We start from the raw sequence: 54,946 nt of genomic DNA, 5'->3' as shown, positions 1-54,946 counted from the left end.
CGGCTCGCCTTCCCGCCGCTGTGGCGCCGAGCCGCCGATCCGGGCCTGCGCACCTGGCTCGAAAGCTGACGCGGCCGGCGCGCTGCCGCCCGGCGGCACGGCGCCGACCGGCAATGCGGCGTTCAGTTTGGCGACACCTTGATTGGTTACGATAGTGCGGTCATGGCGCTGACCCGTATCCATTCCGCAACGACTGTGGACAAGCCGATACAGGCCGCCGGAGCCGTGCTGTGGCGGCCGGGGCCGGACGGACCCGAGGTGGCGCTGATCCACCGTCCGCGCTACGACGACTGGTCTCTGCCGAAGGGGAAGGTGGACCCCGGCGAGCACGCGTTGCAGACGGCAGTGCGTGAGGTCTTCGAGGAGACCGGGCAGCGCATACAGCTTGGACGCAGACTGCCCGCAGTGAGTTATCGCCTCGTCGGCGGCGGCAGCAAGCGCGTGCGTTACTGGGTCGGCCGTGCCGTACCGGACGACGAACGTTGGGGCCGCTTCTCGCCCAACCACGAGGTGGACCAGTTGGAGTGGCTGGCCCCGGCCGCGGCTCTGGCCCGGCTGAGCAGGCCGCTCGACGCGGCGGTCCTCACCGCCTTTCTCGCCAAGCCGGCCGTTACCGTGCCGATCGTGCTGCTGCGACACGGTACGGCACAGAAGCGCTCCGCCGACTACTTCGATGACCTGGTCCGCCCGCTGGCCGCGGTCGGTCACACACAGGCCGAGACGATGGCCGGGCTGTTGCCCAGCTACGGACCGCTGCGGGTCGTCTCATCACCTGCCGTTCGATGCGTGGACACGGTGCGCCCCTATGCGCGCACGCAGCAGGTGTCCATGGATATCGACCCGGCGCTTTCCGAACCGGCGCACGCGGCTGAGCCCGACGCGATCGCCCGCTGGATACACGCCCTGATCGCCGAAGTGCAGCCCACTGTGCTCTGCTCACATCGGGAAGTGCTCGACGCGATGCTCGTCGCGGCGCTCGAGCGGTCCGGGCGGACGCCCACGGTGAACGGACGGCCGTGGTCCACGCGGCGTGCCGAGCGGCTGCTCGGGCCCGGCCACGGCGGCGGAAAGCTCAAGCCGGGCTGTGCCTGGGTACTGCACGTCGCGCCGCCGGCTCCGGGGTCTCGAAGCACGCCGGGCCTGATCGCGGTGGACCGGCTGCGGCTGTGAGCCCGCACCACACCGACCGTGGCGTTCACCCAGAACCGGACCAAACGCCGTCCAGGCCCGACGATCAACCTCGGACGCCGTAACGGGAGCACGGGCCGCTCGTTGCACGTGTCAGGACGACGGGTCACGTGACGCCCCGTCAAGTCGCATCGCCTTGGCTTCCAGGAGAGCGCATGAACGGCACAGTCCTGTACGACGGCACACGCTGGATCCCGGCGCTTCGCGCCGTGGACGAGATGGGCTCGGGCGCCTGCCTCGCCGCGGCGGCGGTCTCGCGCGACGTACACGGCCTGGTCGCGATCGCCAACGGCCCCGACTACTGCCTGTGCGGCCGCACCTGGCCGTGTGAGCAGCGCGCCGCCTCGGCCTGACCGGCGGGCGCTCGGCTCAGGCCCCGCGGCGGGTATGGCTCGGATTGCTCGCTCGCGGCCCGAAGACCGCCGCGGCGATCGCGGTCAGGTCCGGGTCCTCGGCCTCCGGCCGGCCGGAGTGCTTTCCGGTTCCCGGCGGCAGCGCCCTGGCGTTCGCGCGGGCGCCCGGCGGAAGTTGCGGCCGATCCGGCTCGGACTCGGACTCGGCGTTCGCGAACGCCGGCGGCAGGTCGTCCAGCGCGTCCGCCCCGGCCTCCTCCTCGTCCGAGGACTCGGTCATCGCGCGGTCCGTGTAGACCAGCGGTCGCTCGATCTCCGTGACGATGTGCTTGACCACCTGCACATCGCCGTTCACGTCCCAGACCGCGATGCCGGGCGAGAGCGTCGGGATGATCTCCACCGCCCACCGGGGCAGGCCGAGCACTCGTCCGGTGGCGCGCGCCTCGTCGGACTTCTGCATGTAGATGGTGCGGGTCGAGGCCATCTTCAGGATCGCCGCGGCCTCCTTGGCCGCCGCCCCGTCGACCACGTCGGACAGGTGGTGCACGACCGCGACGAAGGAGAGGCCGAGCCGGCGGCCGAACTTCAGCAGCCGCTGGAACAGCTGCGCCACCGAGGGGGAGTTGATGATGTGCCACGCCTCCTCCACCAGGAAGATGCGCTTCTTGCGGTCCGGCTTGATCCAGGTGTGCTCCAGCCAGACCCCCACGATCGCCATCAGGATCGGCATCGCGATCGAGTTGCGGTCGATCGTGGACAGGTCGAAGACGATCAGCGGCGAGTCCAGGTCGATCCCCGCCGTGGTCGGGCCGTCGAACATGCCGGCCAGGTCGCCGTCCACGAGCCGGTCGAGCACCAGAGCCACGTCCAGGCCCCAGTCGCGCACCTCGTCGATCCCTACGTTCATCTCCTCGGCCGCGGCCGGCTTCGGCTCGCGCAACGCCTCGACGACGTGGTGCAGGATCGGCTGCACACCGGCGCGCAGCGAGTCAGCGCGTACCGTCGCGTGTGCGGCCTTGAGCGCGTAACCGGACCTCTCGTCGAGCGGATGCCCGAGCGCGACCTCGATGATCGTGCGCAGCAGGGCGAGCTGGCCGGTGAGCGTGATCGCCGGGTCGAGCGGGTTGAGCCGGATGCCCGCGCCGCCGCGGTGATGCGGATCGAGCCGGATCGGGGTGACGCCCACCGCCTCGGCTATCCGGTTCCACTCGCCGACCCCGTCCTCGCCCTGCGCGTCGAGCACGACCACCTGACGGTCCTTGAACCGCAGCTGGCGCAGCACGTACGTCTTCTCCAGCGAGGACTTGCCGTTGCCGGACTCGCCGAGCACCAGCCAGTGGGGGGCTGGCAACTGCTGGCCGTAGAGCTGGAACGGGTCGTAGATGTAGCCCTTGCCGCTGTACACCTCGCGTCCGATGATCACTCCGGAGTCGCCGAGGCCGGGCGCGGCGGTCGGCAGGTAGATCGCCTCGGCCTGGTTGGTCGAGGTGCGCACCGGCAGCCGGGTGGTGTCCTTCTTGCCGAAGAGCACCGTGGTGAAGGCGTCGGCGAGCAGGTCGGTCAGGCTTCCGCGGGCCATCGGCTACCTCCGCACGCCGGTCGCGAATGGCAGGGTGTTGACAAAGGCGCGGTGGTGTTCCCGATCGCACCATTCCAGCTTCAGGAAGGACTTGCCCGCGGACGCGCGGATGGTGCGCTTGTCCCGGGACAGCGCCTCCGGCGAACGCGAGGAGACGGTGATGTAGCCGACCAGGTTGACGCCAGCGGCGCCCGCCGCCAGGTCCTCGCCGCGCAGGTCGACCCGGGAGGAGTGGGCCCGTTCACGCGGGTCGTCGATCCGGCCGAGCTTGGCCTGGCGGCGGTCCTCGGCGTCCACGTTCACCTTCTCGGTCAGCATCCGCTCGATCGCCACCTCGGTCGGTTCCAGGTCCATGGTGACGGCGACGGTACGGATCACGTCCGGGGTGTGCACCAGCAGCGGGGCGAGGAAGTTCACCGAGACCGGGGTGAGCGGCCACTCGCGGATCCACGCGGTGGCGTGGCACCACGGCTCGCCGGTGGCCGACTCGCGGGTCTTGGCTCGCAGGAACAGCGGCCCGGAGCCGTCGAACTCGGCCGGCCAGGCGTCGCGCTCCGCCATCGCCTCGAAGTGGTCGATCGGGTGTTCGGGGTCGTACATGGAGTGGATGAGCGAGGCCAGTGCGGCCACGTCCAACGGTCGGCGGACCTTGATATCGGCGTCCGCGAGCCGTGCGCAGATGTCGGTCAGTTCACGCACCATGATGACGCATAGACCGTGGTCCGCGTCCGCGCCTCCGGCCATGACCCGCGCTTCGGTGGCCAGTTCACGCGTGTAAGGCATCGAAGCGGTCAGATACGCACGGTGCTGCTCGCTGGAGGTCGACACCATCGACGCCAGATGGTCGTAAGAATCCCGCAGCCATTGCGCCGCCTCGGGATCACCGCGCCGGAGCACGTCCTTGGCGTGCGCGTCGGGGTCGGCAGGCAGGGTGCGGGCGAGCATCTGAAGCCGGGTCACGAAGCCGTCTCCGTTGGCCACGTGCCGCAGCAGGGTGCCGAACCGGTCGACGAGGGCCTCCTGGTCCTCGGCGTCCCGGGAGCCGACGCCCGGCCCTTCGATCTCCAGCGTGCAGGTGACCGTGCCGCGGTCCAGGTGCATCAGGACCGCGAGTTTGTCCGGCCCGAAGTTGGCGGTCAGCCAGCGCACGCGGCCGATCCCGGGCGGGCCGGCCACCGGCAGCGGGCGGCCGCCGAGCCGGGTACCGGCCTCCACGGCGGCCGAGGCGTAGCGGGCCTGGCCCGAGCGCAACAGCCGCCGATAACTGCGGTCGATCTCGAACCATCGGTACAGCGTGCGCTTGCGGTACGGCAGGAAGATCACCGCCGCGCCGGCCGCCGGCAGTCCGATGATCATCAGAATCTTGAGGAAGAGGGTGGGGAGTACGAAGGCCGCGATCATCGCCAGTGCGCACGCGACCACCAACACGGCCAGTTCGCCGGTCTCCCGGTTGCGCCCGACGATCGCGTTCGGCTTGGCCTTGCCGATCAGGAACGAGCGGCGGCGCTCGTAACCCTCTGCCGTCACGCCGTTCCTCCGCGTCCGGCGTCAGGCGCGCCGCGCCCCTGCGCCCCGCGAACCGCATCGGCAGCGCGTCCGGGCACTCCCTCGCGCGGGAGAGCGGCGGGCGGCTGCATGGGCGGCGGCACCGAAGGCTGTCCGCCGTTGCCTGGGTTACGCGTGGTCGTCAGCCGCACGGCGGTGCGTGCCCCGTGGGCCGCAAGGCCCGCCGACATGCCCAGCGCGGCGACCGCCGGTCCGGCCATGGGGTTGGCTCCGATCGGGCTGCCGCTGCGGCCGGCGTGAGCCGCGATGCCCTGCCTCATCCGCGAGGCCGGCCCGTCCATCGAGCCCGCGGCGGCCTCGGCCGGCGCGTCGGCGGAGCGGGCGCCGTTGATGGCCAGCATGTCGTCGCCGAAGCTCGGCACGAAGCGGAAGATCAGGCCGGAGGCGAAGATCGACAGCAGCATGATGGCCAGGCCGGAGAGCACCGAGCCGAAGGAGCCCTGCCCGGTGTTGCCTCCGGAGATGGCGGTGGCCAGCCCCAGCACGATGACGACCACCGGTTTCGCCAGGTCCACCGCGATCATCATGCCGGCCCAGCGCCTGATGTGGTGCCAGAGCGACTTGTCCACCAGGCCCGCGTAGACGGTCGCCGCGAGCGCCGCGCCGACGTACAGCATCGCGGCCCGGATCAGCAACTCGACCCACAGCACCGCCGCGGCGATCATGGCGATCAGCGAGACGAAGATCAGCAGGATCGGGCCGCCGCCGAGGTTCGCGCTCTGCCCGTTCGGTGGGTCGATCGTGTTCGCGAACGAGGTGAGGAAGTTGTTCGTATCCCTCGCCGTGCCCGAGCCGATGGCGCTGGTCACCGAGTCGGTCACACGCACCATTCCGTAGAGGATCACCGGCGTGAACGCGGAAGCGCCGACCGCGAGCCACAGGAAGCCGGTGGCCTCGGACAGCGCGGTCACGATGGACTCGCCGCGCACCGCCCGCTTGATCACCGCGAGCAGCCAGAGCACCACGGTCAGGATCGCGGAGGCGGCGAACACGATCGCGTACTGGGTCAGGAAACCGGAGTTGGTGAAGTCCACCGTGGTCGCCCCGTCGACCACGGAGGACACGGCCTTGATGACCGAAGAGGCCGCCTGGGCGCAGTCGTGCGCGATCGCCCCGACCGGATCGGACAGCAGCGACGCGGTCGAGGCGCCGCCGCCGGCGCTGCCGTTGGGCCCGGCGCCGCTGCCTGAGTCGCCTACCAGCTTGCGCGTGTTCTCGCAGGCGTGATTGAGCGAACCGGGCAGCAACGCGCAGGCGTCGCCGGCGGCGCGGATCAGCGTGTCACCGGGCATAGCGCAACCCCCCGAACTGAGAGACGGCCTTCTGCAGGTCCTTGCTTCCGGACACGGTCTGCTGTCCGCCGGCCGGCACCGGGCCGTCCGCGGCGGAGAAGGAGACCCACTTCCAGTCCCCTCCGGTCCAGTGCAGGGTCACGGTGATCGTGGACCAGTCCTCCGCGACGGGATGGGTCGAGCCCGCCCCGGCCAGGCCGGCGATCGTGACGGCCCACACCGAGACGGTCGCGCTCTGGCCGCTGCTGTTGACCAGCGTGACCCCGACCGGGGCGCTGCGCTGGACGAAGGTCTGCCCGGCCGGCGCGACGCCGTCCGCAGAGAGCCCGAGGCTGCTGGCCACCTGGGTGTAGGCGGTGTCGAGTTGGCTTTGCAGGCTGGAGGCTATGGCCGGGTCGGCGATCGCGTCGATGAGCCGGTGCCGCGCGCTCGGAGTCACCATCTCCGAGGACGAGTAGGCGACGACGTAGTTGGCGGCCGCCGACTCGGCGCCTTTCGCCGTGTGCGGATACCCGATCGGCACGCCGTCGGCCGTGTTCGCGGGCAGGCCGCTGTTCTGGAACGGCGTGGCCACCGGGCCGGTCGCGCCCGCCGCGGCGTTCGTGTCGGACGAGCCGGCGGAGGGCGCGGACTGGCCCGCGGCAGCCGGGCCGCCGGATTGGTGGGTGCTGCGGTTCACGATGGTGATCACGGTGACGAGGGCGGCCAGCGCCACGAGCAGGATCAGCGGTCGGCGGGCGCGGCCCGGTCTCGGCTCGTCGTCTCGGTACGGGTCGGGTGGCAACTTGACGCGCGTGCGCGCTTCGGGCGTGCTCTGCGCAGTGTCCAACGCGTATGACCCTCGTTCGGCTCGGCTCCAGGGGCGGGCCATCAGGCCTCACTCCTCGTGGATATGGAAACCAGTCTCACCGGTCCCGGGACCGGTTGAGCCGCGTTACACGCCAGAGACTCTGCGCGCGTCAGCCGTTGGGCCCCTGCCCCGCTTTCCGCCTGGCTACAGCTTGCGCGGCCCGCGCCGGTCCGCGTGTACACCATCGCGCGCGCCGACGGGCGTCGCGCCGCCGCTTCGTCCACGACTCAGATCGCCATGCCGTAGACGATGGTGAACAGGGTGCCGAGCGAACCGATGATGAACACGCCTGTGAGCCCGGCCACGATCAGACCCTTGCCCTGCTCGGCGCTGAACGAATCGCGCAGAGCGGTAGCGCCGATGCGTTGCTTGGCCGCGCCCCAGATGGCGATGCCGAGGCAGAGCAGGATCGCCGCCGCCATGATGACCTCGATCATCACCCGTGCCTGCTGGCCGACCTTCCCGAAGGGGCCCCAGTCCGGCGCGATCCCTCCGATGATCGTATTGATATTCCCACCGCTGGCCGCAGGTAGCAGTGTGTGCCACTCGGCGTGGGCGGGCAGTGTCGTAAGGAGAGTCAGCACGCTGCACCCCCGGTCCTCGGGTTGGTCGTTGTCGTCCAGTGTTGCCAGTATGAGGGTGTTTTGCGCAGTCGAACAGGAGCGCTCGATTCTGAAGTGCGAAGACTGACGCCTCGTCACCACCGCCTCTATCATAGGGCTCGCCGCCGTGGCCGGACTGTGAACGCGCCAAGCTGACTGACCAGGGCGCTTGCGCGAGGGGAGGAGGCCGCGATGCCGGGACGCCGGTGGATCTGGATTCTGACGGGCACTTTGCTGGTTCCCTTCGTCATCGTCGGCGCGGTCGCGGTGGTGGCGGTAGGGATCACCGGCTCACAACTCCAGGCGGCGCGCGCCTCCCTGGCGACCGGCACGGTTCCGACCGAGTACGCCTCCCTGATCGAGGCCGCCGGGACGACCTGTTCCCAGCTCAGCGCGCCGTTGCTGGCCGCGCAGCTCTACCAGGAGAGCGCGTTCGACCCCAGGGCGGTCTCGCCCGCCGGCGCGGAAGGTATCGCCCAGTTCATGCCGGGGACCTGGCCGAACTGGTCCTCGCCGCGGGACGGTGACGGCAAGCGGGACATCTTCAACCCGGCCGACGCCATCCCCGCGGCGGCCCGCTACGACTGCGCGCTGGCTCAACAGGTCGCGAAGATGCCCGGGGACCAGATCGACAACATGCTCGCGGCGTACAACGCGGGCCCGGGCGCGGTGATAGCCGCGGCCGGAGTCCCCGCGATCGCCGAGACCCAGAACTATGTGAAGAACATCAAAGTTCTCGAGAAGGCGTTCAGCGCCCCGAGCGGCACGGTCGCCGCGAGCGACGTCGCTGTCCGCGCCATCGCGTTCGCCTACGATCGGCTCGGCACGCCCTACCTGTGGGGCGGCACCGGCACCGTGGCAGAGCACGGCGAGTTCGACTGCTCCGGTCTGACGCAGGCGGCGTACGCGAGCGTCGGTGTGAAGATCCCACGTGTCGCGGCAGACCAGTGGTATGCCGGCCCGCATGTGCCACGCAGTCAGTTGCAGCCCGGTGACCTGGTCTTCTTCGCGTCCAACCTGAGCGACCCGACGACGATCCATCACGTGGGCATCTACGTGGGGGGCGGCGCGATGATCGATGCCCCGCACACGGGCGCGACGATCCGCTTCGACTCGATCGACGGCTTCGGCGGCTACATCGGCGCGGCACGCCCGTACGCCCAGGTGCCGCAGTGGCCGGTGGGTCAGGACACGACGAGCCCGGCCGGCAGCACGTCCTGACGGACGGTCGTGTGCAACTCAGCGCATGACCTTCACGGCCGGAGCGAAACCCTCCGCCAGGTCGGTACGGGCACGCCAGCCGGTCGCGGCATGGAACGCGTCCGAGGAAACGCGCAGCGAGCGGGCGGCGACCTCGGCGCCGGCGCCGAGGAACTTACAAGCCAGGCCGGACACGTACCTCGCCGAGCCGTCGGTTCCGGCCGCGGTCGCCAACGCGCGCGCCCACTCGGCGCGCCGCACCGGCTCGCCGGCCACATTGTAGATACCCGTCGGCGCGGCCAGTGCCGCGACCACCGCACCCGCCGCGTCCTCGACCGTGATCGCTGAGACGAAGCCGTCCGGGTCGCCGAGCAGCACCGGCTTACCCTTGCGTACCCGGTCGAGTTGCCAGCGGGTGTTCGCGTCGTCACCGTAGAAGGCGCCGAAACGCAGCACGACCGCGAACCGGTACTGGTCCGCGAAGCTCATCGCGTTCTCGGTCGCGGTCACCGAGGACCGGGTGGCTTGAACGAGCGCCAGCGGTGACTGTTCCGTGATCCAGTCCTCTCCCGCGTCGGCGTACACGAACGCCACGGCCTCTTGGACGAGTCTCAGGACCCCGCATTCGGCTGCCACCTTGGCCAGGATCGCGCTGCCGTCGGCGCGCACGTGGTCGTTCTCGCGCCACGAGGAGCCGCGCATCATCGCCGTCCCGATGGGGATGCGGGTCGCCAGATTGCACACGACATCGTGCCCTTCGACGGCCTTGCGTACGGCCGCGGTGTCGAAGATGCCTGCGTCAGCCGCGTCGGCGCCGAGTGAGCGCAGGACCCTGCGTTTCTCCGGGCTGCGGGCGATGCCGGTGACCTCGTGACCGCCGGCCACGAGCCGCCGCACCGCCGCTGTGCCCAGCACCCCGGTCGCGCCCGCAACGAACACTCGCATCCGTCAGCACTCTCCTCCGTCATGGTTCTGCCGTAACCATCCTCCATCCGGGTCGTTGGGGAGGACGAATTCGCGAAACGGATCAACCGTTCGGTCTAAACGATGAGTGAGTACCCGAGATGGCGAGAGTGAACGCGGCGGCGGCGCGCGGACCGGGTCGCTCGAGAGCATTTCGCCCGGGTCTGCTGGCGCTGTGCGCCGGCGCGGTGACGGCTGCCGCGGCCGGCTGTTCCTCCCCCGCGGTCGGCGTCGCCTCGGATCCGGCGGCGGCGGTGCGCGACGCGGCCTGGGAGGCGGCGCAGATCCACACCGCGAAGGTCGCCACGGGGGTCGACATGACGATCGGCGGTGCGAGTCGCCAGTTCACCGGTCTCGGCGAGTTCGACCTGGACCGCAAGGTCGGCTCGATCGTGGTGCGGACCCCGCAGAGCACGACCCCGCTCGACGAGATCATCACACCGACGCAGCTCTACCTTCGCTCGTCCGGGACGAAGACGAAGTGGAAGCGGGTCGACGCCACCAAGCTCCCTGACGGCGACTTGATCAGCGCCGGATACACCAGCCCGGTGTTCGACTTCGCGCTGTTGCGCGGAGTGAGCAGCGGTGCCGTGCGTTACGCGGGACAGGACACTGTGCGTGGGACCGCTGTGGCGCACTACAGCGGAACCCTGGACTTGACCGTATCGGCGGACCAGGCGCAAAGCCCGATCAAAGACGAGTTGCTGGCGGCATCCCGGACGTTCTCGACCAGGATCGTGCCCTTCGACGTCTACATCGACGCCCAAGGCGAGGTGCGGCGCGTCGTCGCCCGCTTCGCGTTCCCGGCTCAGGCGCCGCAGGGCGGCGCGGTGCAGATCGCCGCGACGACCGATCTGTTCGACCTCGATCAGCCGGTGACGGTGGACACTCCACCCGCCGCTTCGGTCGCCCCTTCGGCGGTGACGCCGTCGCCGTCGCCGTCGAAGAGCAAACGTTGAGCGCCTGACCCTCTCGGACGGGCGAACGGCCTTACCGAACTAGACGCCCGGGTCGGCGGATGGCCCGGACGGGCCATGGTCGCCGTTATGCCCGGTCTCTAAGCTGGCAAGGGCCAGCGAAAGACCGCGGGCGAGGAAATCAAGCATCAGGGCGATCGCCAGGACCATGACGGTAAGGAGGTGACCGGATTGCGTACGGTCAAGCACAGCCCCGCCACCCTGCACGATCCGGCGCCGCGCCGTGAATCGGCGCACAGCCACGGCCACGGTCGGCCGCTGCGCGCCACCTTCTCCCACGACCGGGTGGCGCTGGACGAGATCGAGCTCTACGCGGAACTGATCATCGCCGCGCAACGCAGCGACAAACCGCTTTCCAGCGCGGACATCGACGCCGTACTGGGCCTGCGCCCAGGAGAGCCGGCCCGATCCCGCTGAGGCCACCACCCCGCAGGGTCCGCGGTGCCGCACACAGACAGTGATACGAGGGCCACGATGCACAGGTCACGGTGCACGGGCAGAGCGCACGGGTCAGAGCGCACGGCGCATGGTTCACGGGTCATGAATCCAGGGGTCACCGGGGCCAGGGTCCAAGGGTCACCGCGTGTACGGGTCACTGTATACAAGGGGTCACTGCGTACAAGGGATCGCCAGGCCGAATCGGCCCCCTGATCACGCAGCGAATTCGTCGGGCCACGGCCGACGGAACGAGGGGCGCGCATATGGGCGCACACGGCGCGCTCGGGTCGCGGAGCGTCTAGCATCCTTGTGGTCACGGAACCGAGCAGTTCCCGAACCACCGCTCCAGTTCCTCCCCCGGGGCGGGAAGCCAGCCCGTCCCGACCTGCCCGGAGTACCCAGTGCGCCTGCGTCTGACTCCACAAGAGACGACCTTCTACGACCTGTTCGCCAAAGCGGCGGACAACCTGGTCGTGGGGGCAGGTCTGCTCACCGAGTTACTCGGCAGCGACAAAGCCGACCGCACCGGCATCGCCGAGCGGATGCGCGATGCCGAGCACGCCGGCGATGAGGTTACCCACGCGATCTACCGGCAGTTGAACTCCTCGTTCATCACGCCTTTCGACCGGGAGGACATCTACCAACTCGCCGGCCGGCTCGACGACGTGATGGACGCCATGGAGGCGGCGGTCGACCTGGCCACGCTCTATCAGGTCGAGGCACTGCCCCCGGGCGTCACCGACCAGGTGGACGTACTCGTGCGGGCGGCGGACCTCACGGCCGAGGCGATGCCCCGGCTGCGCTCGATGAAGAACCTGACCGAATACTGGATCGAGATCAACCGGCTGGAGAACCAGGCCGACCAGGTGTACCGCAAGTTGCTGGCGCACCTGTTCTCCGGCGAGTACGACGCGATAACCGTGATGAAACTGCGGGAGATCGTCGAGAACCTGGAGACCGCGGCGGACAACTTCGAGCACGTGGCCAACGCGATCGAGACGATCATCGTCAAGGAGTCCTGAGACCGTGCAGACGCTCGGCCTGATCACGGTCGTCATGGTCGCTCTGGGTTTCGCCTACACCAACGGTTTCCACGACTCGGCCAACGCGATCGCCACCTCGGTGTCCACCCGGGCGCTGACCCCGCGCGCCGCGCTGGTCATGGCGGGCGTCATGAACCTGGTCGGCGCCTACGTCGGCCTCAAATTGGGCGGCGGGGTGACCAAGTCCATCGTCAACGGCATCATCGCCACCCCGCCGAAGGGCGCCGGCGGCCTGGTGGTGGTCTTCGCGCTGCTCGCCGGGGCGATCCTGTGGAACCTGATCACCTGGTACTTCGGGCTGCCCTCGTCCAGTTCGCACGCGCTGATCGGCGGCATGGTGGGCGCCGGACTGGCGGCGGGGCTGACCGTGCACTGGGGCGGGGTGTGGAGCAAGGTCGTGCTGCCGATGCTGGTCTCCCCGATGGTCGGGTTCGTCCTGGCCTTCGCCTTGATGGTCGCGATCCTGTGGGGCTTCCGGCGGCGCCGGCCGGGCCCGGTGACCCGGGGCTTCCGGATGTCGCAGACCGTCTCGGCGGCCGGCATGGCGCTCGGTCACGGCATTCAGGACGCGCAGAAGACCATGGGTGTGGTGATGCTGGCGCTGATCGCCGGCGGCCACGCGACCAACAAGAGCCCCGTTCCGTGGTGGGCGTTGCTCACCACGGCTCTGTCGATCTCGCTTGGCACCTACGCGGGCGGGTGGCGGATCATGCGCACCCTCGGCCGGCGGATCATCGAACTGGACCCGCCGCGCGGGTTCGCCGCGGAGACCGTGGCGTCCCTCGTGCTGTACTTCACCGCGTTCATCTACCCGGCGCCGGTTTCCACCACCCACATCATCACCGGCTCGATCATGGGCGCCGGGGCGACCAGGGGGAGGAACGCCGTGCGCTGGGGCGTGGCGAAGAACATCGTCTACGCGTGGTGCATGACGATTCCGGCGGCCGCGGTCTGCGCGGCGGCGGTTTACTACGTCGTGCATCCGATCTTCGTCTGATCGGGCTGACGCGTCGTCAGCCACCGGTCTGGGCGGTGTTTCACGTGGATCATGTGCTCGGAGGCTGATCTCGCCGCGCTGACTCGCGCGGTGCCGGGAGAGCGAACTCGCACCACACTGACTTGCCGGTACCCAGGAGCCGCGCCCCCCACGACGAGGCGAGGGTGGCGACGATACCGATGCCCCGGCCGCTCTCGTCGGTGTCGTTCGCCAGCCGCCGCCGCGGCAGATGGTCGTCGCCGTCGTAGACGTCGACGATGAGCCTGCGGTCCGTGCGCCGCAGCCGAAGTCTTACCGGCGGCCTTCCGTGGGTGGCGGCGTTGGCCACCAGTTCGCTGACGGCGAGCACGCCCGTGTCGCACAGTTCCTCGCCGATGTGCCAGCCGCGCAGCACCCCGGAGGCGAAGGCGCGGGCGTGCGCAGCGATCTCGGTGCCGCCGACCAGGTCGATCCCGGCCGAGCGGAACAACCCGGCGCGCTCCCCCTGCCACCGCGGCACGTGCACGACCAGCAGCGCCACGTCGTCGTCGTGGTCGGCGGGCAGATCCATCCCGGCCAGCAGTTCGTCGCGCACCAGGTCCACCGGCCCGATCCGGCGCGGCGCGTGCCGCTCGGCCGAACGCGGCGCCGGCAGCTGAGGCGCCCCGGCGAGGATCTTGCGCAGCCGGGTGAGCTGGTCGTCGAGGTCCACGCCGCGCCGCTCGACGAGACCGTCGGTGAACAGCGTCAGGTACGAGCCCGGCGGCACGGTGACGCACGCCTCCTGCCAGGTCCACTCCCCGGTGCCGAGCGGCGGACCGCCGGCGGCGTCCAGGTCCACGACCATGCCCTCCGGCAGGCGCAGCAGAGGCGCGGGGTGGCCGGCGTTCGCGTACGTGAGCACGCATTCGTCCGGGTCGTAGACCGCGTACACGGCGGTGGCCAGCGCGCCGAAGTCGCAGACCCCCGCGCTCGCCGAGCTCTCGGCATAGGCGACGCCTTCCAACTCGGCCGCGTGCCGGTCCAGGTGCAGCAGCAGCTCGCCGGGCGGCAGATTCGCCGCCGCATACGCGCGCACCGCCGCCCGCAACTGGCCCATCACCGCCGCGGCGTGCACGCCGCGGCCCATCACGTCTCCTATGACGAACGCGGTCCGCCCGGCACCCAGCGGGATCACGTCGTACCAGTCGCCCCCGACCTGGTACTCGCCCGGCGAGTTAACGCGCCGCCAGATGTCCGTCGCATACTCGGGTGCGTTGTCCGCGGCGCCGGGCAGGTAGACACCTGCGATTCGCAGGTCGTCCGGTTGCGAAAGACGTTGCGGCAACAGCGACCGCTGCAACGCGACGGCGGCGTACCGGTGACGGCGCTCTCCAGCGCGCAGACGGTCGACGGCCACCACCTGATCGGTGCAGTCGATGATGTCGACCAGCGCGCCTGTGACCGGACCACCCTCGGGTTGATGCACCGGCGAACAGGTCACACGCAGGACCGCGGGGCGTTTGGCCGGGCCGTATCCGTTGACGCGCACTTCTGGTGCGATGAACACCGTGCCCGTGGCGAAGACGTGGTCGAGCGCGTCGAGCAGGCCGAGCTGAGCGAACTGCGGGACCAGGCGCGCCAGTGGTCCGCCGGCCTCGGCGCGCAGCCCGAACGCCTCCCGGAAGGCGCGGTTGACGAAGTCGACCCGATGCTCGTGGTCCCGCACCAGCGCGATCGCCCTGGGAGCCGCGCCCAGGGCGGCCGCCAGCAGGGCGCCGACCCGCTCGCCGATCGGGTGGCCGTCGCCGGCGGGGTACCGCCGGGCATCGGCCGATCCGTCGCCGAACTCGTCGAAACCCGGATCGCGCAGGGCTGTGTTCTTCAGCATCGAGCCACTCACGGAGGTGTCGTCGCGGCAGGAGTCGTCGGTCAGCGCTGGGTAGTCGGGCGCTGGGTAATCGGGCGCTGTGTCATCCAGTGCGGTCTCATTCAGTGCTGCGGCATTCGGCGCCCAATCGTCGAGCGCCCTGCCATCCGGCACGATGCGGGGAGCCGGAGCCGCCTGGCGCGGCACGACGGACTCGGACAACGCCGGGAACGGCGCATCGGGCTTCCAAGACACGGGTAGTGGCGTCCTCTCCAAGTACCCGCCGCCCACCACCCGACCGTACGCCCGTCTCGTCAGCGTCCGGTCGGCGGCGCGCAAGCCGCGCATTCGGAGCCGGACAACTCGCCCCACCCGGAACAGCAGGTGTGGCAAGTCTGCCGGACTGGGCAACGCGGCGCGTGGGTCTTCCACGATCAACCATTCGATCGAGGGACAAGCGGGAGCGGCTCCGGCCTCGTTCGGCCAGGCTGGCGACGGTTCCCGGTCGGTCACCCGAACGGATGAGGCCGAAAGGGCGGTTCGCGGTGCCGTCGCTGGACGCGCGGATCGGTTCAGCTACGTGCGAACTGTGAACAGTGCTATGAACATCCCGGGATCACTCCGGAGCTGCCTCCCGGCTGCGCCGCGGCCAGCTGCAACAGGCCGCACAGAGTGCTGTCCGAAACCAGCCACCCGCCGTTCTGCTTGACCGCCTTGCCGGCCATACCGCCCATCATCACCGTGCCGTTGAGCGAGATCGAATAGGTCACGTCCGCGTCACTCGCGTCGGGGAAGGTCACCTTCTGCACGGTCGCACTCGCCTGGCCGACCCGTGGGTCGGCGGCGAACGCCTGAAGGGCCGGTTTCATGGTGGTGGTGCCGTTCTGCAGCAGCTTCTCCTTCTGGCCTATCGGCGTGTCCTTGGAGAAGAAGGACTGCCAAACCCGGGTCACCGCCGCGGCGTCGGAGCTCTGCGCTCCCGCGGAGGAAACGCTCACGCCCGGAGAAGACGCGGAGCTCGGGGCGGTACCGCCGGAACCGCCACATCCGGCCAGCAGCGCCACTCCCGTCAGGGGGATGAGGATACGGCTGAGGAGCCTCATGATTACCGCCTCTCCCGCACGACACGGTTCTGCCATACCATCATGGCGCGGTTGGGTGACTTTGTTGAGGGGTGCCGGTGGTTGTCCGCTTTGGTCCCGGAGTCGAACTCGGCTGGGTGGTGGCTGCCGTGGGCGCCGGGATGGACGTGGTCGGCTGGTATCAGATCTCCGGGCAGCCCACCGAAGCGCAGCAGCTGCCCTACCTCGCCTCGGCCACCATCCCGGGCGCCGCGCTGATCGTCGCCGGAGCGGTGCTGGTGGGGGCGCGGCGACGCGGCGCGGCGGGGCGGGATCGGCCGGCGCAGGCCACGGCGCCGACGCAGGCGCGGCGCGACGGGCTGTGGGCGCTGCCGGACGGCAGTTATCTGCACCGCGGCGACTGCCCGCTGCTGGACGGCAAGCCGGATGCCTTCGAGGTGACCGGCGTCCGGAGCGGCCCGGCGCCGCGGCGCGCCTGCCCGATCTGCGAACCCGACCTGGTCACAGCCCCGTAGCCGGGCGGTGCGCGCCGTGAAACCCATGAAAGGCGTCCGGCCGGGCCCCGCGACCGCCCGCGGCCCCGGACGAGTTCCGAGAGCGCGGCCGGGGCGAACGCCCGCCGACGTCCGCCGGGCCGGGTGGCCGCGATGAGCGCGGGTGCGGGCCAGCTCGCGGTCGCCGGGCTCGGCATCGGCGCGGTGGCCGGGCTCTCCGGACTCGGGGTGATCGCCACGTACCGCGTGACCGGGGTGCTGAACGTCGCCTTCGGCGCCATCGGGATGATCGGAGCCTTCCTGCTGCGGGTGGCGGTGCGGGAATGGGGACTGCCGGCCGAGCTGGCCGCGGCGCTGATCGTGTTGGTCGCGGCGCCGCTGCTGGGGCTGCTTCTCGACGCGGCGGTCTTCCGGCCGTTGCAGAACCACGCCGCCGGGGTCGCCGCCGAACTGACCGCGGGCTTCGGCGTCACCGTGCTGCTGGTCGGGATCGCGACGGCGTTCTGGGGGCCGTCCGCGCACACGGATGTGCCCTCGCTGCTGCCGGCCGGATCGGTACGCCTCGGCGGGCTGCTCGTGCCGGTCGCGGTGCTGGTGCAGCTGGGGCTCCTGGCGGCGGTCGCCACGGGCCTGCACCTGTCGGCGCGGGGCCGCACCTTCGGCGTGGCGATCCGGGCGGTGGTGGACGATCGCGGCCTGGCCGAGCTGTCGGGGCTGCCGGCGCGCCGGCTCGGCCGGCTGGGCTGGGCACTGGGCTGCGCGCTGGCCGCGGCGGCCGGGATGCTGCTGGCCGCCCAGCTGCGGCTGGATCCGGTCACCTTCACGCTGGTGCTCTTCGAGACCCTCGGGGTCGTGGTGGCCGCTCGGCTGGTGAACCAGCCGGTGGCGATCGCGGTGGCCTTGGCGACCGGAATCGCGCAGGCCGAGCTGATCGGGGTACAGCTGGGCGGCCGGCCGGGGGAGGTGCTCGCGGCGGTGCGCTCGAACCTGTTCGTGGCGGTGCTGCTGGTCGCGGTCTGGTTGGCGCCGGCGTTCCAGGAGACACGCGAGCGCGCGTCGCTGGTGCCGCGCAAAGGCACGCTCGCCGAACACGTGGGCGGCTGGTGGCCGGTCGCCGCACTAGGTGTCGCCGCTGCCCTACTGCGACCGGAGGACCTGGGCACAGCGCAGCAGGTGCCCGCGCTGGCGATCGTGCTGCTCTCGTTTCGGGCGCTGAGCTCGGTGGGTCTGGTCTCGCTCGGGCAGACCGCCTTCGCCGGCGTCGGCGCGCTGGCCGCGGCGTGGAGCCCGCGGTTCGGGCTGCTCGCCGCGCCCGCGGCCGGGGCGGCGCTCGGGCTGCTGTTCGCGCTGCCGGTCGCGCGCAAGCGGCCGTTGCACCTCGCGCTGACCACGCTCGCCCTGGCGACGGCCGCGAGCCGTTTCGTCTTCGAGCAGCCCCTGTTCACCCCGCCGCTCGCGCGCCGCCCCGGGTTCCTCGCCGGCGACCGCGCATTCCTGCTGGCCGAGGCGGTCGCTCTCGCGCTCGTCGTGCTGGCGCTGCTGCCGGTGGACCGGGGCCGGATCGGCCGGCGGCTGACCGCGATCAGGGACAGCGAGCCGGCGGCGCGCATGCTCGGCGGCGACGTGGAACGGGTCAGGGTGCTGGTTTTCACGGTCGCGGCCGCGGTGGCGGCGTTCGGCGGGGCGTGGTGGGTTTACGCGGCCGGCGTGTTCGGCGCGAGCGACTTCGATCCGCTGCGCGGGCTGATCTGGCTGGCCGCGGCGACGGCCGTGGGGCTTTCGAGCGCTCCGTCGCTGATCCTCGCGGCGGCCGGGATGGTGGCGGCCGACGCGGCGATCCCCGGAGCCTCCGCGATCATCGTCGGGCTCGCGGCGCTCGGCGTGCCGTGGCTGCGCGGCGAACCCGCCTCCGGGCCGACCACCGCGCGCACCGGGACCAGGGCCCTGTCATGACCGTGGCGTTGCGCTGCTCGGACGTGCGCTTGCGCTACGGCGGGGTCGAGGTGCTGCACGGCGTCGGGCTCGCGGTCCCGTTCGGGGCGATGACCGCGCTGGTGGGTCCGAACGGCGCGGGCAAGTCCACCCTGCTGGGCTGGTGCGCTGGGGCGGCGAGCACGGGAACAACCGCCGGCGGCCGGCTGGAACTGGCGCCCGCGCCCGCGACGGGTCCGCCGGCGCGCCGCGCGGTGCCGCTCGCCGACGCGACGTCGTGGTCGGCGACCCGCCGCGCCGCGTCCGGACTGCGCCTCGTGCCATCGGGGGCCAACGTCTTCGCTAACCTGACCGTCGCCGAGAACCTTCGCGTCGGCGGCGAGCCGGGTCGCGACGACGCGGGCGCGGTGCTCGATCTGTTTCCAGAGCTCAAGCCCCATCTGCGGCAGCGGGCCGCGACACTTTCCGGCGGCCAGCGGCAACTGCTGGCTGTCGCCTGCGCGCTGGGTGGCAGGTGGCGCGTGCTGCTCGTCGATGAGCCGGTTCAGGGCATCGCGCCAGCGTTGTCCGATCGCGTTTATGCAGCGTTGGCTGCGGCAGTCGCACCGGATCGCGCGGTACTTGTCGCGGATCCGGTGACGCATCGCGCGACGAAGGTCGCCGATTTCGTGTGGCGGCTGGAACGCGGGAGGATCGTCTTCGCGGGTGAACCTACCGAGGTCGCCCGCGACACGGCCGCCGATCACGGCTTGTAGGAGATCACCGGCCCGACGAAGCAGTTGGTGTCCATATCCGGCACCTGCGTTACCCAGCCGCCTTTGCCGCCATACGCAGAGTCCTGCCATCGGGCGACGTTGAGACATCCGTTCTGGGTCGGTCCCGGCCGGGAGACGACGAAGTCGGTGGGGATGATCAGCCCGTGTGCGTCGTACGTCTCGGGGCGGTTCATGAACCGCTCAACGCAACCGCGTGAGACGGCTGCTCCGCAGGAGGCGACCGCGTCGGTGAGCCACTGTGCCGAGATCCAGCCTTCCAGCTCCCACATGGAAAGCCTGTCCCGGCGGTCCGGGAAGTACTTCTGCATCGCGACCCGGAATGCGGCCACGGCCGGGTACTTCGTGTCCTGGTAGTTGCGGTCGGATGCGGTCGCGTACAGCACGTTGCGACAGCGCGGGGCGGCCGAATACGTGGCCGGGACGGTCTGGTCCCAGCTTTGCACGGTGGTGACCTTCGCGACGAGGCCGAGGCCGACCTGGTCGATCGCGGCGCAGAGCCGCGCGTTGCCGCTGGTGTCGATCGCGTCGAAGACGACCTGCACCCCGCGCCCCTTCATGTCGGAGGCGATCGCCGCGAAGTTGGGCAGGGCGAAGTCGATCTGCTCGCTGACCACGGCGTATCCGACGGCGCGCAGGCCGTCCGCGGTGTACTGGGCGAACCGGACCGAGTCGGGCTGGTTGTACGCGACGACCGCCGCGACGTGCGCGCCGAGTTGCTGCTTGAAGTATTCGTATACCTCCGTGCCGCCGTACAGGCGGCCGTTCCAGCCGACAGTGCCCTGACGCGGATCGCTAGACCCGTAGATCCCGTACAGATGCGGGTACTGGTTATACGCGTTGTCGATCGGCTGGCCGCCGATGTCCGGCACGTCGTGGGAACTGACATACGCGGCGCCCGCGTAATCGAAGATCGAGTTTCCCGCGAAGGCGAACACGCGATCCTGGTCGATCAGCTTGTTCACGCACTGTTTGTTGCCCAGCCCGCTGCCGCTGTCGTCGCACTGGTCGACGACGATCTTGCGGCCGTCGACTCCCCCCGCGGCGTTGAGTGCGTTGAAGAAGGCGCGCGCTCCGTATCCGGGACCGGAGAAGGCGTCCGCGCCGACCGGGCTCGTGATCGAGTCGATCATGCCGACCTTGATCTGCGTCGCGGACACGCCGTCCACGAACACGTTCTGCGGTGCGGCCGGGGCCTGGCTGAACGCACTGGCGGGCAGTCGCGTCCCGCAGCCGCTCACAGTCAGCACGCCGCCGAGCAGCAGCAGGGCCACCACCATGCGACGCGCTGCCGAACCGGCCGCGCGCGTCTTCGCCACGCCGCTGCCCTTCCCCGCTCGCCGGCCTGCCATGCGGGGCGGCGCGTCGGCGTCGGTTGAGTGGAACATACGGTACGCCGGGCGGAGGATTGGCCCGTGCCTGAATACAACGCTGTTCCAGAGACCGACATCGCAAACGACATCGACCCCGCGGACGTCTTCGACGTGATCGTGATCGGCGCGGGCCCGGTCGGGGAGAACGTCGCCGACCGAACCCGCGCAGCCGGATTGAGCACTGCCGTCGTGGAGAGCGAACTGGTCGGCGGTGAATGCTCGTACTGGGCCTGCATGCCGAGCAAGGCGCTGCTGCGCCCGGTCGCCGCGCTCGCCGAGGCCCGCGCCGTGGCGGGCTCCCGCGAGGCGGTGGCCGGCCGCTTGGACGCGTCCGCGGTCCTGGCCCGGCGCGACGGGTTCGCCTCGCACTGGAAGGACGACGGCCAGGTCGGCTGGTTGGACTCGATCGGGGCGGTGCTGATCCGCGGTCGCGGCCGGCTGGCCGGAGTGCGCCGGGTGCACGTGGAGACTCCGGACGGCGGGTCGCGCCGGCTGGCCGCACGACACGCGGTGGCGGTGTGCACCGGCAGCGACGCGCTGGTACCCGACCTGCCCGGCGTGGCCCAGGCTCGACCGTGGACAAGTCGCGAAGCGACGAGCGCGCACGCGGTGCCCGGACGACTCGCGGTGGTGGGCGGCGGCGTGGTCGGCGTGGAGATGGCCACCGCTTGGCGCGCGCTCGGCTCGGAGGTGACGCTGCTGGTGCGCGAGACCGCGCCGCTGCCGCGGATGGAGCCCTTCGCGGGCGAGCTCGTCGCCGCCGCCTTGAGCGACGCGGGTGTGACGGTGCGCACCGGCGTGACGGTGACCGGACTCGATCGGCCCGCGCCGGACGGGCCGGTCAGCGTGCTGCTCGACGCAGGTCGGCAGATCGAGGCCGATGAGGTCCTGCTCGCCGTCGGGCGCGTGCCGCGCACCCGCGAGCTCGGCTTGGAGACGGTCGGCCTGGAGCCGGGGACCTGGCTCAAGGTGGATGACAGCTGCCGAGTCCAGGGGGTGGACGGCGACTGGCTGTTCGCAGTCGGCGATGTGAACCGGCGCGCGCTGCTGACGCATCAGGGCAAGTATCAGGCGCGCATGGCGGGTGCGGCGATCGGCGCGTTGGCGCGGGGCGAGTCCCTGGACACGCGACCGTGGGGCTCGCACGTCGCCACCGCGGACGTGTCGGCTGTGCCGCAGGTGGTGTTTACGGAGCCTGAGGTCGCGGCGGTGGGCATGACGGCGAAGGAGGCGCGCGACGCTGGACTCAACGCGCGCGTCGTCGACTACGAACTCGGGCAGGTGGCGGGTGCGGCGCTCTTCGCGGACGACTATCGCGGCAAGGCGCGCATGGTCGTCGACCTGGACCGCGGCGTCCTGCTCGGAGTGACGTTCGTCGGTTCGGGGGTGGGTGAGTTGTTGCACTCGGCGACGGTCGCGGTGGCGGGCGAGGTGCCGATCGACCGGTTGTGGCATGCCGTGCCTTCGTACCCGACGATGAGTGAGATCTGGTTGCGGCTCTTGGAGACGTTCCGCGGCTGAAGCGCGGGACACTAGGGAGCAACGCCGCATGTGCTGGAGTGCGACCGCGGACCTGGCCGCGGGCTGCGTGATCGCAGCAGTCGGGGCCGTCTCGCTCGCGTGTGTCCGGCGCGCCCGGGATTTGCCGCTCGCGGCGGTGCCGCTGCTCCTCGGTGCGCACCAGTTGATCGAGTCTGCGGTGTGGCGCGAGGCGCAGGACGCGGGCAGCGGCGTGGCGCACGTGGTCGGCGGCGCGGCGGTGACGCTCTGGGCCGTGATCGCGTTCCCCTTGCTTCCCGCGTTCATCCCGCTCGCCGTCCTGAGCGCGGCGCCGCAGTGGAGTCGGCTGCGCCTGCTGCCCTTCGCCGCGATCGGCCTGGCGAGCTCGGCGGTGCTCGGTCATGTGTTGGCCTCGGGTCCTGTGACGGCCGCGCCGGTCGGGCACACGATGCGGTACGGGATCGGGCCGATTCCGTTGGTCGTGTTGGTCGTGGCCGGGTATCTCGTCGCGACGGTCGGCTCGCTGCTGGTCAGCGATCAGCCGGAGATCCGCGCGCTGGGGCTGGTGACCGCGGTCGGCGCAGCGGTCTGCTTCACCCTGTGGCGGGCCGCGTTCGCCTCGACGTGGTGCGCCTTGGCCGCCGTAGTCAGTGCGCTGCTTCTGCACTGGCTGCGGCGGCCGCGCAAGAGGCGTCTCGCGCCGGATACGCTCAGACGGTCACGGATTCCCGTTCGATGAGTGCCTTGGCACCCGCGGCCAGGGAATCCCCGGCATCGTCGGCCGGGCCGTGGCCGGCGCGCCGCGCGTGGCGGGGCAGCCGGAATCCGAGCGCGAAGGCCACGGCGACCAGCGCGATCGTGATCAGCGTGGCGCGCTCGGCCGCGCGCAGGAAGGCGGCCGTGTCCGCATGCGCGCCGATCGCACCGAAGAACACGGTGCCCAGGCCGGCGACGCCCACCGACGCGCCGAACTGCTGGAGGGACTCGAGGATCGCCGAGGCCGAACCGACTTCCCGGTCGCTGACCTCGCCCATGATGATGTCGAACAGCGGGACGAAGATCATGCCCATCCCGAGGCCGTAGCCGCCGAGTACCGCCGCCGCGCTCCAGGCGCTCAGGCCGGTGTGCGAGTGCGCGAACACCAGGTACAGCCCGACCAGGCTGACCGCCATGACGGCCAGGCCCAGATGCAGGATCCGCCGGCCCATTCTGTACATCATCGTCGCGCCGAAGCCGGAGCCGATGAACGCGCCGACCGCCCACCAGACCATGGTCAGTGCGGCGTGCGCCGGCCCGTACCCGAGGCCGAGCTGCAGCAGCAGGCCGGTGACCAGTGAGAAGCCGACGATCGCGCCGAAGAAGACCAGGGTGAACAGCGTGCCGCTCGCGTAGGAGCGCTTGGTCAGCACGCTGAACTCGACCAGGGTGTCCGCGCCGCGGCGGGCGCGGCGCACCTGGTGCGCGGCGAACAGGGCCAGCAGCGCGACCGCGCCCGCGCCGAGGATGCCGAGCCAGCCGGGCCAGCCCAGCTCGCGGCCCTGGACCAGCGGATATACCAGCAGGAACATCGCAAGCCCGGCCAGCAGCGCGCCGACGCCGTCGAGCCGGATCGTCCTGCCCGCGCGCGACCTGCGGGGCAGCGCCTTCAGTCCGCCGATCAGGGCGAACAGCGCCAGCGGCAGGTTGATGGCGAAGACCAGGCGCCAGCCCGAGCCGAACAGGTTCGCGTCGATCAGCGTGCCGGCCGCGATCGGGCCGAGGATGGTGGACAGGCCGATGACGGGGCCGAGCGCGCCGAATGCCTTTCCGAGCTCCTGCGGCGGGAACAGGTCACGCAGCAGGCCGAAGCACTGCGGGATCATCACCGCGCCGAACAGGCCCTGCGCGACCCGCGCCGCGATGAGCAGCTGCGGGTTCGGGACGGCGGCGCACGCGAGCGAGGACGCGGTGAAGCCGGCGACGCCGAACAGCAGCATGGCGCGGCGGCCGAACAGGTCGCCGAGGCGGCCGCCGGTCAGCAGGCCCGCGGCGAGTGCGAGGGTGTAGCCGGCCGCCATCCACTGGATGTCCGCGTAGGAGGCCCCCAGGTCGGCTCGGATCGACGGCGCGGCCACGTTGACGATGGTCGAGTCCAGCAGATTCATGATCATCGCGGTGAGTACCGCGAAGAACCCGAGCCAGCGGTGCGCGGTTTCGGGCCGAGGCCCGGGGGCGCGGCCCGTCGAGTTCGCCGTGCCCGTGGAGACCGCCGTGCCCGTGGAGACCGCTCTGCCTGTCATCGCTGTGTTTTCCATGAGGCCCAGCTTGGCGCGGAATTAGGAACACTTGATTCCTAATGAGCGGGCAGAATGTGAGGCGTGTTGGAGACCTCTGCGCGACTGCTGCGTCTGCTCTCGCTCTTGCAGACCCCGCGCGATTGGACCGGGTGTGAGCTGGCCGAACGACTCGGTGTCACCACGCGCACGGTGCGCAACGACGTAGGGCGGCTGCGCGACCTGGGCTATCCGGTGCACGCGACGCGGGGAGCGGTGGGCGGCTACCGGCTCGCCGCCGGGGCGGCCGTGCCTCCGCTGCTCCTCGACGACGAGGAGGCCGTGGCCGTCGCGGTCGGCCTGCGCACGGCGACCGTGGGCTCGGTGGCCGGGATCGAGGAGTCGGCGCTGCGGGCCCTCGCGAAACTGGAGCAGGTGCTGCCGCAGCGGCTGCGCCGTCGTATCAACACTCTGCAGACCTACACCGTCGCGGTGCCCGCGGCGCCGGACCGCGCGGGCGCCCGCGTATCTGCCGACGTACTGACCGCCATCACGGCCGCCTGCCGGGACCACGAGCGGCTGCGCTTCGACTACCGTGCCCACGACGGCGCGGCCAGCCGCCGGGATGTCGAGCCGTACCGCCTGGTCAACTGGGGTCGCCGCTGGTATCTGGTGGCCTGGGACGTGCAGCGTTCGGCCTGGCGCACGTATCGGGTGGACCGGGTCGAGCCGTGCGTCCCCACCGGCCCGCGCTTCGCGCCGCGCGAACTGCCGGCCGAGGATCTGGCCGGATACGTCGCGCGCGGTGTCTCGACCGCCGGCTGGAGCTACCGCGTGCGGATCACGGTGCACGCCCCGGCCGCGCAGATCGTGGAGCGGCTTCCGCCGTCGCTCGGCCCGGTGGAGGCCGTCGACGAGGAGACCTGCGCGGTCGTGCTCGGCAACAACGACGCGGACATGCTGGCCGTGTGGCTCGGCGCGCTCGGCCGGGACTTCGAGTTCGATGTGCGCGAAGCGCCGCAACTGGCCGAGCGGTTGCGGGTGCTGGCCGACAGATACAACCGCGCCGCGGACGGCCGTTCGGCCGTCCGCGGCGGTTGAGCCGGACCCGCGCGGTGAGGCGCGCGCAGCGGGTCGCTGCGAATCAGGATCCGTACTCGGGCGGTCAGTGCCGCCAGGTGATGTAGTGGTGCACCAGCGGCCAGTAGCCGTGTCCCGCGTGGGCCAGGATGTAGGCCACCTGTCCGGCCAGCGCGGAAACCTGCCCGGCGATCTGGCTGGCGGGCGCGTTGGACCAGTACAGCGACCAAAGTTGCGCGTCGATGCGCCACAGCTTGGCCTGGTCGGACCAGCTGAGCACGGTCGGCTTGGCCACGATGAACTGGTAGGCGATGCCGAGCGTCTGGCAGTCGCTGCAGTTCACGTTCACCGCGGAACCGAAGTTGTGCGCGGAGACGTGGGTGGGCACCTTGCCGTCGGCCACGATCTGGAACGCGATCGCGACGCTGTGGCAGCCGGTGCAGTTCCTCGAGTTGGCGTCGGCCTCGTTGGTGGCGTTCACCGACGAGCTGAACATCTGCCGGACCTGGAACGCCACGTCGAACGAGTGGTGGTTCCAGTACGAGGCGTGGCTGGACGCGTAGTTCGAGGCGGAGGACGCCTGGGCGGTCCCCCCGGTGACCAGGGCACTGACTCCCATGATCACCGCGGCGAACACCGCCGCGGCCCTCTTAGGATGAAATTTCACGGTGGTTCCCTTCTGTTGGCGGTCATTCGGCCGTCAGCGAAATGAACTCGGCAGTCGTCTTCGGTTGCTGCTTGCGGGTGGTGGCCGGCGCCGTGTTCAGCGGCGGTGCCGGCCGCCTCGGGCCGCGGCGAGCGCGAGCGCGAGCGGCGGCGACATCCGGCGGGCGGCCAGGCGCAGCAGCCGGGTCAGGATCCGCCAGGACAGCCAGCTCAGCCCGATCACCGGGATGGCCAGCAGGGCGATCGCCAGGGCGTCGACCCCCGCCTGCGCCCACAGGTGATGGACGCAGTCGTGGAAGACGGCCAGGGCGAAAACTGAGATCGAGTGCGCCGTCGTGCGGATGAGGGACGGCAGGTGCCAGAACATCCACACCATTTCGCCGCCGAGCAGCGGCAGCGTCACCAGCACCCAGGTCGTGGCACCCACGCGCGCGCCGCGCCGCAGGGCGGTGGGAAGCTGCGCGGCGCTGCTCCGAGGGCGCAGCCGGGTGGGCAGCAGGTCGCGCAGGATCGGGCCCACCCGGCCGAACAGGTCCGGCACACCGACGATGTCCGCAAGGAGGAAGTAGCCGTCGAAGCGCAGGATCGGCAGCAACTGGTCGATGATCTCGAAGTGCACGAAGAGGATCGCGGCCAGGTACACGGGCTGGCCGGTCAGCGCGTAGCAGCCGGCGAGGGCGAGGATGAAGACTGTGTTGAAGTAGACGCCGCCGAGGTCGGTGCGCAGCCGTCCGGCCCGGCCGACCCGGTACACGTCGGTGACGTCCGTGTACATCGAGGGCCAGACCAGGAAGATGCCGCAGCCGATGCGTCCTGGTCGCGCGCCGGAGTAGTGGCAGGCGGAGGCGTGTCCGAACTCGTGGAAGACCATGGACCCGATGCCGAGGCCGAGCACGGCGAGCATCAGCGTCGGCCTGGTGAGGACGGAGACCAGCGGACCGGCCGCGCCGTGCACGGCGAAGAGCCATACGTCGAGGACGACGACACCGAGCAGCACCGCGGCGACGATGAGCGGCCGGTGTATCCAGGCCAGCATTCGTGCGAGGAAGCGGACCATGGGTGGGCGCACGAGCGTACAGCGTCCGCGCAGCGCGAGCAGCAGGTCGGTGCGCGGCAGGGGGGTCGCCGCCCCGTCCTCGGGCAGGACGAGGCCGGCCGGCTGGAGCTTGTGTTCGATGAGGTAGGCGACGTTCTCCGCGGTGACCTCGCGGCCGAAGCCGGCGGTCACCCGCTGCGCGATCGTGCTCTGATCAGCGGTGCCGTCGATCGCGCGCAGCGTCAGGTTGAGCAGGGCGGTGAGCTGGATGACCTGGCCGTCGGCGCGCCGCACGAGATAGCGCGGCTCCGCGTAGCCGGAGCCCTGATACTCGCCGAACAACTCGGTGCCGGCGGCAGGCTGCGGAACGCGCGCCGCGGTGGCGGCTGTGGATTCGGTTTCAGGTGCGGCCCCCTGCGGGGCATAGGGCACGGTCTCGGCGCGTTCCGCCGGCTTGTTCCCGGTCGTATTGTGCGTCTGGGGCTCGACGACGGTCATCACTGGTCCAAGCACTCGGGCGGCTCGGTGGCGGGGAGCCGGGCGTCCGGCTCCCCGCCACCGGCTGAACCGCCTAGCCGATTGAAATGGTCTGGCCCGCGGCCGCGGTCGCGCTGGAGCAGTAGCTACCGAGGTTGGCCGCCAGCGCCTTGTTGTAGGCGTCGACCCAGGCCACGGTGACGCTGAGCGCCTCGCGGGCGGGGACGAGCTCAACGGTCTGCTCGCGCAGTTCGATGACGTTCATGCTTTTCCTTTTCAGGCGTCGATGGGCTGAAGCGCCGCGGTGGTTACCGCGGGTCAGCTGATGGTGATGGACTGACCGGCCAGCGCGGTCGCGTCGGAGTAGTCGGAGTACAGGTTGACCGCGAGCGCCTTGTTGTAGGCGTCGACCCAGGCCATGGTGACGCTGAGCGCCTCGCGGGCGGGGACCAGTTCGACGCTCTGCTCGCGCAGTTCGGTGAAGTTCATGCTTTTCCTTTTCAGGCTTCGATGGACGGGAGTGTCGCGGTCAGTACCGCAGGTCACCCGATGGAGATGGACTGGAGCGCTACTGCGGTGGCGCTGGAGTGGTCGGAGAACATGTTCACGGCCATCGCCTTGTTGTAGGCCTCGACGTTCGCCCACACGAACTTGAAGTGGTTGAGCGCCTCGCGGCCGGGCAGCAGCTCGACCGGCTGCTCACGCAGTTCCTTGAGTTCCATGAAAGTCACCTCCTTAACGGGAACCGTTGGACTCACAAGAGTCATTACTCCACGACCAGGCAAGCTTGTCAAGACGATACGTATCGTTTTTTTCTCAGGCATTTTTACCATGTCACCCGGTCCGCTCGCGGCGACCGTCCAGTACTCTGGTGTTCCATACGAAACTACGAGACGGTACGTCTAGGCTCCGCCTGAGCGTCACCGCCCTTCCGAGCAGCCACGTCACAGAGTGTTGAGAACTGATGTCCAACGAAACCGTTGCCGCGGACCCGCCGGCGCCGTCGACCGGCCGGGCCCGCAACCCGCGCACCCACCAGGCGATCCTCGACGCCACGGTGCAGTTGCTGGGCGAGGTCGGTTACCAGGACCTGAGCATCGAGCGGGTCGCCTCGCGGGCCGGCGTGGGCAAGGCCACGATCTACCGCTGGTGGAACTCCAAGAGCGCCCTGGTGATAGAGGCGATGGAGCGCGGCCTGCCGGTCGAGCTGCCGGAGCACACCGGAGACCCGCGCACGGACCTGCGTGCCGCCATTCAGTCCGCGGTCCAGACGTACGCCGTCGGCCAGGTCGGCTCGACGGTGCCCGCGCTGGCCGCGGAGGTGTCACGGGACGCGACCGGCGCCGAGCAGCTGCGGCAGTTCCTGAGACCGCGCCGGGACGCCGCCCGAGAGGTCCTGCACCAGGCCGCCGCGGTCGGGACGCTGCCGCCAGACGTCGACATCGAGACGGTCATCGACCTGTTCATCGGCGCGATCTTCTACCGCAGCCTGGTGCGCAAGCTGCCGGTCGACGCGGTGATGGTCGAGCAACTCGTCGAACTGATCCTTGACGGCAGGCTGCCGCGCACGATCCCGTGAGAGCCCGGCCGCCGACCCCGGTCCCGGGCACGAGCGCCGGCACGAGCTCTGGTGCCGTCGCCGGCAGGAGCACTTGCAGCGAGCCGGGGCAGCACCGCGGCCGGCTCGCGCCGCGGCTCGCGCCGCGGCCGGCACTGCCGTCAGCGTCAGCCTCGATACGCCAGGCAGTCGTCGGCCTCGATCTCGATGAGCCGGTTGTAGTTCGCGACTCGTTCGCCCTGGGTGGGTGCCCCGGCTCGCAGTCGGCCGCAGCCGGCCGCCACCGCCAGGTCCGCCGCGAAGGCGTCACTGGTCTCCCCCCGGTGCGCCACCACCTGCGCGTAGCCGGCGTCCCGGCAGGCGCGCATCGCTTCCAGCGCCTCGGTGATCGTGCTGAAGTGCGCGGTCTTGATCACCGCGGCGTTGGCGACCCGCCGGGCGACGGCGGTGGCGATCAACTCCGGGTCGGTCGCGAACACGTCGCCGCCGACGAGCTGCACCCGGTCGCCGAGGCGGCGGGTGAGTTCGGCCCAGCCGTCCCAGTCGTCCTGCGCCAAGGCGTCCTCGATGCTCGAAAGCGGGAAGACGTCGACCATCTGTTCGTAGCGGTCGATCATCTCCGCGGTACTGTGCCACTCGCCGCCCACCTGGTAGCCGTCGCCGTACCGGAAACCGGAGGCCGCGACCCGCAGCGCCAGCGTCACCCCGTCCGGGCCGAGGGCGTATCCGGCGTCCGATATGGTCTGCGTGATCAGCTCGAGAACGCGCTCCGGCCAGGCGATCTGCGGTGCGAAGCCGCCGTCCGCGCCCACCCGGGTATCGAGCGAGTAACCGGCCAGCACCGCGCGCAGCCTGCCGAGCAGCTCAACACCCGTGTGCACCGCGGCGCGCATGCTGGGCGCTCCCACCGGGGCGATCATGAACTGCTCGAAGTCCAGTTCGGTCCCCGCCCGGTGGCCGCCGTTGACGACGGTGAACTGCGGCACCGGCAGCCTTTGCCCGGCTCCGGGCAGCGCCAGGAACCGCCACAGCGGCTGCTCCTGCCGGTTGGCCATCGCCCTGGCCGCGGCGATGGACACGCCGCGCAGCACGTGCTGGCTGGGCCGCGGCCGGATCCCGTCCTCGGCGAGCTTGCGCAGCGCTCCGTCGATGTCGGCCAGCCCCTCGAAGGACGCGCCGACCAGTTCGAGCGCCGCGCTCTCCAGCGCTGTCGCCTGCTCGACCGGACAGCAGGCCCCGAACGGCACGCACGCCTGTCCGGCCGCTCCTCCGACCAGGCTCAAGCGCACGTCAAGCGCGGGACGCCCGTTGGAGTCGATGATCTCCACAGCGTGCACGCTTTTGATACGTACTGCCATTTTTCCCCCAATTGCAGCTTTTGCCCAAGTCGTCACGATAGTCAGCACCCGCCGTTAGGGAAATGCCCGGAAAGCTTCGTCTGTGAGTAAGGGTGGTTCTCCCGTACGGTCCATGGCCCGAGGGTCGAGGGCATGTCGGTCGGCGCGCTCGCGACCCGCTACCCACTAGCCAACCCCCTGTCGCGTTCCCTCGCATCGGCTCCGGTCCTTGCGTGTGACCGCCGCGACCGGCGCGCCGCCTGAAGATTGTCACGGAGGGTCGCTCGGCATGATCTTTGCGACGGCTTTGTCGCAGGCGCGTCCCCGTTCGACACGCGCGGGCCCGAGGTCGTCACGAGTCGATCCCCGCTGTCATCCTGATCCGGTGGACCGACGTGGTTTCTTTCGCACGACCTCGGCTTTCGCAGTCGGCGGCCTGACCGCGGGCTCGGTCGCGGCCTGCGGTCGCGGCGGGGGCGGCGCGCCGGCGGGCGCATCCGGCGCGGGAACGGCCGGGGCGTCCGGCACAGGGACGGCGACTACGCCGAACGCCGCCGCTTCCGCGCGGGCATCCGCGGCGGCGGCGGACTGGTCGGCGCTCGGGCGCGGGCTGGCCGGCAAGTTGGTGCGTCCGGGTGATGCGGATTACGGGACCGCGCGGCTGCTGTTCGATCCGCGCTTCGACGCGCTGCGCCCGGCCGGGATCGCGTACTGCGAGAACACCGGCGACGTCGCCGAGTGCCTGGCGTTTGCCCGGCGCTTCGCGGTGAGCGTCACGGCGCGCTCGGGCGGGCACAGCTACGCCGGCTATTCGAGCGGACCCGGGCTGGTCATCGACGTCACGCGCCTCAACACCCTCACCGACGTCGGTTCCGGTACCGCACGCGTCGGTGCGGGAACCCGCCTCGTCGATCTTTACGCGGGTCTCGATGCACACGGTGTCACGGTGCCCGGAGGCTCCTGCCCGACCGTCGGCGTCGCGGGACTCGCGCTCGGCGGCGGCATCGGCGTCGTTACCCGCGCATACGGCACCTTGAGCGACAATCTGACATCGGTGCAGTTGGTCACGCCGGACGGCACGGTGCGCGAGTGCGACGCCGAGCGGGACGCGGACCTGTTCTGGGCCTGTCGCGGCGGGGGTGGTGGAAACTTCGGCGTGGCCACCGCGTTCACGTTCGCTACTCATCCCGCGCTGCAGATGGTGCTGTTCTTCCTGAACTGGCCGTGGTCGCAGGCGAGCCGGGTGATCACCGCCTGGCAGGGCTGGGCGCCGGACGCCCCGGACGAGCTGTGGTCCAATCTGCACGCGCTCAGCAGCCCCGGCGGCGGTGCCGGACCGACGCCGACGATCCAGGTCGGCGGGACTTATCTCGGCACGCTCAATGGCGCGCAGGCGCTGATCGGTCAACTCGTCGACAAGGTCGGCTCGGCGCCGCAGGGGCAGCCCTTCGTCAGCTCCCACCCGCACGCGATGATGATCGAGGCCGGCTGCGCGCAGCTGAGCACGGCACAGTGCCATCTGCCGTGGCAGAATCCGGCGGGAACGCTGCGGCGCGAGTCGGAGTTCGCGAAGTCGCACATCTTCACCCGCGCGCTCTCCGGGCCGGCGGTGTCCGCGATCGTGGCCGCGGTCGAGCGGCGCCAGCGTCTCGGCGGCGGCGGCCAGGGCGGCGTCGCGTTCGACGCGCTCGGCGGCGCGGTGAACCGGGTCGCCCCGGACGCGACCGCTTTCGCGCACCGCGACGGGTTGTTCGTGGCCCAGTTCACCACCACCTGGTCCGACGCGGCCACGCCCGCGCAGACCGGCGCCCAGCAGGACTGGCTGCGCGGCTTCCACCAGTCGATGGCCCCGTACGCGAGCGGCCAGGCGTACCAGAACTATCTCGATCCGGAGCTGGCGAACTGGCAGCAGGCCTACTACGGGGCGAACTACCCGCGGCTGCTCCAGGTGCGGGAGAAGTACGACCCCGAGCACGTCTTCAACCTGCCGCAGGGCATCGGGGCCGCCTGACGGCCAGAGGCCGGCTCAGGGTCTGATCGGGATCAGGTCATGCGAATCAGCGCCTAACGCCCTGGCCGGGTGGGCTGACCGGGTGAGCATGCTCAGTCCGGTCGTGCTGCTTTCCACGTCCATGATGTGCGACGTGGAAGGCCCTCAAGTTCCCCGCGGCCGGTGCACCAGAGAAGTACCCGGACGGGTTCTCCGTGCGGGGCGTCGGGAAACAGCCGGTCGAGTACGGCTGCGCTCTGTGGCGCCGAGGGCATCCAGTCCACGGCCAGTCCCCGGGTGATGTCGTGGGTGTGCAGCAAGGTCTCGGCGACGCCCATCGCCGCGAACCCCTCTGGATCGCACGGGCCCCAGTGCCAGGCGCGCAGGGCGGGGCCGGCTGTGGCCAGCGCGCTGCTGAGCAGCCCGGCGCAGGCGGCCACGACCTGCAGCACCTGAGCGGGCGAGGCAGCGGGGCGCACGTTCAGGTCGAAGGGCAGGTAGGCGGTGTCGGGCCGTGCTGCCAGTTGCCCCGCGTAGGCCAGTAGGTCGTGCCCGACGTGCGCCGCGGTTTGCCAGCAGCTCCATTCCAGGGGACCTGCCGGCACCGTCCAGTCCTCGGCGGCATGGGGGCTCAGTGCCCGTAGCATCTGTGCCACGGCCGCGTCCACGTCCTGATGATCCATGCGGAGCTCCTCGCACTGCTCGTGAAACTAGCGCTCCTCGACTCTGCCCTTCCAGCGTCCGCCGCTGCCGCGGTGGTGCCGCAGCGCGGAGTCGAAGGTCATCGCCCCGTACAGCATCATCACCAGCGGCAGGGCCGGTGCGCGCCAAGATCGCAGGCCGTAGAGCCGCAGCGTCGGGAGATAACTGACGGACAGCGCCGCCCAGGCTGCCAGGGCCGCCACGGCTGTGACGAGGCTCCAGTTCCCGCCGCCGCCGCCGAGCGCGACCGCGGCGAAGATCAGGCCGACCACGGGAGGCACCGCGTACATCAACAGCAACCCCAGCAGTGTGCCGAAGAGCAGCAGCGGCGAATAGCGCAGCTGGGTGTACGCGCTGCGCGCGATCATGTCCCAGAGGTCGGCGAGTTTCGGGTACGGGCGCACGCTGCGGACCCGCGCGGTCAGCCCGAGCCAGATGCGGCCGCCGGCCGCGCCGCGCTTGATCAGGGTACCCAGGGCGACATCGTCGATCCGCGCCGCGCGGATCTGATCAAGTCCGCCGGCGCGGTCCAACGTACTGCGACGCACCAGCATGCAGCCGCCTGCGGCGGCGGCCGTGCGGCTGTGCGGACGATTCACGCGGGGAAACGGGTAGAGCTGCGCAAAGCTGTACACGAACGCGGGCACGATGGCGCGTTCGGCTGCGGATTCGGTGCGTAGCAGCACCATCAGCGAAACGAGGTCGAGCCCGTCGGCCTCCCCGAGTTCGACGAGGCGCCGCACGCTGTCGGCCGGGTGCGCGATGTCGGCGTCGGTGAAGAGCACGTATTCGGCTCGGCCCGCGGACTCCAGGCCGCGGCGCATCGCCGCGACCTTGCCCGCCCAGCCGGGCGCAGGGCCGTCACCGTGCACGAGCTCGAAGGGCAGGCCGGGCTGCGCGGCGGCCAGTTTCTCGGCGACCTGCCCAGTGGCGTCGTCGCTCGCGTCGTCGACGAGCACGATGGACATCGGCCCGGGATAGTCCTGACCGAGCAGGGTCGGCAGCGTCGATGGCAGTACCTCGGCCTCGTTTCGCGCGGGCACGATCGCCACGACCGCGGGCCATGAGCCCGCGGCGGGCGGGCGGGACTCGGCGAGCGGCAGCCGCTGGTCCGCGAGCCAGAACCGGCCGTGGAACAGCAGCAGGTAAAGCCATGTGGCCAGCGACAGCAGGGCCGCCGCGGCGAACGCAAGCGCAGTCACAGCCCAAGACTTGCACGGACAGCCCGTTGATCGGCGCTTGCGGGTGATCGGCGCTTGCGGGTGATCGGCGCTTGCGGGAACCCGCGGCTCCCGCAAGCGCCGATGCTTCCGGGAGCCGCCGCGCTCAGCGCACTGAGGGTCTGCGGGTGGCCGGGTGGCCGGTTCGGCGGGTCAGCTGACGTTGAGCGAGGTGTCGTCGAGCACGAACGAGGTCTGCAGCGAGCCGTCCTCGGTGCCGGTGAACTTCAGCGTGACGCTCCGTCCGGCGTAGGCGGACAGGTTGAAGCTGTGCGCGCTGTAACCGGTGTTGTGGTTCAGGTTCGAGTATGTCGCCAGCGTCGCCAGCACCGTGCCCGAGGAACTGAGCACCTGCACGGCCAGCTTGTCGTACGCGGTGCTCGTCGTGGTCTCCGCGGTGTCGACGTGCAGGTAGAACCCGAAGCTGTAGGTCGAGCAGCCGGACGGCAGCGTCACCGGCTGCGACAAGGTGTCGGTGTGCGTGCTGCCGTAGCCGTCCAGCCACGCGTCCCACGAACCGCTGTGCGGCGGCTCGCCGGAGCTGTTGTTGACCACGCCCGGGGAGGCCGACCAGGGCGCCGCCGATCCGGTCTCGAAGCCCGGGTTGCCCAGCAGCTGCGCCGCCGTGCACACGCCTCCTCCCGAGGAGGCGATCGTCCAGGTGAACGACGCCGAGCCGGACGCGCCGGTGGAGTCCTTCGCCGTCACGGTGACCGAGTAGGTGCCCGCGGCCGTCGGCGTGCCACCGATCAGGCCGCTGGACGAGCCGATCGACAGACCTGCCGGCAGACCCGACGCGCTGTAGGTCAGCGTCTGCCCCGATGCCGAGTCAGTGGCCTGTATCTGAAGGCTCGCCGCGGTACCGACCGTCGCCGACTGGCCGCCCGGGTTCGTCACCGTGACCGTGTTCTGCGTCGTGGCCCCGGTGAATGCGTCCGTGATCGGGGTCGCGGACGCGCTGGAACCCGCGTGGCCGAGGTTGTAGAAGTCTTCGATGGTACGAAGTACGTCGTAGTGGTTGATCGTCTCGCCGTATGTACCGGGCTTCACGTTCGCGCCGACCGCGATCGTCGGGATCTGGTTGTTGCTGCTGTTGTCGTCCTCGTCCCAGGTGACGATCAGGTCGCTGTTGTGTGTCTTGGCCCACTGCGCGTAGGCGTCGACGTTGTCGTGCAACCAGGTGTCTCCCTGCGCGACCGTGCCGTCGTGCATGTCGTCGAGCAGGTTCGGCACGACGATCGAGACCGTGGGCAGCGTGCTGAAATCGGTCGGGAAGGCCGCGAAGGTGCGGTTGCCGGACGCGGGCGCGTTGGTGAAGTTCACCCAGGGGTTGTGCTTGCGCGCGTACTCACCGGACGTGCAGCCGGTATAGCCGTCGGACGGCATTGACTCCTCGTAGCCGGTGAACGTCAGGCCGGCGGCGAGCAGTTCGCTGCCGAGGTTCGGGTCGGAGTAGGTATGCGGGCAGCTGTCCGAGGTCAATCCCTCGGTGGTCCCGGCGAACAGGGCGAGGTAGTTGGGCTCGCTAGGGTGGGTGATCGCGAAGGACTGGGTGAAGTCGGCGCCCTGGGACGCAAGCGAATTGATGTAGGGCGCCGACGAGCTGCCGATGACGTCCGAGAAGGAGTGGTTCTCCTCGATCACCACGACGAGGTGGTCGGGCTTCGGCAGGCCGGCCGCGGCGCGCGCCGGAGCGCTCACCGCGATCGGTACCGCGAGTGCGGCCATCGGGGCCAGGGCCGCGATGGCGGTCCTGAGTCGAGTCGGTGACATGGACGCGGACGGGGGCACGGGATCTCCTCCGGGGTGGCGGGTACGCGACGGTTTCCGGTGTCCGTGGCGGCCGGTGACGGATGCCGCCTCCGACACGGTGCGCCCGGATCAGTGCGCTGGCAACGCCCCCGCGGGAAACGTTCTTGAGGATTTCTTCATCCTTATCCCACTGTTCGCGAAGCCGTGGCGCAAGCCGGGCGAACGGGCGCCGTCCGGCGGCGGACCAGAGAGCAAACGTTCGACGACAGAGCGCCCAGGTACCGCACTTCACCCGAGGGGACTGGTTATCCACAGGACTTTTCCACACTGTGGATCGAACACTTGAACGGTCTTCCGCCGCGTTCCTACTGCGCTTCGGCCAGGACGAAGACGCCGGAGGCAGCCGTGATCAACGGCACGGTCTCGCGTGCGGCGGCATCGACATGGATCCGCGGGCGGGACGGGACCTCGTGCTCGTAGAACGTGTCCGGGCCGTAGAACTGCCCGTAGCGGACCACGACGCCGCCGACCTTCAGTACCCGCTGCTCGTGCTCCTCGAGTACCGCGCCGCCGCCGGCCGGGATCCAGTCGATGCTCTGCGCGAGGAAATGTCGCGCGCCGGCCTCCTGCGCGGCGGCGAGCAGGTTCCGCGTGCCCTCGGTGCGGATGCGCGCGTTGCGGGCGGCGAACTCGGGGACCTGTTCGGCCTTGTCCGGAAGGTCGGTCAACTGGTGCAGCACGGCATCCGGCCGGAACGCGACGACCGCCTCGCGCAGCGCCTCCGCGTCGAAAACGTCACACACCACGGGCTGCGCTCCCATCGCGGCCAGCGAGTCGGCCTTCGCCGCGGACCGGGTCATCGCGGCCACCGCGTGGCCGGCCCGGAGGAGGAGCGGCAACAGCCTGACACCGATCACGCCGGTGGCTCCGGCCAGGAAGATTCGCAGGGCCTCGGGCGGGTCGTCGTGCTCTGACCCGCCGTGCTCTGACCCGCCGCGGACCGTGACGTCACGGCCGTCGTCGTTACGGCTGTTTTCGTCACGGCTGTAATCACGGCTGTAATCACGGCTGTCGTCCTCACGGCCGTGCTCGTCTGGCTGCGGCATGGTCGGTCAGTCCCCGTTCGCTGGTTCTGTCGCCTGTCGGTGCATCAACCACGTTATTACGCGCTACCGACAGTAGTGGAGGCAGGCAGGGGCCGGTGACGACAGCGCGGGGCGCACCCTTTTCCGCGTCAGGGCGATTGAGGCCCACGGTGAACCGAAACGCCGGGATGTTCGTGGCACGGATTCGAGCCGGCCTGCGCCTGGTCCGCAGCCCCTTTGACCGGGCGCGGTGTCGGCACACGATGCCGACGCCGCCCACGCGTCGGCCCCACCGTGGATGGAGACGCGCCGCATGGTCTCGCACAGACGCACGAAGCTTCCGATCCGCGCCGCGGTCACCCTCACCGCGACCGGAGCGGCGGCGGCCACCGGTGTCGGGTTGTCCGCGACCGCCGGACACGCCGCCTCGGTCGCCGAGGTCCAGGCCCAGGTCAAGACGCTGGAGCAGCAGTCCGAGGCGGCGACCAACCAGTACGACGCCGCGGCCGAGCAGACGGCCGCGCTGCACCGGCAGATCGACCTGATCCAGAGCCGGTCGGTCGCGACGCAGCAGTCGATGAACACGCTGCGCGGCGCTCTCGGCCCGCTGGCGGCCGCGCAGTACCGCTCCGGTTCGGTCGACCCGACCCTCACGCTGATGCTGTCGCAGAACCCGGATCAATATCTGCAGCGGGCGCTGGCGGCCAGGCAACTGGGCCAGAACGAGGCGATGACCCTCAAGTCGCTCAAGGCCGAGCAGGCGCAGCTGACCACGCTGAAGAAGCAGGCCGCCGACCGGCTCGCGCAACTCCAGCAGGCCGAGAACCGGGCCGCGGCGCTGCGGGCGCAGATCGTGGCGAAGAACCGGCGGGCCCAGGCGCTGCTGGCCGGCCTCACCTTCGCCCAGCAGCAGCAGATCAGCCCGGTCAACGTCGACTGGAGCATCACCGCCGCCCGGATCGCCGCGCTGCCGCAGGTCTCCGGGCGCGCGGGCGTCGCGGTGGCGTTCGCCAAGTCGAAGATCGGCATCTACTACCAGTGGGGCGGCACCGGCGACCCCGGCTACGACTGCTCGGGCCTGACCCAGGCGGCGTGGAAGGCCGCGGGGGTGCAACTGGGCCGCACCACCTACGACCAAGTCCTCGACGGCTACGCGGTCGCGCCGAGCCCGGCGGACCTTCAGCCCGGAGACCTGATCTTCTACAACGGCAACGAACACATGGCGATCTACGTCGGCGGCGGCCTGGTCGTGCACGCACCGACGACCGGGCAGCCGATCCAGTACGGGCCCTGGAACATGCTGCCGATCGACGCCGTGCGGCGCGTCGTGTAGGCCTCGTCACCGGGATCCCGCCGCCGCGCACCGCCGCGCACCGCCCCGCGCTGATCAGCCCTCGATATCGCCGATTCGTTCCCTGTCGCACTCGGGCCGCGCGGCCGTCGCGGCCTGGCGGGCGCGGAAGTTCGCCGCCTTGACCCGGTTCTGACATGCCGTGGAACAGAAGCGCTTGGTGCCGTTACGCGAGACGTCGACGTAAACGCGATCGCAACTCGGCGCGGAGCAGATCCCGATCCGGTCCGCGTAGTCGCTGCCGAGTACGTACGCGAGCGCGACCGCCAGCGAACCGCCGGCGCTCTCCACAAGTCCCGCGCGCGGGCCGTGAAAGTGCAGGTGCCAGGGACCGTCGTCGTGCCGGAGCAGCATGGGCCGCGCGTCGTAATGCACGGCCATCGCATTGAGCAACCGCGCGGCCTCGTCCACCTTGCCCTCGCCCGCGGCCTCGAACACGGCGCGCAGTTCCTGCGCGACACGCGCCATGCCGCGTGCCTCGGCGTCCGTGAGCTCCTGACCGTCCGGGGCGAGACCGGATACGGACCGCACCCGCTGTCTGAGCTCTGCGATGTCGTTCGCGGCGGCGAAGACGCGGCCGCGGGACCGGCCCGGGACGACGGCGTTGACCAGCGACACCGCCAGGTCCACCACGTCCACCGTGTGACTGCCGAAATCCACTTGACCAGTCATCTCCTGTCGCGTATCGTCGTTACTGTCAAAGGCGATTATGACGGTAACATCGGTCGTCGACCACTTGTCGAGTCCGGGGGCGAGCGCGACGGACGATCAGACGTCGAAGTGGATCCGGTGACGGATCCGGTGGAGGGAACGAAGAGCATGAACCCGACCGAACCGGCCGACGTGCACAACGCCGACCTGGTGCGCTCCGCCCGCGAGCACGGGCTCTCCCGGCGGTTGGCCGCGGCCAACCGCTGGTCCCGCATCGCGGCCTGGGCCGACGGGCGCGCCCGTCGCGCCGTCGACGGACTCAGCCGCTGACGGACCCGCCGGACATCCGGCGAACAGCAACGACCCGGCCCGCGCGCGGATCAACCGCACGCGGGCCGACGCATGCCGTCGCCCTCTCAGACCTTCCGGTCGGACCCGAGAACGAACAGGTTGACTGCATAGCAGGCCATTGCGACGCCCGTGAGCACCGCCATCGTCATCGAGGAGCCGTTCGCGCCCTTGTCGACGAAGGCCGCGCCCGAGAACGCCGCGCCGAGAACGCAAAGCAGCGCCACGAGCGAGCTGACGGTCGCGGCGCGCTGCCGGGAACGCAGCGCGAGTACGAACACGACGATGACGTTCAGGATCAGCAGGATGCCGATACCCGCGTGCGCCGCGAGCGCCGCCGGGCCGTTGGACATGGCCTTGCCGAACGCCGCGCCGGTCCCCTTGCCCTTGTCGGCGTCGGGGACGTTTACGAACAGGTTGACGCCCATACCGAGCCCGTACTCCACGAGCAGCGCGAACAGCGCACCGAGACTCGCTCGGCGCAGCCTCGCTGTCGAAGCCGGTACAGGGGTCTGCAGCGCCGGCGCGGCCGTTGCGCTACCGGTCGTCACCTGCGGAGTCAGATCCATGGTCGTGCCTCTCGATTCAGCGGTTCAAGCGCCGGTGACGGCGCATCAGGACGAACGCTAACAGTGCGAGGGGGACCGGCGGCGCACCGTGCATCGCCGCCACGACCGCGAAGACGAACAGGACAGGCACGAGGAAGAGAAGCGGGCCTGCGGGCAGCGCCACACCGCGCGCGGCCAGGTCCGGCGCGCGGCGCGGCTCACTCGCCGGTGCTTGGGTGGGCAGGTCGGTGAAAAGCGCGCGCAACTGCTCCCGGGTACGGGCCGCAAGTGCCGCATCCGCGCGCTCGTCGAACTCGGCGCGCTCCAGCCGGCCGTCGGCGAAGTGCGTGGCCAGTGCGCGCAGCGCCGCTTCCCGCTCGGCATCGGACGCCCGCACGCTCCCGGTCCCGTCCCCGCCGCGGTGAACATCGTGGTCGGACCTGGGCTCAACACTCATGATCGCGGTCACCTCCTTGACGCGCGGCAGCGCCGGCACGACCCAGGCCAGCCAGTCCAGGCCGTCCTTCGCTTGAGAGGACGTGGTCCCCCGTCGCCCCGCCCGGTTCGTGCCACATCCGTACTTTATCGCTCGCGGCATCATTCGGACCTGGGACTATCCTGTGAGTCCGCCGACCGTACGCCACGACGATCCCCGCCGCGCCGACCGGGCGGGAACCGTGGCGCGCATTCCCGCTCGCCCACGAGCCGGTGAACCCCGCGCGCTGACGTGACGCGTCCGGGCTGTCACGATGGGTGCGTGGCGGCTGCTGGGGAGAGACTCGCGCGGTGGCGGCCCCGGGTGGCCGCGCTGTTCGCGGGCGCGGCGGCGGTGCTCGTCTTCCCGAGGATCGGCCTGGACTGGCTGGCCTGGGTCGTGCTGGTGCCGTGGCTGGCGCTGCTGCGCGGCGCGCGCGACTGGCGGCAGGCCGCCGTCGCCGGCTGGCTCGGCGGCGCCGGCTACCTGCTGGCCTGCGAGTACTGGCTCGCGCCGGACCTCACGGCGTTCTTCCCGGTCGCGGTCGCTCTCGTCGGCCTGCTCTGGGCTCCCTGGGCGGTGTTGACGCGCCGGCTCCTCTCGCAGGCCGACACGCTCCCCGGTGCGCTGCGAGCGCTGGTCGCGGTGCCCGCCGGATGGACGCTGGTCGAGGCCGCGCGGTCCTGGCCGGTGCTCGGCGGCGCGTGGAATCCGCTCGGCGCCAGCCAGTGGCGGCACCCCGCGGTCCTCGGGCTGGCCGCGCTCGGCGCGGTGTGGCTGGTCGGCGCGGCCGTGGTGGCCGTCAACACCGCGGTGCTGCTGCTGTTGACCGGCCGCCGGGCCACGCGGGCCGCCGCGGGCGCCGCGGTGTTCGTCGTGTCGGCCGCCGGGCCGTGCTGGTTCGCCCTGCACCAGCCCACCGGCACTACGAGCGCGCGCGTCACACTGGTACAGCCCGGCCTCGATGCGGACCCGGCGCGGCGACTGGCCGCCGGTATCGCCCTGACCCGGCAGCCGGCCGCGCCACCGCGGTCCGCCGGGACCGACCTGGTCGTCTGGGGCGAGAGCAGCGTCCCCTACGACCTGAGCAGCCGCCCGGACCTGCGGGCGCGACTGGCCGCGCTCTCGGGCGCGATCGGGGCGCCGCTGCTGGTCGACGTCGACGCGACCCGGCGCGACGGCTCGATCGCGAAGGTGTCGGTGCTGCTCGACCGGCGCGGCATCACGGGCCAATACATCAAGACCAGGCTGGTGCCGTTCGGCGAGTACGTGCCGCTGCGCTCGGCGCTCGGCTGGCTGCACCTGGTCTCCAAAGCCGCCGCGGTCAATCGCACCGCCGGTACCGGCCCGGTCGTGCTGCGCACCGCGGCCGGCCTGCCGATCGGCCCGCTGACCTGCTTCGAGTCCTCATTCCCGGACATGGCCCGCACGCTCGCCGTCCGGGGCGCCCGGCTCGTGGTCTATCAGTCCTCGACCTCGACGTTCCAGGGCAGCTACGTTCAGGACCAGCAGGCTTCGCTGCTCGCGCTGCGGGCCGCGGAAACGGGCCGCCCGGTCGTCCAGGCCGCGCTGACCGGCGATTCGGCGGCCTACGACGCCGCCGGTCGCCGGCTCGGCGTGCTGCCCTCGACGGCGCGCGGAACCCTGACCGTCGCGGTGCCGCTGGCCGCCCGCGAAACCCCGTACGACCGGTTTGGCAATACCCTGTTGTTCATCCCGCTGCTCGGCGTGGTCGCCGCGATCTGCTCCCTGCCGATCCGGGCGTCGTCTCGCGCTCTATGATGGCCCGGCCCGGCCGCGGTCGCAGGCCCGCGGAAATCTCCGGGGAGGGGCGAGGCAACCGTGAGCGACCACAACCGATCGTCGGTCGCCGCTTCCTATTGGGCTTTCGTTCTTGTCGGCGTCGGCGCCGGCGCCGGCGGCGTGTTGCTGCCCGCGCAGATCGCCGACTACGGGGTGGATCGCACGCGGATCGGCATCACGTTCTTCGTGTTCTCCGCGGGGTTCATGCTGGCCGGGTCGACCGTCGGCGCGCTCATGCACCGCATCGGCACCCGCAACGCGCTCGCCACAGGCACTGCCGTGTTCGTGCTTTCGGACCTGTACGTCGCGACGCACCCGACGTTCGCAGGGCTCGTCATCGTGCAACTCCTCCTCGGCTACGGAGGCGGCGTGGTCGAGTCCGTCCTCAACACACATCTCGCGCGGTTGCCTCGGTCGGCTCAGCGGGTGAACCGCCTGCACGCCTTCTTCGGTGTCGGCGCGCTGCTCGGGCCGTTGCTGGCGACCTGGATGCTGCGCTCGTGGTCGTGGCCGAGCGTGTACCTCGTGATCGCGTTGCTCAACGTGCCGTTGCTGGTCGGTGTCCTCCTGGTGTTTCCGTCGGCGGTTCGACCGGGCGGTGGACCCGCAGTGGCCGTGGCGCCCGGGCCGGGGGTGCAGCCGCCGACGGCTGCGGCGAGTGCCTCGGCGGCTGACCCGGCGCAGCACGGCCGCGGCTTGCTGGCGGCGGCGCTGCGGGAGCGCGCTGTACTTCTCGGCGCGCTGTTCCTCGCGGTCTACGTCGGCCTTGAGGTCAGCATCGGCAACTGGGGATTCAGTTTCCTGGTGGACGGGCGCACACAGTCGCCGTTGATCGCCGGGTATGCCCTCAGCGGCTACTGGCTCGGCCTGACGGCGGGCCGGTTCGTGATCAGTCCCGTGGCGTCCAGGGCCGGGCTGAGCGATGTCGCCGTGAGCTTCGGGTGCCTGGCGGGCATCCTGGCGGCCTGCGTTCTGGTCTGGGCCGCTTCCGCGGCCGTGGCGGCGGCCGCGGGGTTCGCGCTGCTCGGGTTCTTCCTCGGACCGCTCTTCCCGACCACGATGGCGATCACGCCGCGCCTGGCCGAGCCGCGCCTGGTACCCACCGCGATCGGCTTCATCAACGGCGTGTCCGTGGTCGGCGGCTCCGCGCTGCCCTGGCTGGCCGGCACGATCGCCCAGGCCGCCGGAATCATGACCCTGATCCCGTTCTGCATCGCGCTGACCGTGCTGCTGCTGCTGATCTGGTGGCGGCTGGCCAGGCACGCGCCCGCGCCGCGGGAAGCATCGTCGGCAGGACTCGACTACGCCTGAGAGAGCTGTTCGCGCGCCTCCATGAGCGCGAATCCGAGCAGGTTCAGCCCGCGCCAGCGGGCCGGGTCGGCGGCGCGCTCGTCCGCGGCGGCCAGCCCGATGCCCCAGATCCGGTCGCGCGCGCTGGCCTCCACCAGCACGCGTCGCGCCGTGCCGAGCAGGAAGCCGCGCAGTTCGGCGTCCTGCCCGAACTTGGCCACGCTTCCGGCCACCACCAGGTCGAACCGGTGCGCCGCCCATACCTGCTCGTCGAAGCCCCGCACCAGCCGACCGAGCTTCTTCGCCTCGGCCGGGGTGCCCGCGGCCAGGATCCGCGACAGCGCGTCGAGATCGCCGAAAAGGCGCGCTTTGGCCGCCATCATCCAGTGTTCCGCGGAGGCGTAATCGACCCCGTCCACGGCGAAACGGCTCGGCCACCACTGGCTGAGGCAGCCCTTGCCGACACTGCCGTCCGCCTGCGGCTGATGGCCCCAGAACATCAGCCATTTGGGCACCGCGCCGGCCGCGATGATCTCGACCAGTCGCTCCCGGTTGCGCGCGGAGGTCGGGTCGGGTTCGGCAGCCGTCGTCATACGGGCAAGCCTCTCAGACACCTCGGACAGCGCCGGGAAGGCACAACTCAAATCCCTGACATGGTGAGACGGTGACGCGGAGGGGGCCGGGTCGCGGATTCGATCACCCGGCGCAGGCGAGCTCCCGCAACTGCGCCAGAACCTCGTCGGCGACCTGCTGGAACGCTCTTGGTTCCGGGTCGTCGACCCATTGCCTGAAGGCGACCTGCATGACGGTGACGCACAAGTGGGCGGCGAGGTCCGCGGTGGTGTCGCCGAGTCCGCGTGCGCGCAGTGCGCTGGTCATCGCGGCGATCATCGACACGCCCTTGATCAGCTCGCGTTCCTGCAGCTCGCGGCTGGCCGCGATGATCCGGTGGCGCGGTACGGCGAACTCGCGGAACTCTTCGAAACGGGCGGCGGCGGCCTCCAACGCGGCGCCGATCATGCCGAGAGCCGACGCGGACTCGGGTGTCGCCTCGATCGCACCCACCATCTGCCGCTCAAGCAGTTCCGCGCCCCAGAACAGCACCTCGCGCTTGTCCGCGAAATACCGGAAGAACGTTCGCTTCGTCAGTCCCGCGCGCTCGGCGATCTGCGCGACGGTCGTCTGCTCGTACCCGCGCTCGCCGTAAAGGGCCATCGCCGCCTCCTGCAGCCGCACTCGCGCGTCCGGCTGCCATCGACCCATGGCGCCAAGACTAGCCGATGTCACTTGGTGTCATCAGTATGCTATCGTCATGACACCAAGTGACATCAGTTCTTCCGGGAGGATCCCCCCATGCGTGTACTCGTTACCGGAGCGTCCGGGCACATCGGCTCGGCCCTCGTGCCCGAGCTGCTGCAGGCCGGCCACCAGGTCGAAGGGCTGGCGCGTTCCGACGACTCGGCCGCGAAGATCGCCGCCGCCGGCGCCGAGGTCCGGCGCGGCGACCTGGACGACCTCGACGGGCTGCGCGAGGCCGCGGCCGCGGCCGACGGCGTCATCCACCTCGCCTTCAAGCACGAACATTTGGCGACCGGCGACTTCGCCGCCGCGGTCGCGGCCGATCTCGCCGCCGTCCGGGCATTCGCCTCGGCGCTCGACGGGACGGGAAAGCCGCTGATCACGACCTCCGGCACGCTCATGCTCAGCCTCGCCGGCGTCACCGGACGGCCGGGCACGGAGACCGACTTCGCGCCCGGCGGTCCGCGGGTCGACGCGGAGAACTTCGTGATCGCCCTCGCCGAACGCGGCGTGCGCTCCTGCGCCGTCCGGCTCCCTCCGATCGTGCACAGTTCTCTCGACCACCACGGCTTCGCGCACATCCTGATCGACATCGCCCGCCGGACCGGCGCTTCGGCGTATGTGGGCGACGGGGCCAACCGGTGGCCTTCAGTGCACACCCTGGACGCGGCGCGGGCTTACCGGCTCGCCCTGGAGAACGCCCCGGCGGGCAGCCGGCTGCACGTGGTCGCGGAGGAGGGCATCGCCTTCCGCGACATCGCGGCCTCGATCGGGCGCAAAGCCGCACTTCCCGTGACCAGCATCGCCGCGCAGGACGCGGCGGAACGCTTCGCCTTCCTCGGCGGGTTGGTCGGAGTGGACAATCCGACTTCCAGCGAGGTGACGCGCAAGCTGCTCGGGTGGGAACCGGAGCACCCGGGCCTCATCGAGGACCTCGAGCACGGGCACTACTTCGCGCAGGGCTGAGCGGATCCGGCGCAAGCGGTCGGCGCAAGCGGTCGGCACAAGCGGTCGGCACCGTCCCGTGTGGTCAGCCGAACCGGCCCGGCGCCGACCGAGCGGGCGGGCCGTGGAGATCGTGGAGATCGTTGCGGGCGGGTGTCCGTGCCCCGCATCGCCGTTCGTCGTATGGAGTGACAGCGTGCATCGAGCACGAAGATCCTCGAAAGGACGAGCGACATGGCGAGGTTCATCTTCCTCTACCGCGGCCCGGCCGCCGCGATGTCCGACTTCACGCCGGAGCAGCGCGCCGAGCGGATGGCCGCTTTCGGCGCCTGGATGGAGAAGACCGGCGAGGCGCTCGTCGACGTCGGCAGGCCGTTCGGGTCGAGCGTGTCAGTTCGCGACGACGGCACCGAGGCCCGGGCCGTCGACCTGATCGGCTACACGATCGTCGAGGCCGGCGACCTCGCCGCGGCGAAGGGACTCACCGCCGGCCTTCCCGTTCTGGCCGACGGTGACGGGAAGCACGCGGTGGAGATCTTCGAACTGCTGCCGATGTAGATGACGCGGAACGGTCCGCCGCGCCGGCGAAGAGGTGCGGCGGACCGGATCGGTGAAGTATTCGCGGTCGCCGTGTACCTGATCGCGATCGCGGGTACCGGCGGGTCTGCACGGATGGCGCGCTCGTCTGCTGACCTCCGCGACCGTGCCGGCATCCACCGGGCTCCACCCGACCCGCGGCGCCGCCACCGCCCGGCAGCGGCGCCGCGAACCCCGGCTTCCCGATCCGTTTCACTCACCTCGGAAGGCAGAATCCGCTCATGCGAGCCACTCTGATCTACGGCGCCGGCGATATACGCATCGGCGAAGTGCCCGATCCCTCGCTCCAGAAGCCGACCGACGCGCTGGTGCGCGTGCTGCGCGCCTGCATCTGCGGCAGCGACCTGTGGCCGTATGCGTCAAAGCCCACCACGCCGGACGGCGACCGGATCGGCCACGAGTTCCTCGGCGTCGTCGAGGAGGTCGGCGCCGAGGTGGCCGGCTTCAAACGCGGCGACGTGGTCGTCGCACCGTTCGTCTGGTCCGACGGCACCTGCGACTTCTGCCGGGAAGGTCTGCAGACCTCCTGCCGGCACGGCGGTCTGTGGGCGCAGGGCGGCGTCGACGGCGGACAGGGCGAGGCCGTGCGCGTTCCGCAGGCAGAAGGCACCCTGGTCAAGCTTCCCGCAGGCGAGGACCACGCGCTGCTGCCCTCGCTGCTGACCCTCTCGGATGTGTTTCCCACCGGCTACCACTGCGCCAGGACCGCCGGGGTGAGCGACCGCACCACCGTCACCGTGATCGGCGACGGCGCGGTGGGCCTGTCGGCGGTGCTCTCGGCCAAGCGGCTGGGCGCGCGGCGCATCATCCTGATGGGCCGGCACAAGGACCGCACCGACCTGGGCCGCGAGTTCGGCGCCACCGACGTGGTCACCGAGCGCGGCGAAGAGGGCGCGGAGAAGGTCAGGGAGCTGACGCGCGGCGACGGCACCCACGCGGTGCTCGAGTGCGTCGGGCTGGAGCAGGCACTCGACACCGCGTTCGCCGTCGTGCGCGCGGGCGGCACGATCAGCCGGGTCGGCGCGCCGCAGTACGAGAAGATATCCTTCGGTTTCCCCGGCTTCTTCCGCAACATCACCCTGACCGGCGGCGCCGCCCCGGCGCGCGCGTATATCGAGGAACTGCTTCCCGACATCCTCGACGGGACGATCCAGCCCGGCCGCGTCTTCGACCGCACCGTGGCCCTCGACCAGGTACCCGACGGCTACCGGGCCATGGCCGACCGGGAGGCCCTCAAGGTCCTCATCCAACCCTGACCCTCCGGGGCCGGCCCGCACACGCCCGGGTCAGGAAACGTCGCGCCGGATGCTCGTGGTCAGTGCCACGACGGCGAAGACAGACGTATACACAGCCAGAACGACGCCGCCGCCCCAACGCGGCAACAGGTCTTGGGACATCATCGGCTTGGCCGCGACGCCGAGCGCTTGGCCGGCATTGAACGGCAGCCATCGGGCCAGAGCGCCGACCAACTGGCCGACGATGCCCTCCACCAGCACGATCCACGCCAGCGCGACGGTGATCGCGCCGACCAGGCTCCGGATGAGAGCACCCACGCCCACGCCGATGGCGGCGAAGGCCGCGTTCCATACGATCCCACCGCCGATCGTCGCCCACATCCCCGCGCTCCCCCAGGCGAACGACGCGCCCTTCTGCGACCACCACGCCGCCGCGACGACGAGCCCCACGAGCGTGCTCACCGCGCCGCAGAACACGCCGAACACGGCATAAACGACGAGCTTGGCGGCGACGACGCGGCTGCGGGAAGGAGTGCTCAGATAGGTGTCGGTGATCGTCCTGTGCCGGTATTCGCCGGCCACCGCGAGGATTCCGAAGACGAGGGTGAACACGGAGCCCAGACCGACGTGCGCGAGGGCAACTGCCTGCAGGTTCTGGTCGATCGGATCCTTGGTCGAGTTGACCGCGCCGCTGATCCCGGCGATCACCAGTAGCGCAGCGGCGGCCAACAACAGCCAAGGGCCGCGCACCGTGCGCAGCTTGAGCACCTCGGTGTAGATCAGGGTATTCATATTCTCGGATCCTCGTGTCAGCCGCGGGTCCGGGCCGTCGCGGCGCCGGCCCGTGGCGTGGTCGTCGGGTTTGAGGTCAGGCGCAGGAACGCGGCTTCGAGCGTCTCTCCCCGCGCGCCGGTGAGTTCTTTCAGCGTGCCCGCGTAGCGCAGCGCGCCACCGGAGACGATCACCACGCGGTCCACGGTCTGCGCCACCTCGCTCAGCACATGGCTGGACACCAGGACGGTGCGGCCCTCGCCGGCCAGGCCGCGCAGCAGATCGCGCAGTTGCGCCATACCGGCCGGGTCCAGACCGTTGGCGGGTTCGTCGAGAACGAGCACACCAGGGTCGCCCAGCAGCGCGCCGGCCAGCCCGAGGCGCTGGCGCATGCCCAGGGAGTAGCCGCCCACGCGACGGTGCGCGCTCTCGGTCAGGCCGACGCGCTCAAGCACCTCGTCGACGCGGGAGCCTGCGATCCCGCCGCTGCGGGCGAGAATACGCAGGTGGTCCCGGCCGCGGCGCCCGGAGTGGAAGCCGCCGGTCTCCAGTACCGCACCGACCACGCGCCGTGGATGGGCCAACTCGGCATAGCGGCGCCCCTCGATCAGCGCCCGCCCCGCACTCGGGGCCACCAGACCGAGGATCACCCGCAGGGTGGTGGTCTTGCCGGCCCCGTTGGGGCCGAGGAATCCGGTCACCACCCCGGGCTCCACCACGAAGCTCAGATCGTCGACCGCGGTCACCGCCTTGTACCTCTTGGTCATACCGGTCACGGCGATTGCACCGCTCATCCTGGGTTCTCCTCGCCTCGGCTGTCTTGTTCTCTTCTCGCGCCCGGCTCCGGGCGCCGGGATCACCCTCGCGAGCTTCGGACCGATCGTCGTCACCCGCGCACGGCAATCGGACGTACCGCAGCCGCGGTATGTGCGCGTCGGCCTACCGTGCACGCGGTAGGCGTGCCTGCCGCACTGCGATGACGGCACAGCCGGTATGCGCGCTTAAGGTGAAACGCATGAGCATCACCGGCCACCTGCGCGGCGCCGTGCGGAGGCATCCACATCTCGCGGACGCGACGATCGCGCTGGCAGTGTTCGCCGCCATCGCCCTGACCACCTTCGCCGGGCGCCCACAGACCACCGCGCGGGGCGGTCCCGAAACGTTCGCGATAGCGGCGGCCGGCTGCGCAGTGCTGGCCGCGCGGCGCCACCGGCCGCTGACCGTCCTCGTAGTCAGCGCGGCGGCCGCGGAGGCGTTCCTCGCCCAATCCGGCGGATCCGGCAGCATGCTGATCCTGCTCGCCCCGGCGATCGCCCTCTACACCGTCGCAGACCTCGTCGAACGCAAGACGAGTCTGATCGTCTGCGGCGTCGCGCTGGCCGCTCTCGTGCTCGTCCACGCGTTACACGAGCCGCAGCTACTCGGCCCGCAGAACCTGGCGTTCACCGCGCTGGGGGCATTGGCGATCGCGGCCGGCGACTCCTCCCGCAACCGCCGCGCATACCTCGCCGAGGTAGAGCGGCGGGCCGACCGGGCGGAGCGCGAGCGCGAGCGGGACGCACGGCGCCGAGTGGCCGAGGAACGGCTGCGCATCGCGCGCGACCTGCACGACAGTGTTGGGCACCATCTCGCGATCATCAGCGTGCAGTCGGCCGTCGCGCAGCGTTCGATCGACCCCGGCGCCGCGACCGCGCACGAGGCCCTGGGGCACGTGAAGTCGGCCGGCCGCAAAGCGCTGCACGAGCTGAGAGACACAATCAGCCTGCTGCGACAGCCGGGCGATCCGGTCGCCCCGACCACGATCCCCGCACCCGGGCTCGACGCGCTCGAGGATCTGCTCGCCTCGCTGCGCGCCTCCGGCGTCGAGGTCGACACCCGCATCGACGGAGCCGCCACCGCCTTGACACCTGCGGCGGACCTCACCGCGTACCGGGTGATCCAGGAGTCACTCACCAACGTCCACAAGCACTCCAGCGCACGGCGCGCGCGCCTGGGCCTGGTCTACGATCGAAACGAACTGCGCATCACAATCGACGATTTGGGCGGCGCGGGCGCCACGGATGGGCGCGCCCCGCTCTCCGGCCATGTCCCAACCGGTCGGCACGGCATCGTCGGCATGCGCGAGCGCGTTCTCGCCCTCGGCGGGCGCTTCACCGCAGGCCCCCGGCCCGGCGACGCCTTCCGGGTCACCGCGGCGCTGCCCTACCTTCCGCTGCGGTCCGGCCCGGAGCGCGCCCCATGACGATCCGGGTGGTGATCGCCGACGACCAGCCGTTGATCCGCACCGGCTTCAAGGCCCTGATCGAATCGGCGGCGGATCTGGAGGTGGTCGGCGAGGCCGGCGACGGACGAGAGGCCGTACGCCTGGCCAAAGCCGCCCGCGCGGACGTGGTCCTGATGGACATCCGCATGCCGCTGCTCGACGGTCTGAGCGCCACCCGGCTGATCACCGGCGACGAAGACTCGGCCGCGGTACGGGTACTGATCCTGACGACTTTCGAGATCGACGAGTACGTGTTCGAGGCGCTACGCGCCGGGGCCAGCGGCTTCCTCGGCAAGAGCGCCGAGGCCGAGGAGTTGCTCGCGGCGATCCGTATCGTGCACCGCGGCGACGCCCTGCTCTCCGCCGCCGCGACCAGAACCCTGATCAGCCGCTTCCTCACCACGCCGACGGCGGGGCCGGCAGACGAACCGACGCGGCGGGGCCTCGACGCACTCACGGACCGCGAACGCCAGATCGTCGCGCTGGTCGCGACCGGCCTGTCCAACGACGAGATCGCCGCGCGCCTCGTGCTCAGCCCCGCCACCGTCAAGACCCACGTGAATCGCGCCATGGTCAAGGTCTGCGCCCGTGACCGCGCCCAACTCGTCGTCTTCGCCTACCGCGGTGGCCTGGCCGGTTAAGCGTGCGCACGCTTGTCCGGCTGGCCAGGCCAGGCCAGGCCAGGCCAGGCCGCGCGACGGTCGCAGCCGGATCCGGCACCGCGCCGGGCCTCGATGAGTCTCGAACCGCTGCCGCCGCCTCGCCGCTGCCGCCGCAACCAGGCGATTGACCGCGCGGAATCGTCCTCGTCGGCCAGGATGGCTGCGTAATACTCTTGCATCATGCAATAGTGGCTCATTCGGTCCGCGGCGGGAGGAAGTCGTGTCGATAGCCGTCCACGTACGCCGCCGCCTGCTGGCGGGGCTGCCGTTCGCGGCGATGCTGCTGGTGGCCGCCGGGGACGTGTTAGCCGGTCCGGACGTGGGTCTGCTCGCCTTGTTCGCGCTCGGTCCGGCGTTCGCATCGGTCAGCGGCTCGGCGCGCCGCGCAGTACTGGTCGGCGTGTTCGCGTTCGCACTGTGCTCGGCGGCGTCGGCCTATGACGGGCTGTTTCTCACCCGCCGCGCCGCGGTGGCGCTGGCCACGGTGGCGGGGGCGACGGTGGCCGCGTCGCTGGCTGCGCGGTTGCGGCGCGGCGTCGAACGCGAACTCGCGGGTGTGCGCTCAGTGGCCGAGGCGGCGCAGCGAGTGCTGCTGCGCCCGGTGCCGCGCCTGGCCGGTCACATGCGCGTCGCGGTCTCCTACACCTCCGCGGTGGCTGAGGCCCGTATCGGCGGGGATCTTTACGAGGTGGTCAACGGTCCACAGGTGACCCGGGCGATCGTGGGCGACGTGCAGGGCAAGGGGCTGGAGGCGGTGGAGACGGCGGCGCTCGTACTCGGAGCCTTCCGCGAAGCGGCGCCCGACAGCCCCACCCTGCAACACGTCGGGGCACGATTGGAACGCGCGCTCAACCGCCGCCTGGAGGGCGAGGAATTCGTCACCGCGGTGCTGGCTGAAGTGGATCGGCGACACACGGTCACGCTGCTGAACTACGGGCATCCGCCGCCACTGCTGATGCGCGCGGACGGCACCGTGCAGCTTGCCGAGCCGCCCGAACCGGCGCCGCCGCTCGGGCTCGCCGCCCTCGGCCCCAACGGACCCAGCCCGCACCAGGTGCAGTTGCGGCCGGGCGACCAGATGCTGCTCTACACGGACGGGGTCACCGAGGCCCGCAACCGCCGCGGTGAGTTCTATCCGCTGACGCAGCGCGCTTTCCGGCTCAAAGAGCACGATCCCGAGGCCGCGCTCGAAGCGCTGCGCCAGGACGTCGTCGAACACTGCGCCGGACCGCTGGGAGACGACGCGGCCATGCTGCTGCTGCGCTACCGGGACGAGCCCGGCGCCGAAGCCGAGATGTGACCCCGCGCGCGGCGCGACTGCAACCGGCCGGTCATTCACCCGGCTCTTGGTCGGTGGAAGGTTCGCCGTCGGCGCCGTGGCCTTGGCCGGTGAAGCCTCGCTCGTTCTCCAGCAAACGCACGGCCTGGCGGCGCACGGACGCAATCGCCCGGCGGGAGTCGTTCAGCAACTCCTGTGGATCCACATCCTCGGCCGAGCCGCCCGCTTCGCCCGCTTCGTCCGCCTGCGGCGTGTTGGTGCGCTCATGCTCCACATCCATGCCTCTCAAGCGGCGCTGATCCGAGCGTGCCGGGTGGTGGCGTGGCCGGCCACGTTCCTATCATTGCACAATGCAATAGCATTCTGGGGCGGCCATGCCCGCCCTGTCAGGACAGATGGCCGTCGCGCGGCGTCGGCGGCTCGCCGAGAAGCGAGCCCCCGGCTGCTGGGACCAGAGTGCGGATCGGGAACGGGATCTCGATGCCCTCAGCCCGGTAGCGGCGATGCAGGCGCTTGATGAATTCGTGCACGATCATGTACTGGGACGTGACTTCGCTCGCGCGCAGGATCACCGAGAAGTCGATGCTGGACTCACCGAAGGTGTGATACCGGATGAACGGCTCATGCTCGGCTACCGCGCCGTCCACCTGCCGCATCACCTCGCGGCCGACTTCACACGTGACGCGCTCGACGTGTTCCAGATCGCTGTCGTAGGAGACACCGACCTGCACGAGCACCGACATTTCGTGTACCGGGCGGTGGTAGTTGGTCAGCACGGAGGCCGCCAGCACCGCGTTGGGCACGATCACCAGGTTGTCCGGCAGTTGCCGGATGACCGTGTTGCGCCAGTTCGTATCCACCACGTAGCCCTGCTGACCGCCGTCGAGCTGGATGAAATCGCCCGGCTGCACCTTGCGCGAGGCCAGGATGTGGATTCCGGCGAACAGATTGGTCAGCGTGTCCTGCAGAGCCAGGGCGACCGCCAGGCCGCCGACACCGAGGGCGGTCAGCAGCGGGGTGATCGACACCCCCAGGCTCTCGAGCGCGATCAGGCACCCGACCGCGAGCACCGCGGCCCGGGCGATGTGCACGAAGATGCTGGCCGACCCGGAGACGCCCGAGCGGGCCAACGCCCCGGAGCGCACCGCGAGTCCGGCCCCACGGGCCACCGCGAACGTCGCGGCCAGCACCATCGCGGCAGACAGCACCCGGTCGGCGTCGGCACGCCACCGATCGGACAGCGGCAGGGTCAACGCCGCCGCCCACACTCCGCCGAGCAGCAACGCCCAGGGAAGGAACACCCGCACCAGGGCCACCAGTACGTCATCGCCACGCCAAGCGGTGCGAGCGACACGCGCGGCGGTATGACGCAGCAGCACCCTCGCAAGTGCCGCGGCCGCCAGACCGCTCGCGATCTCGACGCCCACGACGATCCAGTCATGCGCGTGCATCGGCCCCATCACCGCACGCCCCTGCCCGCCGCTGCGATCGCGGCCGCGCAGGGTCCCCCGCCGATGCCGCCGGGCGCTTCCACGCCTCTACCTCCCCGCCCATCGAACTCGATCGTGGCCGTCCGAGGTCCCGGCCTTCCGCGCACGTCACCCTTCCATACAACGTTGCATCATGCAACGATCACGACCCTGGTGGTCTCGGCTCGATCACACGAACCGTCCGTCACGATGAGCGTGCCGGGGACGCCCGGCGGTAGGCGCATCATCCGGACGAGCCGACCTGGCCGCCCGCCCGATCCCGAAGCGGCCGGCAAGCCGCTCGATCGAGCCGGCACACCGACGATGCCCGCACGAGACCCATCCGGGCGTCAATGTGCAACTTTCGTCGCATCCGGTAGGTCCGCCGCCCCGGCCGGACGACGAACGGCAGGTAGCCCCGAGGGTGCGGAACACGCCGAACGCCAGCACCAGCAGACTCTTGACCCGTCGCGGTGGACAGCGCAAACATCCCATCACCACATGCGCCGGCACCGAAGGATTTCGGCGCCGGCACTGTGTTAACGCTAACAGCACTCGACTTTCGGACGATGAGGTCCATGTTCAGATCCCGGTCCCTGAAATCCCGGCTGCTCGGAGCCGTCCTCGCGGTCGGCGCGGCGGCGGGCTTGAGCCTGCAGGCCGCGCCCCCGGCCGCCGCCGCGTCGCTGACCCAGATCACGAGCTTCGGCAACAACCCGACCGGCCTGCAGATGTACCTGTACGTGCCGAACAACGTCAAGGCCAACCCGCCGAT

General features: G+C 70.7%; 54 protein-coding genes and 2 pseudogenes (1 of these 56 cut by a window edge). 27 read left to right on the top strand and 29 right to left on the bottom strand.

Annotated features, from left to right (window positions below; genetic code table 11):
* The 3 genes from KGA66_RS04485 to KGA66_RS04475 form a co-directional block, all read left to right on the top strand.
* A protein-coding gene (locus KGA66_RS04485) for a CHAD domain-containing protein (RefSeq protein ID WP_211464793.1) crosses the window boundary here: on the top strand, window positions 1-69 show its 3' portion. It extends 918 nt beyond the left edge of the window; the window shows 69 of its 987 coding nt (coding positions 919-987); the start codon falls outside the window, past its left edge; its stop codon occupies window positions 67-69.
* A gap of 93 nt (window positions 70-162) precedes the next feature.
* Window positions 163-1,170 (top strand): NUDIX hydrolase, encoded by a 1,008-nt coding sequence (locus tag KGA66_RS04480; RefSeq protein WP_211464791.1) that lies wholly within the window; start codon window positions 163-165, stop codon window positions 1,168-1,170.
* Window positions 1,171-1,343: 173 nt separating this feature from the next.
* On the top strand, window positions 1,344-1,541 hold the full coding sequence (locus tag KGA66_RS04475; protein ID WP_211464789.1) for a hypothetical protein: 198 nt from the start codon (window positions 1,344-1,346) through the stop codon (window positions 1,539-1,541).
* Between the two features lie 16 nt (window positions 1,542-1,557).
* On the opposite strand, the gene KGA66_RS04470 is transcribed toward KGA66_RS04475, so the two are convergent.
* The 5 genes from KGA66_RS04470 to KGA66_RS04450 form a co-directional block, all read right to left on the bottom strand.
* On the bottom strand, window positions 1,558-3,120 hold the full coding sequence (locus tag KGA66_RS04470; RefSeq protein ID WP_211464787.1) for an ATP-binding protein: 1,563 nt from the start codon (window positions 3,118-3,120) through the stop codon (window positions 1,558-1,560).
* A gap of 3 nt (window positions 3,121-3,123) precedes the next feature.
* Entirely contained in the window at window positions 3,124-4,647 is a 1,524-nt protein-coding gene (locus KGA66_RS04465; protein ID WP_211464785.1) for an SCO6880 family protein, read from the bottom strand.
* Window positions 4,644-5,978, bottom strand: coding sequence for a hypothetical protein (locus KGA66_RS04460; protein WP_211464783.1), 1,335 nt, complete (start codon window positions 5,976-5,978; stop codon window positions 4,644-4,646). Before KGA66_RS04460 ends, KGA66_RS04465 begins: the two co-directional genes overlap by 4 nt.
* The gene (locus KGA66_RS04455; protein ID WP_211464781.1) at window positions 5,968-6,807 is read right to left on the bottom strand and encodes a DUF8175 domain-containg protein; all 840 of its coding nucleotides are present in this window, start codon (window positions 6,805-6,807) and stop codon (window positions 5,968-5,970) included. The genes KGA66_RS04460 and KGA66_RS04455 overlap by 11 nt, the downstream gene beginning before the upstream one ends.
* A gap of 248 nt (window positions 6,808-7,055) precedes the next feature.
* Window positions 7,056-7,364: a DUF8827 family protein gene (locus KGA66_RS04450; RefSeq protein WP_211464882.1), complete on the bottom strand. Its 309-nt coding sequence runs from the start codon at window positions 7,362-7,364 to the stop codon at window positions 7,056-7,058.
* A gap of 258 nt (window positions 7,365-7,622) precedes the next feature.
* On the opposite strand from KGA66_RS04450, the gene KGA66_RS04445 reads away from it, so the two are divergent.
* On the top strand, window positions 7,623-8,651 hold the full coding sequence (locus KGA66_RS04445) for a C40 family peptidase (RefSeq protein WP_211464779.1): 1,029 nt from the start codon (window positions 7,623-7,625) through the stop codon (window positions 8,649-8,651).
* Window positions 8,652-8,669: 18 nt separating this feature from the next.
* Here KGA66_RS04445 and KGA66_RS04440 read toward each other — a convergent pair whose 3' ends face one another.
* Window positions 8,670-9,575: an NAD-dependent epimerase/dehydratase family protein gene (locus tag KGA66_RS04440; protein WP_211464777.1), complete on the bottom strand. Its 906-nt coding sequence runs from the start codon at window positions 9,573-9,575 to the stop codon at window positions 8,670-8,672.
* Window positions 9,576-9,694: 119 nt separating this feature from the next.
* Between KGA66_RS04440 and KGA66_RS04435 the strand changes: the two genes are divergently transcribed.
* The 4 genes from KGA66_RS04435 (at window position 9,695) to KGA66_RS04420 (ending at window position 13,048) form a co-directional block, all read left to right on the top strand.
* Window positions 9,695-10,552 (top strand): SCO4651 family lipoprotein, encoded by an 858-nt coding sequence (locus KGA66_RS04435; protein WP_211464775.1) that lies wholly within the window; start codon window positions 9,695-9,697, stop codon window positions 10,550-10,552.
* Window positions 10,553-10,732: 180 nt separating this feature from the next.
* A complete protein-coding gene (locus KGA66_RS04430) occupies window positions 10,733-10,987 on the top strand; it encodes a hypothetical protein (protein WP_211464767.1) in 255 nt (84 codons plus the stop codon).
* 422 nt (window positions 10,988-11,409) lie between these two features.
* Entirely contained in the window at window positions 11,410-12,030 is a 621-nt protein-coding gene (locus KGA66_RS04425; protein ID WP_211464765.1) for a DUF47 domain-containing protein, read from the top strand.
* A gap of 4 nt (window positions 12,031-12,034) precedes the next feature.
* On the top strand, window positions 12,035-13,048 hold the full coding sequence (locus KGA66_RS04420) for an inorganic phosphate transporter (protein ID WP_211464763.1): 1,014 nt from the start codon (window positions 12,035-12,037) through the stop codon (window positions 13,046-13,048).
* Window positions 13,049-13,097: 49 nt separating this feature from the next.
* Here KGA66_RS04420 and KGA66_RS04415 read toward each other — a convergent pair whose 3' ends face one another.
* The gene (locus KGA66_RS04415) at window positions 13,098-15,131 is read right to left on the bottom strand and encodes an ATP-binding SpoIIE family protein phosphatase (RefSeq protein WP_211464761.1); all 2,034 of its coding nucleotides are present in this window, start codon (window positions 15,129-15,131) and stop codon (window positions 13,098-13,100) included.
* A gap of 344 nt (window positions 15,132-15,475) precedes the next feature.
* Entirely contained in the window at window positions 15,476-15,874 is a 399-nt protein-coding gene (locus tag KGA66_RS04410) for an MTB12 C-terminal domain-containing protein (protein WP_211464759.1), read from the bottom strand.
* A 182-nt stretch (window positions 15,875-16,056) separates the two neighbouring features.
* Between KGA66_RS04410 and KGA66_RS04405 the strand changes: the two genes are divergently transcribed.
* The 3 genes from KGA66_RS04405 to KGA66_RS04395 all read left to right on the top strand — a co-directional run bounded on the left by KGA66_RS04405 (window position 16,057) and on the right by KGA66_RS04395 (window position 19,139).
* Entirely contained in the window at window positions 16,057-16,473 is a 417-nt protein-coding gene (locus tag KGA66_RS04405; protein WP_211464757.1) for a hypothetical protein, read from the top strand.
* Window positions 16,474-16,605: 132 nt separating this feature from the next.
* The gene (locus tag KGA66_RS04400; protein ID WP_211464755.1) at window positions 16,606-18,405 is read left to right on the top strand and encodes a branched-chain amino acid ABC transporter permease; all 1,800 of its coding nucleotides are present in this window, start codon (window positions 16,606-16,608) and stop codon (window positions 18,403-18,405) included.
* Window positions 18,402-19,139: an ATP-binding cassette domain-containing protein gene (locus KGA66_RS04395; RefSeq protein ID WP_281416394.1), complete on the top strand. Its 738-nt coding sequence runs from the start codon at window positions 18,402-18,404 to the stop codon at window positions 19,137-19,139. Before KGA66_RS04400 ends, KGA66_RS04395 begins: the two co-directional genes overlap by 4 nt.
* Here KGA66_RS04395 and KGA66_RS04390 read toward each other — a convergent pair.
* Entirely contained in the window at window positions 19,127-20,437 is a 1,311-nt protein-coding gene (locus KGA66_RS04390; RefSeq protein WP_211464880.1) for an ABC transporter substrate-binding protein, read from the bottom strand. The genes KGA66_RS04395 and KGA66_RS04390 overlap by 13 nt on opposite strands.
* A gap of 168 nt (window positions 20,438-20,605) precedes the next feature.
* On the opposite strand from KGA66_RS04390, the gene KGA66_RS31395 reads away from it, so the two are divergent.
* Window positions 20,606-22,051 carry a dihydrolipoyl dehydrogenase family protein gene (locus KGA66_RS31395; RefSeq protein WP_369015810.1) on the top strand — a complete coding sequence of 482 codons (1,446 nt, stop codon included), beginning with the start codon at window positions 20,606-20,608 and terminating at the stop codon, window positions 22,049-22,051.
* Window positions 22,052-22,079: 28 nt separating this feature from the next.
* Window positions 22,080-22,769 (top strand): DUF6629 family protein, encoded by a 690-nt coding sequence (locus KGA66_RS04380; protein WP_211464749.1) that lies wholly within the window; start codon window positions 22,080-22,082, stop codon window positions 22,767-22,769.
* Here KGA66_RS04380 and KGA66_RS04375 read toward each other — a convergent pair.
* Window positions 22,741-24,309: an MFS transporter gene (locus KGA66_RS04375; RefSeq protein ID WP_211464747.1), complete on the bottom strand. Its 1,569-nt coding sequence runs from the start codon at window positions 24,307-24,309 to the stop codon at window positions 22,741-22,743. The genes KGA66_RS04380 and KGA66_RS04375 overlap by 29 nt on opposite strands.
* 78 nt (window positions 24,310-24,387) lie before the next feature.
* On the opposite strand from KGA66_RS04375, the gene KGA66_RS04370 reads away from it, so the two are divergent.
* Window positions 24,388-25,383, top strand: coding sequence for a helix-turn-helix transcriptional regulator (locus KGA66_RS04370; protein WP_211464745.1), 996 nt, complete (start codon window positions 24,388-24,390; stop codon window positions 25,381-25,383).
* Window positions 25,384-25,447: 64 nt separating this feature from the next.
* Here KGA66_RS04370 and KGA66_RS04365 read toward each other — a convergent pair whose 3' ends face one another.
* The 5 genes from KGA66_RS04365 to KGA66_RS04345 all read right to left on the bottom strand — a co-directional run bounded on the left by KGA66_RS04365 (window position 25,448) and on the right by KGA66_RS04345 (window position 28,263).
* The gene (locus tag KGA66_RS04365) at window positions 25,448-26,029 is read right to left on the bottom strand and encodes a hypothetical protein (RefSeq protein WP_211464743.1); all 582 of its coding nucleotides are present in this window, start codon (window positions 26,027-26,029) and stop codon (window positions 25,448-25,450) included.
* Window positions 26,030-26,125: 96 nt separating this feature from the next.
* The gene (locus KGA66_RS04360; protein ID WP_211464741.1) at window positions 26,126-27,562 is read right to left on the bottom strand and encodes a hypothetical protein; all 1,437 of its coding nucleotides are present in this window, start codon (window positions 27,560-27,562) and stop codon (window positions 26,126-26,128) included.
* A 73-nt stretch (window positions 27,563-27,635) separates the two neighbouring features.
* Entirely contained in the window at window positions 27,636-27,806 is a 171-nt protein-coding gene (locus KGA66_RS04355) for a hypothetical protein (protein WP_211464739.1), read from the bottom strand.
* Window positions 27,807-27,859: 53 nt separating this feature from the next.
* On the bottom strand, window positions 27,860-28,030 hold the full coding sequence (locus KGA66_RS04350) for a hypothetical protein (protein ID WP_211464737.1): 171 nt from the start codon (window positions 28,028-28,030) through the stop codon (window positions 27,860-27,862).
* A 53-nt stretch (window positions 28,031-28,083) separates the two neighbouring features.
* Complete coding sequence (locus KGA66_RS04345) at window positions 28,084-28,263, bottom strand: hypothetical protein (RefSeq protein ID WP_211464735.1); 180 nt, start codon at window positions 28,261-28,263, stop codon at window positions 28,084-28,086.
* 242 nt (window positions 28,264-28,505) lie between these two features.
* Between KGA66_RS04345 and KGA66_RS04340 the strand changes: the two genes are divergently transcribed.
* A complete protein-coding gene (locus KGA66_RS04340; RefSeq protein WP_211464733.1) occupies window positions 28,506-29,120 on the top strand; it encodes a TetR/AcrR family transcriptional regulator in 615 nt (204 codons plus the stop codon).
* Between the two features lie 146 nt (window positions 29,121-29,266).
* Here the strand turns inward: KGA66_RS04340 and KGA66_RS04335 are convergent, their stop codons facing one another.
* Window positions 29,267-30,457, bottom strand: a complete 1,191-nt coding sequence (locus tag KGA66_RS04335) for a phosphopyruvate hydratase family protein (protein WP_211464731.1) — start codon at window positions 30,455-30,457, stop codon at window positions 29,267-29,269.
* Window positions 30,458-30,821: 364 nt separating this feature from the next.
* Between KGA66_RS04335 and KGA66_RS04330 the strand changes: the two genes are divergently transcribed.
* Entirely contained in the window at window positions 30,822-32,447 is a 1,626-nt protein-coding gene (locus KGA66_RS04330) for an FAD-binding oxidoreductase (RefSeq protein ID WP_211464729.1), read from the top strand.
* Between the two features lie 92 nt (window positions 32,448-32,539).
* Here the strand turns inward: KGA66_RS04330 and KGA66_RS04325 are convergent, their stop codons facing one another.
* The 4 genes from KGA66_RS04325 to KGA66_RS04310 form a co-directional block, all read right to left on the bottom strand.
* Entirely contained in the window at window positions 32,540-33,109 is a 570-nt protein-coding gene (locus KGA66_RS04325) for a maleylpyruvate isomerase N-terminal domain-containing protein (RefSeq protein ID WP_211464727.1), read from the bottom strand.
* A 27-nt stretch (window positions 33,110-33,136) separates the two neighbouring features.
* Window positions 33,137-34,330 (bottom strand): glycosyltransferase, encoded by a 1,194-nt coding sequence (locus tag KGA66_RS04320; RefSeq protein WP_211464719.1) that lies wholly within the window; start codon window positions 34,328-34,330, stop codon window positions 33,137-33,139.
* 171 nt (window positions 34,331-34,501) lie between these two features.
* The gene (locus tag KGA66_RS04315; RefSeq protein ID WP_211464717.1) at window positions 34,502-36,121 is read right to left on the bottom strand and encodes an alkaline phosphatase family protein; all 1,620 of its coding nucleotides are present in this window, start codon (window positions 36,119-36,121) and stop codon (window positions 34,502-34,504) included.
* 344 nt (window positions 36,122-36,465) lie between these two features.
* Window positions 36,466-37,206 (bottom strand): NAD-dependent epimerase/dehydratase family protein, encoded by a 741-nt coding sequence (locus KGA66_RS04310; RefSeq protein WP_211464714.1) that lies wholly within the window; start codon window positions 37,204-37,206, stop codon window positions 36,466-36,468.
* A gap of 292 nt (window positions 37,207-37,498) precedes the next feature.
* Here KGA66_RS04310 and KGA66_RS04305 point away from each other — a divergent pair, with 292 nt between their 5' ends.
* Complete coding sequence (locus tag KGA66_RS04305) at window positions 37,499-38,518, top strand: C40 family peptidase (protein WP_211464712.1); 1,020 nt, start codon at window positions 37,499-37,501, stop codon at window positions 38,516-38,518.
* Between the two features lie 54 nt (window positions 38,519-38,572).
* On the opposite strand, the gene KGA66_RS04300 is transcribed toward KGA66_RS04305, so the two are convergent.
* Window positions 38,573-39,196 carry a CGNR zinc finger domain-containing protein gene (locus KGA66_RS04300; protein WP_211464710.1) on the bottom strand — a complete coding sequence of 208 codons (624 nt, stop codon included), beginning with the start codon at window positions 39,194-39,196 and terminating at the stop codon, window positions 38,573-38,575.
* Window positions 39,197-39,355: 159 nt separating this feature from the next.
* Here KGA66_RS04300 and KGA66_RS04295 point away from each other — a divergent pair, with 159 nt between their 5' ends.
* On the top strand, window positions 39,356-39,517 hold the full coding sequence (locus KGA66_RS04295; protein ID WP_211464708.1) for a hypothetical protein: 162 nt from the start codon (window positions 39,356-39,358) through the stop codon (window positions 39,515-39,517).
* 86 nt (window positions 39,518-39,603) lie between these two features.
* On the opposite strand, the gene KGA66_RS04290 is transcribed toward KGA66_RS04295, so the two are convergent.
* Together KGA66_RS04290 and KGA66_RS04285 are read right to left on the bottom strand one after the other, a co-directional pair.
* On the bottom strand, window positions 39,604-40,104 hold the full coding sequence (locus KGA66_RS04290; RefSeq protein ID WP_211464706.1) for a hypothetical protein: 501 nt from the start codon (window positions 40,102-40,104) through the stop codon (window positions 39,604-39,606).
* A gap of 16 nt (window positions 40,105-40,120) precedes the next feature.
* A complete protein-coding gene (locus tag KGA66_RS04285) occupies window positions 40,121-40,540 on the bottom strand; it encodes a DUF1707 SHOCT-like domain-containing protein (protein WP_211464704.1) in 420 nt (139 codons plus the stop codon).
* A 300-nt stretch (window positions 40,541-40,840) separates the two neighbouring features.
* Between KGA66_RS04285 and lnt the strand changes: the two genes are divergently transcribed.
* A complete protein-coding gene (gene lnt, locus KGA66_RS04280) occupies window positions 40,841-42,340 on the top strand; it encodes an apolipoprotein N-acyltransferase (RefSeq protein ID WP_211464702.1) in 1,500 nt (499 codons plus the stop codon).
* A 60-nt stretch (window positions 42,341-42,400) separates the two neighbouring features.
* Window positions 42,401-43,672 (top strand): MFS transporter, encoded by a 1,272-nt coding sequence (locus KGA66_RS04275; protein ID WP_211464700.1) that lies wholly within the window; start codon window positions 42,401-42,403, stop codon window positions 43,670-43,672.
* On the opposite strand, the gene ybiA is transcribed toward KGA66_RS04275, so the two are convergent.
* Together ybiA and KGA66_RS04265 are read right to left on the bottom strand one after the other, a co-directional pair.
* Window positions 43,663-44,244, bottom strand: a complete 582-nt coding sequence (gene ybiA, locus KGA66_RS04270; RefSeq protein WP_211464698.1) for a riboflavin biosynthesis intermediates N-glycosidase — start codon at window positions 44,242-44,244, stop codon at window positions 43,663-43,665. The genes KGA66_RS04275 and ybiA overlap by 10 nt on opposite strands.
* Window positions 44,245-44,347: 103 nt before the next feature.
* Entirely contained in the window at window positions 44,348-44,914 is a 567-nt protein-coding gene (locus KGA66_RS04265) for a TetR family transcriptional regulator (protein WP_211464696.1), read from the bottom strand.
* Between the two features lie 90 nt (window positions 44,915-45,004).
* Here KGA66_RS04265 and KGA66_RS04260 point away from each other — a divergent pair, with 90 nt between their 5' ends.
* From KGA66_RS04260 to KGA66_RS04250, 3 genes are all read left to right on the top strand, one after another.
* The gene (locus KGA66_RS04260) at window positions 45,005-45,916 is read left to right on the top strand and encodes an SDR family oxidoreductase (protein WP_211464694.1); all 912 of its coding nucleotides are present in this window, start codon (window positions 45,005-45,007) and stop codon (window positions 45,914-45,916) included.
* 213 nt (window positions 45,917-46,129) lie between these two features.
* Window positions 46,130-46,453, top strand: coding sequence for a YciI family protein (locus KGA66_RS04255; RefSeq protein WP_211464692.1), 324 nt, complete (start codon window positions 46,130-46,132; stop codon window positions 46,451-46,453).
* Window positions 46,454-46,713: 260 nt separating this feature from the next.
* Window positions 46,714-47,748: a zinc-dependent alcohol dehydrogenase family protein gene (locus KGA66_RS04250; RefSeq protein WP_211464690.1), complete on the top strand. Its 1,035-nt coding sequence runs from the start codon at window positions 46,714-46,716 to the stop codon at window positions 47,746-47,748.
* 30 nt (window positions 47,749-47,778) lie between these two features.
* On the opposite strand, the gene KGA66_RS04245 is transcribed toward KGA66_RS04250, so the two are convergent.
* Complete coding sequence (locus tag KGA66_RS04245; RefSeq protein WP_281416391.1) at window positions 47,779-48,519, bottom strand: ABC transporter permease subunit; 741 nt, start codon at window positions 48,517-48,519, stop codon at window positions 47,779-47,781.
* 32 nt (window positions 48,520-48,551) lie between these two features.
* Window positions 48,552-49,292 (bottom strand): annotated as a pseudogene (locus KGA66_RS04240) (ABC transporter ATP-binding protein); the annotation flags it as partial.
* A 221-nt stretch (window positions 49,293-49,513) separates the two neighbouring features.
* Between KGA66_RS04240 and KGA66_RS04235 the strand changes: the two are divergent.
* From KGA66_RS04235 to KGA66_RS31390, 3 genes are all read left to right on the top strand, one after another.
* Entirely contained in the window at window positions 49,514-50,740 is a 1,227-nt protein-coding gene (locus KGA66_RS04235; RefSeq protein ID WP_211464684.1) for a sensor histidine kinase, read from the top strand.
* Window positions 50,737-51,402, top strand: a complete 666-nt coding sequence (locus tag KGA66_RS04230; protein WP_211464682.1) for a response regulator transcription factor — start codon at window positions 50,737-50,739, stop codon at window positions 51,400-51,402. The genes KGA66_RS04235 and KGA66_RS04230 overlap by 4 nt, the downstream gene beginning before the upstream one ends.
* Before the next feature lie 298 nt (window positions 51,403-51,700).
* The gene (locus KGA66_RS31390; RefSeq protein WP_369015807.1) at window positions 51,701-52,723 is read left to right on the top strand and encodes a PP2C family protein-serine/threonine phosphatase; all 1,023 of its coding nucleotides are present in this window, start codon (window positions 51,701-51,703) and stop codon (window positions 52,721-52,723) included.
* Between the two features lie 31 nt (window positions 52,724-52,754).
* Here KGA66_RS31390 and KGA66_RS04220 read toward each other — a convergent pair whose 3' ends face one another.
* On the bottom strand, window positions 52,755-52,982 hold the full coding sequence (locus KGA66_RS04220; RefSeq protein ID WP_211464678.1) for a hypothetical protein: 228 nt from the start codon (window positions 52,980-52,982) through the stop codon (window positions 52,755-52,757).
* 106 nt (window positions 52,983-53,088) lie between these two features.
* Window positions 53,089-54,153 carry a mechanosensitive ion channel family protein gene (locus KGA66_RS04215; RefSeq protein ID WP_211464676.1) on the bottom strand — a complete coding sequence of 355 codons (1,065 nt, stop codon included), beginning with the start codon at window positions 54,151-54,153 and terminating at the stop codon, window positions 53,089-53,091.
* A 596-nt stretch (window positions 54,154-54,749) separates the two neighbouring features.
* Here KGA66_RS04215 and KGA66_RS04210 point away from each other — a divergent pair.
* A pseudogene (locus KGA66_RS04210) lies at window positions 54,750-54,946 on the top strand (PHB depolymerase family esterase); the annotation flags it as partial.

This window comes from Actinocrinis puniceicyclus, from assembly GCF_018283645.1.
In the GTDB taxonomy this organism is placed as follows: Bacteria; Actinomycetota; Actinomycetes; order Streptomycetales; family Catenulisporaceae; genus Actinocrinis; species Actinocrinis puniceicyclus.
This window is presented reverse-complemented; position numbering and strand designations above follow the sequence as displayed.

What these genes read in the sequence shown, in the direction of transcription:
- KGA66_RS04480 (WP_211464791.1), top strand. Translation starts at nt 163, where the DNA reads ATGGCGCTGACCCGTATCCATTCCGCAACGACTGTGGACAAGCCGATA.
- KGA66_RS04475 (WP_211464789.1), top strand. Translation starts at nt 1,344, where the DNA reads ATGAACGGCACAGTCCTGTACGACGGCACACGCTGGATCCCGGCGCTT.
- KGA66_RS04470 (WP_211464787.1), bottom strand. Translation starts at nt 3,120, where the DNA reads ATGGCCCGCGGAAGCCTGACCGACCTGCTCGCCGACGCCTTCACCACG.
- KGA66_RS04460 (WP_211464783.1), bottom strand. Translation starts at nt 5,978, where the DNA reads ATGCCCGGTGACACGCTGATCCGCGCCGCCGGCGACGCCTGCGCGTTG.
- KGA66_RS04445 (WP_211464779.1), top strand. Translation starts at nt 7,623, where the DNA reads ATGCCGGGACGCCGGTGGATCTGGATTCTGACGGGCACTTTGCTGGTT.
- KGA66_RS04440 (WP_211464777.1), bottom strand. Translation starts at nt 9,575, where the DNA reads ATGCGAGTGTTCGTTGCGGGCGCGACCGGGGTGCTGGGCACAGCGGCG.
- KGA66_RS04435 (WP_211464775.1), top strand. Translation starts at nt 9,695, where the DNA reads ATGGCGAGAGTGAACGCGGCGGCGGCGCGCGGACCGGGTCGCTCGAGA.
- KGA66_RS04400 (WP_211464755.1), top strand. Translation starts at nt 16,606, where the DNA reads ATGAGCGCGGGTGCGGGCCAGCTCGCGGTCGCCGGGCTCGGCATCGGC.
- KGA66_RS04395 (WP_281416394.1), top strand. Translation starts at nt 18,402, where the DNA reads ATGACCGTGGCGTTGCGCTGCTCGGACGTGCGCTTGCGCTACGGCGGG.
- KGA66_RS04390 (WP_211464880.1), bottom strand. Translation starts at nt 20,437, where the DNA reads ATGGTGGTGGCCCTGCTGCTGCTCGGCGGCGTGCTGACTGTGAGCGGC.
- KGA66_RS04380 (WP_211464749.1), top strand. Translation starts at nt 22,080, where the DNA reads ATGTGCTGGAGTGCGACCGCGGACCTGGCCGCGGGCTGCGTGATCGCA.
- KGA66_RS04375 (WP_211464747.1), bottom strand. Translation starts at nt 24,309, where the DNA reads ATGACAGGCAGAGCGGTCTCCACGGGCACGGCGGTCTCCACGGGCACG.
- KGA66_RS04360 (WP_211464741.1), bottom strand. Translation starts at nt 27,562, where the DNA reads ATGACCGTCGTCGAGCCCCAGACGCACAATACGACCGGGAACAAGCCG.
- KGA66_RS04355 (WP_211464739.1), bottom strand. Translation starts at nt 27,806, where the DNA reads ATGAACGTCATCGAACTGCGCGAGCAGACCGTTGAGCTCGTCCCCGCC.
- KGA66_RS04350 (WP_211464737.1), bottom strand. Translation starts at nt 28,030, where the DNA reads ATGAACTTCACCGAACTGCGCGAGCAGAGCGTCGAACTGGTCCCCGCC.
- KGA66_RS04345 (WP_211464735.1), bottom strand. Translation starts at nt 28,263, where the DNA reads ATGGAACTCAAGGAACTGCGTGAGCAGCCGGTCGAGCTGCTGCCCGGC.
- KGA66_RS04340 (WP_211464733.1), top strand. Translation starts at nt 28,506, where the DNA reads ATGTCCAACGAAACCGTTGCCGCGGACCCGCCGGCGCCGTCGACCGGC.
- KGA66_RS04335 (WP_211464731.1), bottom strand. Translation starts at nt 30,457, where the DNA reads ATGGCAGTACGTATCAAAAGCGTGCACGCTGTGGAGATCATCGACTCC.
- KGA66_RS04325 (WP_211464727.1), bottom strand. Translation starts at nt 33,109, where the DNA reads ATGGATCATCAGGACGTGGACGCGGCCGTGGCACAGATGCTACGGGCA.
- KGA66_RS04315 (WP_211464717.1), bottom strand. Translation starts at nt 36,121, where the DNA reads ATGTCACCGACTCGACTCAGGACCGCCATCGCGGCCCTGGCCCCGATG.
- KGA66_RS04310 (WP_211464714.1), bottom strand. Translation starts at nt 37,206, where the DNA reads ATGCCGCAGCCAGACGAGCACGGCCGTGAGGACGACAGCCGTGATTAC.
- KGA66_RS04305 (WP_211464712.1), top strand. Translation starts at nt 37,499, where the DNA reads ATGGTCTCGCACAGACGCACGAAGCTTCCGATCCGCGCCGCGGTCACC.
- KGA66_RS04295 (WP_211464708.1), top strand. Translation starts at nt 39,356, where the DNA reads ATGAACCCGACCGAACCGGCCGACGTGCACAACGCCGACCTGGTGCGC.
- KGA66_RS04290 (WP_211464706.1), bottom strand. Translation starts at nt 40,104, where the DNA reads ATGGATCTGACTCCGCAGGTGACGACCGGTAGCGCAACGGCCGCGCCG.
- KGA66_RS04285 (WP_211464704.1), bottom strand. Translation starts at nt 40,540, where the DNA reads ATGAGTGTTGAGCCCAGGTCCGACCACGATGTTCACCGCGGCGGGGAC.
- ybiA (WP_211464698.1), bottom strand. Translation starts at nt 44,244, where the DNA reads ATGACGACGGCTGCCGAACCCGACCCGACCTCCGCGCGCAACCGGGAG.
- KGA66_RS04265 (WP_211464696.1), bottom strand. Translation starts at nt 44,914, where the DNA reads ATGGGTCGATGGCAGCCGGACGCGCGAGTGCGGCTGCAGGAGGCGGCG.
- KGA66_RS04260 (WP_211464694.1), top strand. Translation starts at nt 45,005, where the DNA reads ATGCGTGTACTCGTTACCGGAGCGTCCGGGCACATCGGCTCGGCCCTC.
- KGA66_RS04255 (WP_211464692.1), top strand. Translation starts at nt 46,130, where the DNA reads ATGGCGAGGTTCATCTTCCTCTACCGCGGCCCGGCCGCCGCGATGTCC.
- KGA66_RS04250 (WP_211464690.1), top strand. Translation starts at nt 46,714, where the DNA reads ATGCGAGCCACTCTGATCTACGGCGCCGGCGATATACGCATCGGCGAA.
- KGA66_RS04245 (WP_281416391.1), bottom strand. Translation starts at nt 48,519, where the DNA reads ATGAATACCCTGATCTACACCGAGGTGCTCAAGCTGCGCACGGTGCGC.
- KGA66_RS04235 (WP_211464684.1), top strand. Translation starts at nt 49,514, where the DNA reads ATGAGCATCACCGGCCACCTGCGCGGCGCCGTGCGGAGGCATCCACAT.
- KGA66_RS04230 (WP_211464682.1), top strand. Translation starts at nt 50,737, where the DNA reads ATGACGATCCGGGTGGTGATCGCCGACGACCAGCCGTTGATCCGCACC.
- KGA66_RS31390 (WP_369015807.1), top strand. Translation starts at nt 51,701, where the DNA reads ATGCTGCTGGTGGCCGCCGGGGACGTGTTAGCCGGTCCGGACGTGGGT.
- KGA66_RS04220 (WP_211464678.1), bottom strand. Translation starts at nt 52,982, where the DNA reads ATGGATGTGGAGCATGAGCGCACCAACACGCCGCAGGCGGACGAAGCG.
- KGA66_RS04215 (WP_211464676.1), bottom strand. Translation starts at nt 54,153, where the DNA reads ATGCACGCGCATGACTGGATCGTCGTGGGCGTCGAGATCGCGAGCGGT.